At 34.9% G+C, this 57,671-nt stretch carries 59 protein-coding genes (1 of these 59 running past the window's edge); 25 read left to right on the top strand and 34 right to left on the bottom strand.

The genetic code is table 11. The features are described 5' to 3' along the window. Nucleotides 1-763 carry the 3' portion of an SDR family NAD(P)-dependent oxidoreductase gene (locus J8H85_RS10575; protein ID WP_209655170.1) on the top strand. It extends 62 nt beyond the left edge of the window, so 763 of the gene's 825 nt are visible here — the last part of the coding sequence; its start codon lies off the left edge, out of view; its stop codon occupies nt 761-763. Between the two features lie 35 nt (nt 764-798). After that, nucleotides 799-1,689 (top strand): helix-turn-helix domain-containing protein, encoded by an 891-nt coding sequence (locus J8H85_RS10570; RefSeq protein ID WP_209655169.1) that lies wholly within the window; start codon nt 799-801, stop codon nt 1,687-1,689. Between the two features lie 43 nt (nt 1,690-1,732). On the opposite strand, the gene J8H85_RS10565 is transcribed toward J8H85_RS10570, so the two are convergent. Continuing rightward, nucleotides 1,733-2,089, bottom strand: a complete 357-nt coding sequence (locus J8H85_RS10565; protein ID WP_209655168.1) for a winged helix-turn-helix transcriptional regulator — start codon at nt 2,087-2,089, stop codon at nt 1,733-1,735. A gap of 103 nt (nt 2,090-2,192) precedes the next feature. Between J8H85_RS10565 and J8H85_RS10560 the strand changes: the two genes are divergently transcribed. The 11 genes from J8H85_RS10560 to J8H85_RS10510 all read left to right on the top strand — a co-directional run bounded on the left by J8H85_RS10560 (nt 2,193) and on the right by J8H85_RS10510 (nt 12,845). Beyond that, nucleotides 2,193-3,086, top strand: a complete 894-nt coding sequence (locus J8H85_RS10560) for an MBL fold metallo-hydrolase (RefSeq protein WP_209655167.1) — start codon at nt 2,193-2,195, stop codon at nt 3,084-3,086. 161 nt (nt 3,087-3,247) lie between these two features. Continuing rightward, nucleotides 3,248-4,246, top strand: a complete 999-nt coding sequence (locus tag J8H85_RS10555; protein WP_209655166.1) for an L-dopachrome tautomerase-related protein — start codon at nt 3,248-3,250, stop codon at nt 4,244-4,246. An 81-nt stretch (nt 4,247-4,327) separates the two neighbouring features. Beyond that, the gene (locus J8H85_RS10550; RefSeq protein ID WP_209655165.1) at nt 4,328-5,263 is read left to right on the top strand and encodes an NADP-dependent oxidoreductase; all 936 of its coding nucleotides are present in this window, start codon (nt 4,328-4,330) and stop codon (nt 5,261-5,263) included. Nucleotides 5,264-5,279: 16 nt separating this feature from the next. After that, nucleotides 5,280-6,416 carry an L-dopachrome tautomerase-related protein gene (locus J8H85_RS10545; protein ID WP_209655164.1) on the top strand — a complete coding sequence of 379 codons (1,137 nt, stop codon included), beginning with the start codon at nt 5,280-5,282 and terminating at the stop codon, nt 6,414-6,416. Between the two features lie 4 nt (nt 6,417-6,420). Beyond that, complete coding sequence (gene rclC / locus J8H85_RS10540) at nt 6,421-6,984, top strand: reactive chlorine resistance membrane protein RclC (RefSeq protein WP_209655163.1); 564 nt, start codon at nt 6,421-6,423, stop codon at nt 6,982-6,984. A 1,162-nt stretch (nt 6,985-8,146) separates the two neighbouring features. Beyond that, nucleotides 8,147-8,485, top strand: coding sequence for a single-stranded DNA-binding protein (locus J8H85_RS10535; protein WP_209655162.1), 339 nt, complete (start codon nt 8,147-8,149; stop codon nt 8,483-8,485). Nucleotides 8,486-8,579: 94 nt separating this feature from the next. After that, nucleotides 8,580-8,960, top strand: a complete 381-nt coding sequence (locus tag J8H85_RS10530; protein WP_209655161.1) for a DUF6876 family protein — start codon at nt 8,580-8,582, stop codon at nt 8,958-8,960. 18 nt (nt 8,961-8,978) lie between these two features. After that, nucleotides 8,979-9,176, top strand: a complete 198-nt coding sequence (locus tag J8H85_RS10525; RefSeq protein WP_209655160.1) for a hypothetical protein — start codon at nt 8,979-8,981, stop codon at nt 9,174-9,176. A 479-nt stretch (nt 9,177-9,655) separates the two neighbouring features. Further along, nucleotides 9,656-10,213, top strand: coding sequence for a BfmA/BtgA family mobilization protein (locus tag J8H85_RS10520; protein ID WP_209655159.1), 558 nt, complete (start codon nt 9,656-9,658; stop codon nt 10,211-10,213). 2 nt (nt 10,214-10,215) lie between these two features. Next, nucleotides 10,216-11,241: a MobB family relaxase gene (mobB, locus tag J8H85_RS10515; protein WP_209655158.1), complete on the top strand. Its 1,026-nt coding sequence runs from the start codon at nt 10,216-10,218 to the stop codon at nt 11,239-11,241. Between the two features lie 11 nt (nt 11,242-11,252). Further along, the gene (locus tag J8H85_RS10510; protein ID WP_209655157.1) at nt 11,253-12,845 is read left to right on the top strand and encodes a type IV secretory system conjugative DNA transfer family protein; all 1,593 of its coding nucleotides are present in this window, start codon (nt 11,253-11,255) and stop codon (nt 12,843-12,845) included. A gap of 88 nt (nt 12,846-12,933) precedes the next feature. On the opposite strand, the gene J8H85_RS10505 is transcribed toward J8H85_RS10510, so the two are convergent. Continuing rightward, nucleotides 12,934-13,347 (bottom strand): helix-turn-helix domain-containing protein, encoded by a 414-nt coding sequence (locus J8H85_RS10505; RefSeq protein ID WP_209655156.1) that lies wholly within the window; start codon nt 13,345-13,347, stop codon nt 12,934-12,936. Nucleotides 13,348-13,475: 128 nt separating this feature from the next. On the opposite strand from J8H85_RS10505, the gene J8H85_RS10500 reads away from it, so the two are divergent. Together J8H85_RS10500 and J8H85_RS10495 are read left to right on the top strand one after the other, a co-directional pair. Beyond that, on the top strand, nt 13,476-14,363 hold the full coding sequence (locus tag J8H85_RS10500; RefSeq protein WP_209655155.1) for a hypothetical protein: 888 nt from the start codon (nt 13,476-13,478) through the stop codon (nt 14,361-14,363). A gap of 12 nt (nt 14,364-14,375) precedes the next feature. Continuing rightward, entirely contained in the window at nt 14,376-14,726 is a 351-nt protein-coding gene (locus tag J8H85_RS10495) for a hypothetical protein (RefSeq protein ID WP_209655154.1), read from the top strand. A 155-nt stretch (nt 14,727-14,881) separates the two neighbouring features. Here J8H85_RS10495 and J8H85_RS10490 read toward each other — a convergent pair whose 3' ends face one another. The 25 genes from J8H85_RS10490 to J8H85_RS10370 form a co-directional block, all read right to left on the bottom strand. Then, the gene (locus tag J8H85_RS10490; RefSeq protein ID WP_209655153.1) at nt 14,882-15,256 is read right to left on the bottom strand and encodes a VOC family protein; all 375 of its coding nucleotides are present in this window, start codon (nt 15,254-15,256) and stop codon (nt 14,882-14,884) included. 7 nt (nt 15,257-15,263) lie between these two features. Further along, a complete protein-coding gene (locus J8H85_RS10485) occupies nt 15,264-15,797 on the bottom strand; it encodes a dihydrofolate reductase family protein (protein WP_209655152.1) in 534 nt (177 codons plus the stop codon). Between the two features lie 417 nt (nt 15,798-16,214). Then, complete coding sequence (locus tag J8H85_RS10480) at nt 16,215-16,985, bottom strand: MerR family transcriptional regulator (RefSeq protein ID WP_209655151.1); 771 nt, start codon at nt 16,983-16,985, stop codon at nt 16,215-16,217. Nucleotides 16,986-17,195: 210 nt separating this feature from the next. Beyond that, a complete protein-coding gene (locus J8H85_RS10475; protein ID WP_209655150.1) occupies nt 17,196-17,486 on the bottom strand; it encodes a hypothetical protein in 291 nt (96 codons plus the stop codon). Between the two features lie 27 nt (nt 17,487-17,513). Then, entirely contained in the window at nt 17,514-17,888 is a 375-nt protein-coding gene (locus tag J8H85_RS10470) for a VOC family protein (RefSeq protein ID WP_209655149.1), read from the bottom strand. Between the two features lie 74 nt (nt 17,889-17,962). Continuing rightward, nucleotides 17,963-18,772 (bottom strand): AraC family transcriptional regulator, encoded by an 810-nt coding sequence (locus J8H85_RS10465; RefSeq protein WP_209655148.1) that lies wholly within the window; start codon nt 18,770-18,772, stop codon nt 17,963-17,965. A 20-nt stretch (nt 18,773-18,792) separates the two neighbouring features. Beyond that, nucleotides 18,793-19,587, bottom strand: a complete 795-nt coding sequence (locus J8H85_RS10460) for an SDR family oxidoreductase (protein ID WP_209655147.1) — start codon at nt 19,585-19,587, stop codon at nt 18,793-18,795. Nucleotides 19,588-19,659: 72 nt separating this feature from the next. Then, nucleotides 19,660-20,106 carry an SRPBCC family protein gene (locus J8H85_RS10455; protein WP_317194999.1) on the bottom strand — a complete coding sequence of 149 codons (447 nt, stop codon included), beginning with the start codon at nt 20,104-20,106 and terminating at the stop codon, nt 19,660-19,662. A 131-nt stretch (nt 20,107-20,237) separates the two neighbouring features. Further along, nucleotides 20,238-20,687: an NAD(+)--rifampin ADP-ribosyltransferase gene (gene arr / locus J8H85_RS10450; RefSeq protein ID WP_209655146.1), complete on the bottom strand. Its 450-nt coding sequence runs from the start codon at nt 20,685-20,687 to the stop codon at nt 20,238-20,240. Nucleotides 20,688-20,710: 23 nt separating this feature from the next. Further along, entirely contained in the window at nt 20,711-21,148 is a 438-nt protein-coding gene (locus tag J8H85_RS10445) for an SRPBCC family protein (protein WP_209655145.1), read from the bottom strand. A 12-nt stretch (nt 21,149-21,160) separates the two neighbouring features. Further along, nucleotides 21,161-21,715 (bottom strand): dihydrofolate reductase family protein, encoded by a 555-nt coding sequence (locus J8H85_RS10440; protein WP_209655144.1) that lies wholly within the window; start codon nt 21,713-21,715, stop codon nt 21,161-21,163. 19 nt (nt 21,716-21,734) lie between these two features. Beyond that, complete coding sequence (locus J8H85_RS10435; protein WP_209655143.1) at nt 21,735-22,112, bottom strand: nuclear transport factor 2 family protein; 378 nt, start codon at nt 22,110-22,112, stop codon at nt 21,735-21,737. After that, complete coding sequence (locus J8H85_RS10430; protein ID WP_209655142.1) at nt 22,105-22,602, bottom strand: SRPBCC family protein; 498 nt, start codon at nt 22,600-22,602, stop codon at nt 22,105-22,107. Before J8H85_RS10430 ends, J8H85_RS10435 begins: the two co-directional genes overlap by 8 nt. A 19-nt stretch (nt 22,603-22,621) precedes the next feature. Continuing rightward, nucleotides 22,622-23,203, bottom strand: coding sequence for a YdeI/OmpD-associated family protein (locus J8H85_RS10425; protein WP_209655141.1), 582 nt, complete (start codon nt 23,201-23,203; stop codon nt 22,622-22,624). A 13-nt stretch (nt 23,204-23,216) separates the two neighbouring features. After that, entirely contained in the window at nt 23,217-23,597 is a 381-nt protein-coding gene (locus tag J8H85_RS10420) for a DoxX family protein (protein ID WP_209655140.1), read from the bottom strand. A gap of 6 nt (nt 23,598-23,603) precedes the next feature. Then, entirely contained in the window at nt 23,604-24,065 is a 462-nt protein-coding gene (locus tag J8H85_RS10415) for an SRPBCC domain-containing protein (RefSeq protein ID WP_209655139.1), read from the bottom strand. A gap of 42 nt (nt 24,066-24,107) precedes the next feature. After that, nucleotides 24,108-24,599, bottom strand: coding sequence for an SRPBCC domain-containing protein (locus tag J8H85_RS10410; RefSeq protein ID WP_209655138.1), 492 nt, complete (start codon nt 24,597-24,599; stop codon nt 24,108-24,110). 42 nt (nt 24,600-24,641) lie between these two features. After that, nucleotides 24,642-25,094, bottom strand: coding sequence for a VOC family protein (locus tag J8H85_RS10405; protein WP_209655137.1), 453 nt, complete (start codon nt 25,092-25,094; stop codon nt 24,642-24,644). 42 nt (nt 25,095-25,136) lie between these two features. Continuing rightward, nucleotides 25,137-25,523, bottom strand: coding sequence for a DoxX family protein (locus tag J8H85_RS10400; RefSeq protein WP_209655136.1), 387 nt, complete (start codon nt 25,521-25,523; stop codon nt 25,137-25,139). 50 nt (nt 25,524-25,573) lie between these two features. Continuing rightward, nucleotides 25,574-26,467: an alpha/beta fold hydrolase gene (locus tag J8H85_RS10395; RefSeq protein WP_209655135.1), complete on the bottom strand. Its 894-nt coding sequence runs from the start codon at nt 26,465-26,467 to the stop codon at nt 25,574-25,576. 1 nt (nt 26,468) lies between these two features. Next, the gene (locus J8H85_RS10390) at nt 26,469-26,957 is read right to left on the bottom strand and encodes an SRPBCC family protein (RefSeq protein ID WP_209655134.1); all 489 of its coding nucleotides are present in this window, start codon (nt 26,955-26,957) and stop codon (nt 26,469-26,471) included. A gap of 13 nt (nt 26,958-26,970) precedes the next feature. After that, nucleotides 26,971-27,933, bottom strand: a complete 963-nt coding sequence (locus J8H85_RS10385) for an SRPBCC domain-containing protein (RefSeq protein ID WP_209655133.1) — start codon at nt 27,931-27,933, stop codon at nt 26,971-26,973. A gap of 11 nt (nt 27,934-27,944) precedes the next feature. Next, entirely contained in the window at nt 27,945-28,274 is a 330-nt protein-coding gene (locus J8H85_RS10380; protein ID WP_209655132.1) for an ArsR/SmtB family transcription factor, read from the bottom strand. A gap of 159 nt (nt 28,275-28,433) precedes the next feature. Continuing rightward, nucleotides 28,434-28,613 (bottom strand): tyrosine-type recombinase/integrase, encoded by a 180-nt coding sequence (locus J8H85_RS18950; RefSeq protein ID WP_245243784.1) that lies wholly within the window; start codon nt 28,611-28,613, stop codon nt 28,434-28,436. 720 nt (nt 28,614-29,333) lie between these two features. Next, nucleotides 29,334-30,665: a tyrosine-type recombinase/integrase gene (locus tag J8H85_RS10370; RefSeq protein ID WP_209655131.1), complete on the bottom strand. Its 1,332-nt coding sequence runs from the start codon at nt 30,663-30,665 to the stop codon at nt 29,334-29,336. Between the two features lie 831 nt (nt 30,666-31,496). Here J8H85_RS10370 and J8H85_RS10365 point away from each other — a divergent pair. Beyond that, entirely contained in the window at nt 31,497-34,037 is a 2,541-nt protein-coding gene (locus tag J8H85_RS10365) for a pectate lyase family protein (RefSeq protein WP_209655130.1), read from the top strand. Between the two features lie 97 nt (nt 34,038-34,134). Here J8H85_RS10365 and J8H85_RS10360 read toward each other — a convergent pair whose 3' ends face one another. The 7 genes from J8H85_RS10360 to J8H85_RS10330 form a co-directional block, all read right to left on the bottom strand. Beyond that, on the bottom strand, nt 34,135-34,866 hold the full coding sequence (locus tag J8H85_RS10360) for a rhamnogalacturonan acetylesterase (protein WP_209655129.1): 732 nt from the start codon (nt 34,864-34,866) through the stop codon (nt 34,135-34,137). Nucleotides 34,867-34,873: 7 nt separating this feature from the next. Continuing rightward, nucleotides 34,874-36,895 (bottom strand): pectate lyase, encoded by a 2,022-nt coding sequence (gene pelA, locus J8H85_RS10355; RefSeq protein ID WP_209655128.1) that lies wholly within the window; start codon nt 36,893-36,895, stop codon nt 34,874-34,876. Between the two features lie 17 nt (nt 36,896-36,912). Then, entirely contained in the window at nt 36,913-37,410 is a 498-nt protein-coding gene (locus tag J8H85_RS10350; protein ID WP_245243783.1) for a cupin domain-containing protein, read from the bottom strand. A gap of 17 nt (nt 37,411-37,427) precedes the next feature. Further along, nucleotides 37,428-38,228, bottom strand: a complete 801-nt coding sequence (locus J8H85_RS10345) for a T9SS type A sorting domain-containing protein (RefSeq protein WP_209655127.1) — start codon at nt 38,226-38,228, stop codon at nt 37,428-37,430. A gap of 266 nt (nt 38,229-38,494) precedes the next feature. Continuing rightward, on the bottom strand, nt 38,495-40,693 hold the full coding sequence (locus J8H85_RS19090) for a pectinesterase family protein (protein ID WP_209655126.1): 2,199 nt from the start codon (nt 40,691-40,693) through the stop codon (nt 38,495-38,497). 23 nt (nt 40,694-40,716) lie between these two features. Next, entirely contained in the window at nt 40,717-42,102 is a 1,386-nt protein-coding gene (locus tag J8H85_RS10335; RefSeq protein ID WP_209655125.1) for a hypothetical protein, read from the bottom strand. Between the two features lie 186 nt (nt 42,103-42,288). Next, complete coding sequence (locus J8H85_RS10330) at nt 42,289-43,620, bottom strand: pectate lyase family protein (protein WP_209655124.1); 1,332 nt, start codon at nt 43,618-43,620, stop codon at nt 42,289-42,291. Nucleotides 43,621-44,025: 405 nt separating this feature from the next. Between J8H85_RS10330 and J8H85_RS10325 the strand changes: the two genes are divergently transcribed. The 9 genes from J8H85_RS10325 to J8H85_RS10285 all read left to right on the top strand — a co-directional run bounded on the left by J8H85_RS10325 (nt 44,026) and on the right by J8H85_RS10285 (nt 57,537). Beyond that, the gene (locus tag J8H85_RS10325; protein WP_245243782.1) at nt 44,026-47,286 is read left to right on the top strand and encodes a SusC/RagA family TonB-linked outer membrane protein; all 3,261 of its coding nucleotides are present in this window, start codon (nt 44,026-44,028) and stop codon (nt 47,284-47,286) included. Between the two features lie 23 nt (nt 47,287-47,309). Next, entirely contained in the window at nt 47,310-49,088 is a 1,779-nt protein-coding gene (locus J8H85_RS10320) for a RagB/SusD family nutrient uptake outer membrane protein (RefSeq protein ID WP_209655123.1), read from the top strand. A gap of 117 nt (nt 49,089-49,205) precedes the next feature. Then, nucleotides 49,206-50,744, top strand: a complete 1,539-nt coding sequence (locus J8H85_RS10315; protein ID WP_209655122.1) for a DUF5123 domain-containing protein — start codon at nt 49,206-49,208, stop codon at nt 50,742-50,744. 118 nt (nt 50,745-50,862) lie between these two features. Then, nucleotides 50,863-52,293 (top strand): glycoside hydrolase family 28 protein, encoded by a 1,431-nt coding sequence (locus tag J8H85_RS10310; protein WP_209655121.1) that lies wholly within the window; start codon nt 50,863-50,865, stop codon nt 52,291-52,293. Nucleotides 52,294-52,309: 16 nt separating this feature from the next. After that, nucleotides 52,310-53,326: a DUF4861 family protein gene (locus tag J8H85_RS10305; protein ID WP_209655120.1), complete on the top strand. Its 1,017-nt coding sequence runs from the start codon at nt 52,310-52,312 to the stop codon at nt 53,324-53,326. Nucleotides 53,327-53,333: 7 nt separating this feature from the next. Continuing rightward, nucleotides 53,334-54,578, top strand: coding sequence for a glycoside hydrolase family 88/105 protein (locus tag J8H85_RS10300; RefSeq protein ID WP_209655119.1), 1,245 nt, complete (start codon nt 53,334-53,336; stop codon nt 54,576-54,578). 10 nt (nt 54,579-54,588) lie between these two features. Next, a complete protein-coding gene (locus tag J8H85_RS10295) occupies nt 54,589-55,398 on the top strand; it encodes a rhamnogalacturonan acetylesterase (protein ID WP_209655118.1) in 810 nt (269 codons plus the stop codon). 7 nt (nt 55,399-55,405) lie between these two features. Beyond that, nucleotides 55,406-56,353 (top strand): alpha/beta hydrolase, encoded by a 948-nt coding sequence (locus J8H85_RS10290; protein ID WP_209655117.1) that lies wholly within the window; start codon nt 55,406-55,408, stop codon nt 56,351-56,353. 146 nt (nt 56,354-56,499) lie between these two features. After that, on the top strand, nt 56,500-57,537 hold the full coding sequence (locus tag J8H85_RS10285) for a LacI family DNA-binding transcriptional regulator (protein ID WP_209655116.1): 1,038 nt from the start codon (nt 56,500-56,502) through the stop codon (nt 57,535-57,537). Nucleotides 57,538-57,671 lie beyond the last annotated feature (134 nt).

The following is a 57,671-nucleotide window of genomic DNA, read 5'->3' as shown; positions in this document are numbered from 1 at the left end:
ACTTTTGAAAAGAGGAGACAAAGTAGCTGCAACAGCAAGAAACACAATGGATTTACAGAGTTTAAAAGATAAATATGGGGATAATATTTTAACTTTGCAATTGGATGTAAATAACCGTGCTGAAGTTTTTGATGTTGTAGAAAAAATTGAAAATTATTTTGGCAAGATCGATGTGACTATCAATAACGCAGGTTTCGGCTTATTTGGTACTACAGAAGAAACAACAGAGCAACAAGCTAGAGCACAGATGGAAACCAATTTCTTTGGCTCTCTTTGGGTGGCACAGGCGGTTTTGCCAGTTTATAGAAAGCAAAAAAGCGGTCATATTATTCAGGTATCCAGCTTTTTGGGATTGACCACTTTACCACTCTTAGGATTGTACAACGCTTCGAAATTTGCAGTGGAGGGATTAGTTGAAACTATTGGTTCGGAAACGGAACATTTGGGAATCAAAACCACTTTAATTGAACCTAATGGATTTGCAACTGATTGGGCCGGAGCTTCAGCAATTCAAACAACATCGGATATTACAGATTATAATCCAGTACGTGCAGCTTTCGCAGAAAGCGGTGACAATCCTGATACCTGGGGAATACCAAAAGCGACAGTAGAACCGGTTTTAAACCTTATCGACAATCAAAATCCTCCGCAAAGATTATTGTTGGGTAAGATAGCGTATCACGTCATCAATGAAGTTTACACCAAAAGATTAAATGATATTCAAGAATGGAAAGAAGTGAGTATTACTGCTCATGGGCATTAAAAAAATAGTAAATTAGGATTTCAAATTCAAAAGCGATGAAACATTATAGAACCCTTACCGAATTGCATGCCGGTAATCATTGGGATGCCCCACAACATCCGCTTTTCAGTATGATTGGCTGTCAGTCAGAGTGTACTTTAGGAAACCGAGAGTTTACCACTGATTGCTATGTGATTGCTTTCAAGAAAATAAAATCAGGTGTTTTTATGTATGGCCGTACGCAATACGACCACGACAACGGTTGTCTATTTTTTGCAAAGCCACGTCAAATCATTGAATTAAAAGACCTTCAATTTGAAGAAAAAGGCTATATGTTATTGATTCACGAAGATTATCTAAATGGGCATGAGCTTTTCAAAGAAATTGAAAAATATAGCTTCTTTGATTATGAAGTAACGGAAGCACTGCATCTTTCTCCAAAAGAAGAACAGATTATACTGGAACTTCACTCGAAAATTCAGGGAGAATATTTTAATAACCCAGATGAATATAGTCGTGAGATCATTTTAAGTCATATTGCATCAATCTTAAAATATGCGCAGCGTTATTATAATCGCCAATTTATAGATAGAACACAAGTAACAGGAAAAACATCTTCAAAATTTAATGATGCGTTAAGAAAATATCTTGAAGAAGGATTGTTAGAGAAAAACGGACTTCCAAATGTGTCTTTTTTGGCCGAACAGCTTTTTTTATCACCACGTTATTTGAGCGACTTATTAAAGCACGAAACAGGGAAAACGGCGATGGAACTTATTCATGTTTTTATGATTTCTGAAGCTAAAAATCTATTGAGATTAGGTGAAAAAGGAGTCGCTGAAATTGCTTATGAATTAGGCTTTGAAAATGCATCTTATTTCACAAGACTGTTCAAAAAACAAACTGGAATGAAACCTTTGGAGTTTCGAAAATCACAAATGAATTAAAATAAAGATTGCAATTGCAATTTGTTAAAAGTCATAATAAAGGTTAACTTGTTATGACTTTTTTCCGATGTTCCAATCCCCAGTCTTTCATCGCCATAATTACCTTTTCCAGAGATAAGCCGTGTTCAGTAATTTCGTATTCTACCGTTGGTGGAAACGTATCGTGAACGGTTCTGGTAATCAGAAAATTGATTTCCAATTCTTTTAATTCCTTAGACAAAACCCGGTCGGTAATTCCGGAGATTTCTCTCGAAATTTCTTTAAATCTTTTACTTCCAAAAGACAGGGAAACAATAATCGGAAGTTTCCATTTTCCTTTCAGGATTTCCAACGCATCCTGTATCGGAAGCATAATTTCCTGACAGTCTTTTTTCTCAACATTTCCAGAAACTTTAGCCATAATTTTTTATTCTGCATTTTAAATAATAGCGCTATCAAAAAGGATAGTAATATATTTTGGATAGTTACTTCCTCTAATTTTGTGTCAACAAATTTATATAAAAATGAGTACAATAAATAGTATTAAAAATTCAGGATATTTTACGTTTCAAGTTGGAACATTACAGGTTTTTGTTTTTACGGATGGAGCATCTGTGATGGAAAATATCCAGCCGATGTTTGCTCCGAACATTAATCTATCAGATATTAATGATTTTCTGAGCCAACATTTTCTTTCCCCCGGAAAACTGACTTTAGCCGGTAATGTTTTGATAATAAAAACAGAAGATAAAACTATTCTAATTGATGCCGGATGTGGGCAAAAATTGGGTCCAAACAGCGGAAAATTGTTAGGAAATCTGATTTCTACCGGAATCGAACCTGAAAAGATTACAGACATTGTACTTACTCACGCCCATCCCGACCACATTGGAGGAATCGTGAATGCAGATAATTCTTTGGCTTTTCCCAATGCCAAAATTTATCTTTCAAAAAAAGAATATGATTTCTGGACAGCCGAAAAACCTGATTTTTCAAAGGGAACACAAGATGCTGTCGCTGATTTTGAAATACAGTTTGCCAAACATCATCTTTCAATAATTGATTCTGATATGCAGTTTTACGAAGATAATGCCGAATTGTTTGGATTTTTGAAATTGGAAAATGCACCTGGACACACACCCGGACACACGATTATTACCATTGCATCTCAGGGAGAAGAATTAGTACATATAGCTGATACTTTTCAGCATATTATTTTGGTAGAACATCCGGAATGGGGAAATCAAATCGATTCTGATTTTGAATTAGGTATTAAAACCCGTATAGATCTACTTGAAAAATTAGCATCCACGAAACAACTTCTTTTTGGAGACCATTTACCCTTTCCCGGTTTAGGTTTTATTGAAAAAAATGAAAAAGGTTATCGCTATATACCGAAAGCTTTTTATACCGTTTAAAGTGAAATCCTCTCAAGTAGAGGATTTTTTGTTTCTGTAAATCTGTGCTATTTATTCCTCGAAATGTACTATTTATTCAGGTATAGTTGAAGGTAACTTTGTACTATAAAAATTATTGAAATCAAATAAAGATGAAAATTACATTTAGCCTTTTATCGCTGTTGCTTATCTGGGGATTTGCCAATGCGCAATTGCAGCAAGTAGCAACTTCAAATTTAGTTTGGAACGGAGTAACCACAAGTTCAGACGAAAGGATATTTGTTAACATCCCAAAAATCGAAGGTGCAAAAGGGATAAGTGTGGGCGAAGTTTTAAAAGATGGAAAAATCATTCCCTATCCAAATGAAGATTGGAACAATTGGCAATCTGATGCAGATGTAACTGAAAAGTTTGTTAGAACTAATTCCATACGACTTATCAATGGTTTGCTTTGGATCGTAGATACCGGAACACCTGCGATGGGACAAAATCCTTTATCAGGAAATGCGTTGAAATTAGTTGTTATTGACATTAAAACGAATACTGTTCATCAAATTATTCCCCTTTCAGAAATAGCAAAACCTTCCACTTTTATTGGCGATTTAAGAATTTGGGGTAATACCATTTATCTGACTGATGCTGGTGAACCTGCTTTAATTATTCTGGATAAAACCACAGGTAAAGGCAGAAGAGTTTTAGAAAATCATTCTTCAACCACCGATATTTTACCGATAAAAGCAGAAGGGAAAATTATGAAAGATCAAAAAGGTAATGAAGTGATAATCCACGCAGACCAACTGGAGATTTCTCCCGATGGAAAATGGCTGTATTTCCAACCTGCAAGTGGCCCGCTTTGTAGAGTGGAAACACAATATCTGAATGATGAAAATTTATCTAAAAAAGATTTGACTTCCAAAGTAGAATTATTCTATAAAACCCCATCAACAGGAGGAACAGCCATCGATGCAAACGGAAATATCTATGTAAGCGATGTCAATAAAAGTGAAATCATCAAAATATCACCGGAAGGAAAAGAAAGTCTGATCATTAAAGATAAAAGATTGCTTTGGGCAGACGCTTTATGGATTGATGACAACGGCTATCTATGGATACCGACAGGTCAACTCAACCGTTTGGCTGTATTTCAAAACGGAAAAGCAAAGTGGAATTTCCGGTTGTGATTTACAAGTTGAAAATCAATTCAAAACCCCTAAATAACTAAGTAAAAAGATTAAACCTTATATATAACATAAAAAAAGATTATGAAAGCAATCATATTAAAAGAAGCCGGAAACGTAGAAAATTTGGAATACGTAGAATTGGCGAAACCGACATTCAGCGAGGGCGAAGTATTGATAAAAGTAAAAGCTATCAGTATTAATCCTGTTGATACTAAAAGCCGTTCTGGAAAAGGTGTTTACGGAAGAATAAAAACAGAAAACCCATTGATTTTGGGTTGGGATATCTCAGGAATTGTGGAAGAAACTAAAAGTTCAGATTTTAAAGTGGGTGATGAGGTTTTTGGAATGGTGAATTTTCCTGGACACGGAAAGGCGTATGCAGAATATGTTGCCGCTCCGGCCAATCAACTGGCTTTAAAACCGGAGAATATATCTTTTGAAGAGGCAGCCTCTTCCACTTTGGTTGCACTTACGGCGTATCAGGCTTTGGTTCATAACGAAAATATTCAAGCTGGGCAAAATGTTTTGGTTCACGCTGCATCAGGTGGTGTAGGACATATCGCAGTGCAGATTGCCAAGCATTTAGGAGCGAAAGTGACAGGAACTTCTTCTGCAAAAAATAAAGATTTTGTATTGAGTTTAGGGGCAGATTCACATATTGATTATCATGGTTTCGACTGGAAATCAACGGGAAGAAATTTTGATTTTGTGTTGGATACAATCGGCGGAGACAATATCGACCATTCACTAGAAGTGACAAAAGAGGGTAGTTCCATCATCAGTATTCCTACAGGTTTGAACGAGGAAGTCACTTCAAAGGCAAAATCTAAAGGTGTGAGAGGTTATTTCATTCTCGTACAATCAAGTGGTGAAGATTTGAAACAGATTGCTTCCTTATTGGAAAGTGGTGCAGTAAAACCTCACGTTTCAAAAACATTTCCTTTCGGACAAATGAGAGAAGCACATCTGGAACAGGAAACTGGTAGAACTGTGGGTAAAATACTGATAACGCTTTAAATCAAAATTTAAAATTATGAAATTGACATATTTAACGGCTATTACGATGTCGGTCACATTATTTACCGCCTGCAACAATAATTCATCAACGAAAGTCAATTCTCAAGAGAACACAACAAAGCAGGTTGCTGAACAAGAAATAGCTTTACAAGAAGTTTTTGCTGATAGTACTTATCAGTTAACAGGTGTTGCCGTAGCTAAAGACAACCGAGTTTTTGTGAATTATCCTTATTGGCTGGACACACATTCTTATTCAGTGGTTGAGGTGAAAGACGGGAAACCAGTTCCTTATCCCGATGCTGAATGGAATAGCTTTAGAAAAGGTGAAGACGGCCAAAATAAATTTGTATGCGTTCAAGCAGTGGTGACTGACGATAAAGGATTTCTTTGGGTGGTGGATGCAGCAGGAATCGGACTTGGAAAAGTGTACCAACACAGTGCTAAAGTTTTGAAAATCAATTTAACGAATAACAAAGTTGAAAAGATATACCGCTTTCCAGAAAATGTAGTAGGAGAAGATGTTTACATCAACGATATCCGTGTTGACAATGAAAATGGCTTTGCTTATCTCACCAACTCAAACACAGGCGGTATTCTGGTGTTAAATATCAATTCCGGTAATTCAAGATTGGTTTTGGCCAGTTCTGCCTCTGTAAAATCTGATCCCAACTATCATTTTTCACCATTGCGAACGGAGCTTAAGAAAGGCGACGGTTCTTTGCTTAAAGTAAATTCAGATGGTATTGCACTGACACCGGACAAGCAGTATTTATATTTCAAACCCCTTACCGATAATCGTTTATATCGAATTAAAACTGATTTGTTACAAAACTTTAGCACAGGTGAAGATGCATTAAATAAAGGAGTAGAGGATCTAGGCAAATTCGTCACAACAGACGGAATGATTTTCGACAAACAAGGAAATCTATATTTTGGAGATTTAGAGCAGAATTCAATCGTGAAAATCACTCCAGATTTGAAAATGCAGACAATTGTTCAGGACAGTGAAAAATTGATTTGGCCGGACAGTTACAGTATTTCTGAAGATGGATATTTATACATTTCAAATTCACAAATTCAGCTGATGCCCTGGTTTCACAATGGTGCAGCGCAATTTAAAAAGCCTTTTAGAGTATTGAAAATTAAAATTTAAAAAGATGAAAAATTTCATCCAAATTATAGCCGACAGTCAAAGAGTATTTATTAACTTCGTCAGAATTGCCATCTTCATCGTCATGGCTTGGATTGGTGGCTTAAAAGCTTTTCAATACGAAGCAGACGGCATCGTTCCCTTTGTAGCCAACAGTCCCGTAATGAGCTTTTTCTATAGTCATCCTGAAGAATACGAAGCGTATAAAAATAAAGAAGGCGAAGTAGTTCTCAAAAATATGAAATGGCATACAGAAAACGGAACATACATATTCTCGTACGGATTGGGAACTATTATTGTTATTATCGGTTTACTAACTCTGTTAGGAATTTGGATTCCAAAAATTGGTTTGACCGGTGGTTTATTAACATTTGGAATGTCTTTGGTCACCCTTTCTTTTCTCATTACAACGCCTGAAGCGTATATACCTGATTTGGGAGGTACAGAACACGGATTTCCATATTTGTCGGGTGCTGGAAGATTGGTCATCAAAGATATTATCATGCTTGCGGGCGGATTGGTTGTTGCATCGGATTCGGCGAAGCACATTCTAAAAAATCAGGGCTTATGATATCAAAACAGAATGGCTTATTACTCTTTATTATAGCAACCTCCTGCTTATCCTTAGCAGGAAGGATTTGCTGTATGGAATTATTGATGACTGGCGGATTCGTAGAAAAGACGCACAAACAACAGCACAAAACCCAAACGAATTACGGTTTCAAAAACAAAGATTAGACTATGACAGCATTCAAAAAAGTTTCAAAAACTCTAACCTGTATTTTGAAGTCGTTAGGTTGGAAAGGGCGGGCAAAGTGAACCACTTGCGGCGGATTAAAGTGAGCACAGTAATAAATGTTAAAAATCCTTTTATGTCTTAGACTGAAGTGAGTTTTTAAGTGGCTAAAAAAAATTCTGTTTTCAGTGGTTCACTTTAAACGTTTTTTGAAACAAAACTGTAATTTCTTATTTTTTGACTTTACTAGAGTAAATTTTTTTAATTGGTTATTAAGATATTGTTTTTAAAACATTGCAGCACATTCCCCTGCATTCCGCGAAAAGCGCCATTCCGGGAAAAGCGCTTCATTGAAAATCTTGGACACCATCCACATGTTTGACTTTCCATTGCGTTAAACCTTTCCGCTTCGCTGGAAAGGAGCACTTCATTCCCAAGTAAAACATGTGAAAGAAGTCCGCCAGAGCTGAACACGCATCAACCTAGTGGTTCTTTTAAATATACATCGGAAATCCCAGCCCCATGTTTTCTTAACGGCAGTATCGGCAAAGCCTTCTCGGGGCTTTGCTGGATCCTGCCTAAAAACACGGGGCCGCTCTTAACCATTTTAAGGGGTTTTATAATGTATGGCACCTTGTTTGTTTTTCGGGGCATCGAAAAACAGGCGGGACATAAGCACTCCTAATAAAACCTTGTTCGCTTATGTTACTCAACAGCCCGTACGCCCCAACGCAAAAAGGTTTTAAAGGATTGCTAATGCCCCAGTGGAACTTGTCAAGCCTGTACAAGTTTTAAAAAAAAATAAGGTTTCCACTTCCTTGAAAACCCAAGGGTTTTGCTACGTCACGGAGCCTCCTGATTTTGTTTTAAAAGCCTTGACAAAACCCACGCCATCCATAGGTTCGTTTCACGAGAGAAATTGAACAAAACGCCCCTTAAAATGGCACCTGTTTACCATCCCATAGGGGAAATATTAACCATTTAATTTTTTAACATCATGAGTACATTAAGAAACAAAGTACAGTTGATTGGGCATGTAGGGGCAGACCCCGTTATGACCAATTTGGAAAGCGGAAAGAACCTGGTTCGATTTTCATTGGCAACCAATGAGACCTACAAAAATGCCAAGGGCGAAAAACAGACCAATACCGATTGGCACAATATCGTGGCATGGGGCAAGACCGCGGACATTATCGACAAGTACGTAACCAAGGGCAAGGAAATCGCCATTGAGGGCAAACTGACCTCAAGAAGTTACGATGACAAGGACGACGCAAAACGCTATGTGACCGAAGTGGTAGCCAATGAAATCCTTTTATTGGGAGGGAATCAATAGGTAACCACCCATGGAAAATAAAGAGGGCGCTCCCTTTTACCTAGCACCCTCTTTTTAACTCCATCATTATTCACCAATTATAATAAAGGAAACAATGAACAGCAAAATTATAACATTACAGGAAAGCCTGCAACAATTTTGTGGCAGCACACGGTTTTTTCAATTACCGCTCATTCAAACACGCTTTACCGATGGCGTCCACTATTTAGCGGAAAAGGCAGGCTGCTTTTGGTTGGTGACCGATGCCTCGGTCATTGCCAAGAGCCTGATGGACAAGAGCTATTTTGTAACCATCGACTTTAAACGCCTTTCCAAAGCCGAACAGGAGGAGCAGGGCTGTGAAGCCATTATAACCTATGGAGATGGCAACGATACCATTTTGGAAACCCACCGCTATAACGTGACCGATTTCCCTTTGGATGCCCTGCGGTTGTTCTTTGTCAACAACACCTTGATGCTGCCGAGCGAATATTGAATTTAAAAACCATGTATCATGATTTACTTGAATTACAATAACCTCGATGCAGAGACCCAAGAACGTTTACTGTCAAATTCAAGGGCGGACGTGGAACGTAGACATGGAAACGACCTCAAAGCCTATGCGCTGAAACACCATTTGGATTTTGAAATGTTGTTGCATGAAGAAGCCGTTAAGAACCTATACAGTTATACCTATGTGTTTAACATTTGATTAGGATTGACCAAAATGGAAATACAAGAACAAGACCTTTTGAAATTCAAAGGGTCTTTTTTTTGTTTTCATCTGCCCATTTTCGAAAATCTGACGTCCAAACATGAACATTTTAGGGAAACCATATTTTTTACAATCAAACCCTACCATTTGAAGCCAAACCCCGTTTGGGTTTCAGAAGACTATCCAATATCTTTAAAAGAGCAGGGATACGCAAAAAAGCAACTTGGTTTTTAGAACTAAGTTGTTTGGAAATTTTGGTCCCTGCGGGACAAAAAAGGAATAGCAAGAGGGCAATGCGCTAAAGCGGCATTGCGTTATTTGATTCATTTGTAAATAGATGTAAATCAGTTATTTAGATTGATTATATTTCTGTATGTTATATAAAAAAAAGAGCCTGATTATGTTAGTGCACCTGAAACCCCCCGTAACCACTGGGATGGATTAACATAATCAAGTAAAAATAATTAAGAATACCTATGAAGCGACGATTTTTGAGCATCAATTTCCATAAGGATACCGTAGAGCGGTACAAGGGATTTTGTGCCAAATTTGGCGGCTCCTATACGGAAACACTTGAGGGCATGATGGATTTTTTCGATACCTACCAACTCTCGCCCATGGACGATCTGGGCCCCAACATGCGGGGCATGGAGGCCAATATCAAAAAACGCATCAATGCGCTCATATCCATTATCAAGGACATCGAAAAGCACCAGACCCAACCCACCACGGCAATGCTCCAATTGCTGTTCGAGCAGACACCGCCCAAACAAAAACAGCCCCGTTTGGTCGAGGTCAAGCAGGATGCAAAGAACCTTCGGGACCATGGCTTTGCCACCTCATTGGAGGCCATTGAGCTGAGAAAGGAAAGGAACACCCTCCAAAGGGATCTAAGGGAAACAAAACAACAGTTTGAAGAGCTCCTGTTATCAAAGATCATCGTAACGAAAAGCAGATTTGGAAAACCCAAGCTCCAATTGGACATGACCTTGGAGGCACTGGAGACCCTAAGATCAAAAATCAAAAACACCTGATTATGTACATCATCATTACCAAACAGCACATGGACAAGACCTTTTCGCAAAGCTCAGGCGATTTTGTGGACTATCTCGAAAAGGAAAACTTGGACAAAGCCCCGGAACTTCAAGAGCATTTTTTTGACCAGCACCATGACCGGGTATCGCCAAAACATGTCGTGAAAGACATCGATGGCAATACCGCGAAGCTCCGGAAAAATGCCCCCAAGTTCTATTCGTTGACCATCAACCCAAGCCAACGGGAACTGAAACATATAGGCAATGACCCTGAGAAACTAAGGCAATTTGTACGGGAAACCATGAAAGATTATGCCAGTGCATTTTACAGGGACAAGCCCGTACCTGTGGACAGCATAAAGTACTATGCCAAGATCGAGTACGAACGCAGGTACAAAGGCTATGATAGGGAAATCAAGGAAAACCAACCCTATCGGGCACAGATTGTCAAACTGCAACACGACCTGGTAAAGATCGGGCGAGGAGAATTGGAAGGGGACAGCCAGTCCATAAAAAAGACGATTGAACAGCTCAAGGCCGAAGCCCCGCACCACATCCATGGCAAAATGGTCGAGCAGGGGATGAAAAAACCGGGGCTCCAGACCCATGTACATATCATAGTCAGCCGCAGGGACGTGACCAACACCCTGAGCCTGTCCCCGGGGAGTTCCCACAAAGCCTCGGAGATAACCTTAAATGGCAATGCCGTAAAACGGGGGTTCCACCGTGATGTATTTTTCGGGAACGCTGAAAAGACCTTTGATAGGCTTTTCAAATATGAACGGAACTTCGTGGAAAGCTATACGGCCCATAAGATGTACAACAAAGAACCTTATAAGTTCTTTGCCCATTTGATGTCGCTCCCAACCAATGAAAAGAGTGCCGCCCTTAAGATGATGGGCAGGTCCGGACTGCACGTTCCCAACCTGAACATCCCAACCAACCAGGTACAGTTGGCACTGAAAGCCTTCAAACAATTAAAAAGGACCATCGATATGGCCAAGGACGCAGGCTCCATCGGTATTTAAAAAACACGCTTATGACAACACCTGTTATGATACTATGCATCTATGTCGCCCTGACCACTCTGATGGCCATGGGCTTTCGCTATATACGATACGCCTATGGACTGAATTCCTTACTGTTACTGATGATGGGCGCTTTGCTCTATCCCATCCATCCCGATAAGACGATGGCATTATTGGGACAATGGCTATTGCCCTTGCTATTTATCCAAAATGCACTATATGTTTTGATAGTCCCCGTTTGGGAACGACCGAAACAGGAGCGCAAGTACGCTATGAGGCTCAAGGTGAAACAGGGCACCATAAAGCTCCAGAACATCCGCAGGGGCATTTCCGTTATAGGGTCCGCTGGCAGTGGCAAGACCGAATCGGTGGTCTACAACATCCTAGGGCACTTTCAGAAGCACCAATTCTGTGGGCTTATCCATGATTACAAGCATTTTGAGATCACCGAAATGGCATTCCCGCTTTACAGGGAATCCAAACGACCGTTCCATATCATTTCCTTTGATGACATCTATTCGAAAGTGAACCCGATCGCACCGAGGTATATGGAAGATGAGGAAAGCGTCAATGAAGTGTCAAGGGTGCTCTTGGAAAACCTTTTGGAGCAACGGGAGTCCAATGCGGCAGGTTCTTCCAAGTTCTTTAACGATGCCGTGGAAGGCCTTTTGGGAGGGCTTATCTGGAAATTGAAGACCGCCCATCCCCAGTATTGCACGCTTCCCCATTTGATCGCTACCTACCAGTATCTGGATCCCGACAGCCTGATTGCCTTTTTGAGTTCCGATTATACCTCCAAGGCCATGGCGAGTGCCTTTATCTCGGGAAGGGATTCCGAACGCCAAACAGCGGGGGTGATGAGCACCTTGGCGAATGCCCTAAAGAAGATCAGTACCCAGCGCATCTTTATGGCTCTTTCCGCCGATCAAGTGCCCTTGGACATCAATAACCCCAAAAACCCTGCGGTGGTATCCATCGTGAACAATCCCAAATTTGAAACGGCCTATTCCCCGGTGATCGCCACCATCATCCATACCATGACCAAACAGATGAGCATCCGGCATCGGGAATCCGCATTCATTCTTATAGAAGAAGCGCCCACTATCAGGCTGCTGAATATGCACCGTATCCCGGCAACCTTGCGCAGCTATGATATTTCAACGGTTTATGTGATGCAGGACAAGACCCAAAACGACATGATGTACGGGGATAAGGCAAGCCGAGCCATTTTGAGCAATCTGTCCTATCAGTTCTTTGGAAAGGCCAATGACCCCGATACTGCCAAATACTACGAGCGTTTCTTTGAAATCGTCAAGAAACCGACCACCACGATCAGCAAGAGCCAGAACAGCTTGGACTTTGATTCCAGGATCAGTACAGGGGAAAAGGAGGTCAGTAAGATACGTTCCGATGCGTTCTTTCGGTTAAGGGAAGGCGAGTTCATCTCATTTACCGACGGCAAGGACAGAAAAGTTCAATTTAAAATGCCAAGAATTACCAGGGAGCTTCCACGCCCGGTCTATCGCTATAACGATGCCGAGATACAGGCAAACTTTGAACGGATTCACCTAGAGGTTCGACAGCTGTTCCAGTTGAAATCTTAAATCATGATCTACCAAAGTTAAGAGTATAAAAAAAGGGAATCATTTTGAAATGATTCCCTTTATAATAGTATATTTTTATTAAGCAATTTTATTTTTCTTTCAATAGCTTTTCTAAATACTCAATTTTATCCTGTTCTGATTTTAAAAGACGTTCGTAGAGCTTTTTATTTTCTTCATGCGCCTCTAAAAGTTTATCAAGAGGATTAAAGGTGCAATGGTGATTGTTTAAAGGACCATTATTGATACTATTGTCATTGAAGTTATTTATGTTATTAAAAACAGCTTCCTCCGAAAAATTCTCAATACCCTCTTTGGTCACTCCCAAAGCATTTGCAATTTCCTCCAATTTCACATCGTCGATGCTCTCTGATTGTTCGATATTGGATACAGCTTGTTGGCTAATGCCCAGTTCTTCCGCAAGGGTTTCTTGTTTCATGCCCCTTAGCTCTCTGATACGGCTAATCTTTCTGCCGATATGATTTGGTTTTGTTGCTGTTTCCATAACCCAAATATAAGATTTTTTCTAAAATTTACCATACTTGTAAAAAACAAATTGAGGTTGGTACAATACAACTAGGTTTGGTTCAGTACACGAAAAAATAGCTTTTAATTTATGGAAAACAAATTATCATGGAAACAAAAGCCACCACAAAATTCCCGCTACAAAAGAATCTTTTAGCCCTTCTAAAAAGTTTGATACACTTACATTCTGTATATGTTATTAATATGAATGTGTGCAAAAATAAACAGGTAACTAATTTAACACCAAAAAGTAAACAAGCTCACAAGGAAGCAATCTACACTTTATTAATTGTAGCAGATAAGGCACTTCACAAAAACCTTGATGATTTTATGGAAGAAGTTTACAATAAAATGGAACAGCGTTGCAAGTTCTATATAATATATGTCACCTTGTCCAATCTTATCGAGCGGATTGATATTGGCGATAATTTTTTAACACGGACTTTAAAAGAAACACCTTGTATGTATAAACAAGATAATAGGTTGTCAAGATATAGCCAGTACGGGTTAATGTACCATGTATCAATTTATATAGAGATCAAAACCATTTGGAAGCACCGTATGGAACGGGCAAAATATTTGTTCTCGGCAATTGATGTTATCCATGAAGATGAAGAACCATTATCGAAGCTTGCGGTACTCCATAATGCGATGGAACAAATATGTTTGGGGCTCTTGTATGTGTTTTGGGAGTTTAAGCCCCATTATTATGCCCTGTCCTATTTACTGCACCTGTGCAGCACTTTTACATCTCTGCCCAATAACATCTTCCCCAAAACGACCTTTGGCCTGCAACGCCAGTACTATATGCTTTGCAACGCATCTGAAATCATGCGATTTAAAGGCACAAATGGAACAAACGACTTTGGGTTAAAGGATGTGGATAAGGTTTTGAAACGCTGTAAACAGTTCTTAAAGGAAGCCCACCAGTTAGGAGAAACACAACTGAAACATCTAAAGGAAGTCCACTGTGAAGCTCATGCCGAATTTAATTAAAAACCCAAGCTGATGAAAACAAAAAGCAAAAAGCATAAAAAGGACAAGGAAATATTGGAAACAGTCTTTAGGCTATTGAACCCACGGGAGCGTAAATACTATAGGAGGGAGGGCAACCCTGTTATGCAGGAAGTGACCTTTGAAGTAACTGACAATGGTGAACTGCGCTATATTATTTCAAGTCTATTACGGGTATGTATTTTGGCATTGGACAGTGAGAACGACTTTGCTTCACCTAGGCTGAACAATTGCTCAAAGGAATTGACTATAGCCACAATACTTGACTTAGCCGATAGTATTTTACCCGACGCACAATTAACAAGTTATGATGCCATAGAAAAATTATTATTGCAAAAAGAATAGTTTGATTAAGAAATTTTAGCAGCTCAACATGTGCGTAGAATAGGTCTTTCTTCTTTTCCTTCCTGAAATAAGTGGACACAAAATCGACTTATTGCGTAAAACAAACTAAACTTTAAAATGCTATAAAATTTTAAAAATGGGCTAAGTAAATTAATTTATTTTATTTCTCTTTCTTGTAGGTTGAATACAGAACCTGCAGGGTCTTGAATCCAATGCATGTTTTGGGGAAGTTTTTCAATTTCATCACAAGTTTCTACACCGTTCGATTCTAAATAATTTGTAGCTGCTTCTACATCAGGGACTGTAAGTTGTAACCAAGTTTCTGAATGGGTGTAATTGTCTACACAGTCTAACCATATAATATTGTTCCCGAATTTTACCTCGTGAGTTCTAGAAATGGTTGGATTGTCTATTGGTTTTTCTTCGACTTCCAATTTCAAAATTTCCTTGTAAAAAGCTACTGTTTTGTCGTATTTGCTTTTTGGGATTTTTATTGCGATGTTAATTCCTGCTTCAAATTTTGTGTCCATATTTTTATCATTTATTTCGTTTGTAATGTAATTGTGTTAGTCCTGTATCAAATGTTTTTACACTTAAAAACTGGAGTGTTTGTTCAGGTCTTCCATCTATGAACAATCTTGTTCCGTTACCTAATAATATGGGAATGACTGAAATAATAAGTTCATCAATCAAATCATTTTTTAAGAGTTCATTTATTATTTCTGCTCCTCCATCACAATAGATATTTTTTCCTTTTTCTGATTTTAGTTTTTGGACTAATTCAGTTAGGTTTCCTGTGTAGAATTTTATTTTACCAATACTTGTTTTTTTGGTTCTTGTTATGACAAATACATCTCTTTTTCCATTATCATAATGCGATGCTCCTATTTCTTTAACTACATAATCAAATGTTTTTCTACCAATAATAATGGTGTCAATGGTTGATGTAAATTTTGAATAACCATAATCTTCTCCTTCTTTTTCTACTAATTTTAAGAAACTTAAGTCATCATTAGGTTTTGCAATGTACCCATCTATACTTGTGGCAATAAAAAGTGATAATTTTCGCATTTGTTTTTTTTAAAGAAGAAATAAGTTTGATAAACAAAAACTTTTTAAAATTAGCCAAAAAAAAGTACTAGTTTAAAATTTGAACAGGTTTTATCAATATAAAATTCAAATATTTAGGTGAATATATAGTTTCTTTTTTTTGGACACTATCCTCAAATAGAATTCTTTTAGTAATTTATAAAATCAAAATTAATTTTAAACTTTGATTTTATAATCAATATATCCTTATTCACTTTTCTATCTTAAACTTTTGCATTAATCTTACTTATCTTATTTTGTGATTTATTCTTTTCGACCATTTTGATAAATAGTGTTGTTTAAATAAAAATCTTGTGTTATAATTACTGTGTTAATAAGGATTTAGACAAAATATTGGAGGAAGAAAGTCTCACAAGGTATATCTCTCTCCATTATTTTTTAATCTAACTGTGAATTTGCAAAAAAGCGCATAGCATCATAGAGAAATTTAGCAAACTCAGGTTGTGGTTTACCATCTACAAGCGTAAATCTAGGATCTTCAGCATAAAGTTTGCCTAATCCTCGATATTCTTTTTTTTGAGCATCTGACACACCATCTGTTCCCCAAAATTTTCTAATATTGGAGTAGTGGCGTGCAATTTCTAATTGAACTTCTTCATTTTTTGGACTGTTTGAAGACATTCTGAACAAGTTTTTAAATATGTCTTGTTGCTCCTTTTTCAGTTGTTCAAGCTGTTCTTTTGAAAGTTTTTTTAAATACTTCTCACTTGTTTTAATGGTATTGTTACCATATTTTTCAATGGCTTCATTTCGGATTTCATCTCTTTCTTCTTTGGAGAATCCTTCATACAATTCATTGTCTGTAATCATTGTTTTGTTTTTTAAATTAGACATTGTTTTTTCAATTGTATTCAGCATTAAAGAAATTTGCTGTTGTTTGGTTTTAAGGGCCCGTTTATGATTTTTAAGCGCTTGAATCAAGTCAAAATCAGGATCTTCTAAAATGTCGATAATTTCTTGAAGGGTAAACTCGAGTTCTTTATAGAAAAGGATTTGCTGCAATTTCAACAATTCGTTTTCTCCATACAATCTATACTTGGCCTCGGTACGGATTGCTGGTTTTAGTAACCCAATATCATCATAGTGATGTAATGTACGAACACTAACACCAGCTAATTTTGATAAATCTTTCACTGAATACTTTTTCATTTAGTAATTAATTAAAATAACAATGCAAAGAAAAGATATGACGTTGCGTAAGAGTCAAATGTTTTTATGATTATTTTTTATTACTTGAAACAAACTAAAATTAGAGAGTCAATTTTTATGTAACAAGTACATATAAAAGTGGGCTTTCATACTAAAACGTATTTAATTTTAAGAGAGGATAAATTGAAAATAAGGAATTAAGATTTTAGATTAGTTTTTAGCTAAAATTTTAAAATTCATACCTTTCTCAGGATAGTGCTCAGATTTATCAACTATAGAAAGTTCATCTAATAGTGTTTCTATATATAAACCAATATCACTAACCAATTCAATAACACGAGTATTGTTGATTGTGCCTTTTGGGTTTTCTACCCTAAGGATGTTATCGCAATCTTCAAGGTCGAAATTGATTTTATAATCTGGAAATGCTTTTTTTAGCTTTTCAAGAACTTGTTTTGCTTGCTTCTGCTTTGTGATATTGGTTTTAAATACTTCTACCATTTTTCAATTAGGTAATTAAGAGATTTATTATTTTGTTGCTGTTATCCACCAAGTATTTCCAAACGGGTCTTTAACCCCACAAGTTCTTCCATAATCTTGATTGTTTAATGGCATGATGACTTCTGCTCCAGCATCTATTGCCTTTTTAAAAGTTGCATCGGCATCTTCTACATAAATAAAAAGATTGGCAGTTTGGGTTTTCCAATCTTCGGTGGTTTCGCAATACATAATGGTGTTTCCTTTAATTTGAATTTCGGAATGCATGATTGTTTTTCCATCATCACGTAGTTTCCTTAAAGTTTCTTCAGCATTAAATACTGCTTTTGTAAATGCATAAAATTCATTAGCCTTATTTAGCATAAGATAAGGCATTACTGCTTGGTGTCCGTTAGGTAATTTCATGTGTTTATATTTTTAAAGTTTTAACGATACAATATTACTAAACAGGTAGTTATGAAAATTGCACAGTTGCGACATTATTTAGTTTCTCGCCATTCCGTTCCTTCTCCTTTATTTAAAAAGTACTCTTTGGGTGTGTAGCCCGAAAACATTTTGAATTCTCTAATAAAATGTGATTGGTCTGCATACCCCGCATCTAAACCAATTTGAGTTAATGTTTTTTTGTTTCCTAAATCTTGAAGTACATTTTGAAAACGCATGATGCGTGAAAATACTTTTGGACTAAAACCCGAAAACCGTTTAAAATTACGCTCAAATTGCCGTCTTGATAAAAAATTACGTTCAGACAAAGCATCTATATTTGTTGTTCCTTTTGTTTGAATAATATCATTGATAGTTTCAAAAACTCCTGGTGGCGCTAGGTGTGATTTTAAAAGTTGCTGCTCTAAAAATGTGGATAGTATTTCTACGCGTTCATTGGTGTTTTTAGCCAACATGATTTTTTCTTCTAAACCATTTTCATTTTTACCCAACAATGTTTTTAAATCGAGCATGTGGTTTGTGAGTTCTGAAGCAGGTATTGAAAACAATTTGGGAATGGCATACGGAAATAAATAAACGCCGAATATCCCAAAACTTTGGTTAATGGAAAAGCGTTTTACTTTATCGGATTGTGCATCAAGACCAGATGTGAATGATTTAATGGTTTTATCATTTGAAATTAATTCATCAAAAATACCGTTGTAATGAAATACCAATTCTGCTGAACCATCTGCCATGGCCCTGTGGATATATGGGTGTTCTATAGATGCCTCACCTTCAAGCATCCAAAAAAAACGCACATATTTGGATAAAGAAGGTGGCGGTGGTATAGTTAGGTATTTCATTAAACTTAGTGTTTTTTAAATTAAGTATTTAGCACCTTATTTATTTTAAGATATGTTTCCCAATGTATGCTCCCATTTTTATTCTCGGGACATATATTTATTCCTGTAGTGAAAATTTTATAGAAGGGATTCTCCGAGTCGAATTCTTCAATGATCTCGTTTCGTTTACATTCCTTTAAATAGGTTTTTGCCATGTCTTTAATTGACAATATTTCTGGTCCTCCAATGTTAAGAGTAGTATGTTTTAGGCTCTTAATATCATTTATGGTTTCTACAATACATTTCGCAGCTTCATTTGTATCGATGGATTGAAAACGCATATTTTTTGGGAGTTTAAAAATACCCGTTGGGTTTGTATCTAATGTTTTTACAATTCTATGTAAAACAAAGTCATGAAATTGCGTGATTCTGAAAATAGTATAAGGAATACCTGAGTCTTTAATCAAGCGTTCTACTTTATGTTTATTTTGATAATAAGGCCAGTCACTTTTATCTACACCAACAATGGAAATATAAATAAGATGTGGGGGTTTTAGCAAATTAATACTTTGTAAAATGTTTTGAGTCCCTTTTACATCCACTTCATCAGAATTTCTAGGGTTGCTCGCGCAATGTATAATAAGATCTGTATCATTAAATAAGTCTTTTAAGCTATCTTTATTGGTGATATCTGCAACTACAGTATGAACATCATTTATTTTATTCATATTGTTTTTTGAAGTTAACACTGTGGGATTGTACTTTTTGTCAATGAGTAATTTTACCATTTTTTGACCTAAATTCCCTGTGCCACCAGTAAGCACTATTTCTTTCACGGTTTTGATTTATTATAATATTAGATGTTTAAAATCGAGTTAGGTTGCGTGACTAATCGTACTATTTTATAATTATATGTTCTCTTGTTTGTTCTGAAAAGGGGATCCTTTTCCTGTTTCTACAAACAGCTTTAGACTATCTAAAAAAGACACCCAACCTTTTTCGCAAATGTTATAACATTTTACTTTAGGAGTCAATCCTATATGAGTTAATGAAATTTTAGTATTTGTAGCGTTGTTATCTAAATTCCAAACAATTTCAGTGCCTTTCCATTCTGTATTATTTGGTAACTCTGGAATATCAATTAAAGTGTCAATACATGTCCAAACTACTTTTTTATTGGGTGTAAGCTCAGTAACTTTCAACGTTTTAAACGTTGTGCCAAAGCGAATGGTAAATTCTTCATTTACTTTTTTAGAACTCCCTAAGAAATCTTCTGTCCACCATTTGTCAATTTGTTGCGTTATTGCTTTGTAAACATTTTCTGAATTTTTTTTTAACTGAGTAAGTTGTTGTATAATCTGATTGAGAAAAATTTTTCATAATAGTATTTTTAAAGTAGCACTTTATTTTTTGTTTATTTTGGTTGTTATTCCGTTTGATTGTTCATAGTAAAAATGAGTGAGTCACCGCTAAACCTTTTTGGTCTTTAATAGTCATTCAGTGAATTAATACCTTGTTCCTTTAATTTTTCTAGTGCCTCTTTCATGGCTTGTATTTGTTCGGAAGGATGACTTTGCCAAATTGTGACTTCTCCGACAACTTTAAACGGATGTATGGAACGATACGATTTTGTTGGATTTCCTGGGAATTTTTTATCGGTTAAGTCAGGATCATCTTCAATTTCCCCTGTTGGTTCTACTAAATAAATTCGTTCTTTTCCTTCTCCAGAAGCAAGTTCAGCACCCCAAATGGCAGCATCCAACGTTGACGTTAAGAAAATGTATTTAGCATTTTTTCTTTGCCCAAAATTTGAGTTATAACCCACTTCAATTAATTCTCCAATTTTTAAGTGGGCTTTAGTACCATGAAAATAAGTTTGGTTAAAAGGAGTATGAGCGGTTTGATTGGCTGTTTGATTTTTGTTTGATGTTTGCATGTTGTTTTATTGTAGATACATGTTTATTGTTTTGATTCCAAAAAATCCTTTAATGCTGTATTGATAATGTAAGTCCAACCATTTACAAAATTCTCTTTTACAAAATCAGGGTTGTTTACAGGGAAAGTTGCCAGTCCTTCGTGTGTTAATTTTACTTTGGTTTTATTGATGCTTTCTTCAGAAAGTTCAAAAGTAACGGTTGAGTATCCTTCAAAGCCTTCATAAGTCCAACTATGTTTTAACTTTTTTAAAGGCTCAATTTCTAGAATCTTACATTTATGAAGATAGGTTTCCCCTTTTAATCCTTGTCCGTAGAATTGAAATTCAAAATCTATTTTCGGTTTAAAATCGCTTAGCTCGAAGTACCATTGTTTCATTAAATCTTTTTCAGTTATGGCTTTCCAAACGAGTGGGAGAGGTGCATTGAATACACGTTCTACAATTACATTATTGTTTTCCATTATAATATAAATTTAAAGTTTGGTATAGGTAAGTATTCCTGTTCCGCTTTTTAGTTTTTTACATGCTATCAATTTCAAGTGCAATGTGCCTGAAACGCCATCGAAAATACTTGTTCCTTGTCCTATAGCAATGGGGTCTAGCATGATTTCGTATGAATCTATCAAACCCACATTGGTTAATTGGGTTACAAGAGAGCCGCTTCCTAAAATAGTGATGTTGTGCTTTGACGTTTTCTTCAATTCTTTTATCTCATCAATCAGATTTCCTTTTAATAACGATGTGTTTTTCCAATTCACTTTTTCTAATGAACTTGAAACAACTACTTTTTTAGAATTGTTCATGCCTATTGCTACTTCAGGGAAATTATCATAAGCCATTTGCGATGTCCAGAAACTTTCCATCATTTGATACGTATGCCTTCCAAGAAGTAAAATGTTTTCAGACTTTAAGTTTTCTTCTGAATATTTAGCTTCTTCTTTTCCATGTTGGTGCCAACTGATATCGTTGTCGGTATTTTTATAGAACCCATTTAAGGTTATAAACGTAAAAGCTTTTAATGTGGCCATACTTCCTTGTTTTTAAGCTTTAATTTTCTTTGATAACGTAAGAATACATTTTTGTAATGATTTTACTTCCAGCACTTTTAAACTGATAAATATCACAAAACGCATAACTTTTATCTTTCATTTTCATGCTTCCGTTTACGGCTGCTTCTGCTCCATGGGTGATAATGGTAAATATACCCATCTCGTCTGCCACATAGTTTTTCATTTCAAGTACCGCTTTTTCAAAATGTGCTTTTCCTTCAATTTTTTTATCCCCATAAATAGTCCATTGAATATCCTCATCTACATGATTCAATAAAAAATCGGTATCGGCTGTAGCAAAAGCTATATTGAAATTTTTCAAAAATTCCTTTTTTGGAGCATTGTTGCAATCTGCTTGGATATTTATTTTAGTCATGATTGTTTTTTAAATTCATTAAAAGTTCGTCTAATGCATTGTGCGAATCGACCACACCATGTTCCATCCCCGAATTGACATGGCCATCTCTACTGGCTACAGATTTATAGATAGCTTGAATTGTTAATTTGCTTCTGTTGTTAGGTAATGCTTCAAAAGTGGCAAATTCTAAAGAAACTTCACCTTTCATGGGCAGTCCTTCAAATTCAAACGTTCTAATGATTCTCTCCGGTGGGCATACTTCGTGAATGGTACCGTTAAAGGCATATTCATTTCCCTCTTCATCTGCATGGATAAACCGCCATGCACCATGGGACTTGTTTTCATATGTATCAATAGACATTTTTAAGGTACAAGGTCCCAACCATTGGGTTAGCAATTCACGTTCAGTGAAAGCTTTGTACAATAATTCTCTAGGTGCATCAAACTCTCTAATTATAAAAAGTTCTTGTTTATTGGGTTCGGCAGAAATTATAGTTTTGTTTGGCATGATTTTAATTTTTAAGTTATTATTTATCATTTAATCCTTTACCTGCAATAATCTGTGGAATGCATTTTTCAATTCTAGAAATGCGGGTTTTAGATTGTTTGGGTTGGGAAAAGTGAAGTAAATAGCCTCTTTGTCTACCAGGGGTTAAAGCTTCAAAAGTTTTTTTTACTTCGGAATTGTTTTCAAGTACGGTTTGAAATTCTTCAGGCACATCAAATTCTTTGTTTTTTTTGAAAGGAACTTCTAAACCCAATTTTTCAATTTCGATGGCTTCAAAAATATAGGATTTAATGGTTGACTCTAAATCTATGATTTGTTGTGAATTAGTAAATCGAATTTGACGTGCTGCTTGTACATTTTCTGTTTGTTGAATTAGGATGTTATCAGTGTCCTTTAAAAGTGCTCCTTTGTGGAAAAGTAATGCACAATACTCTTTAAACCCATGTATCAGCACAACGTTCTTTCCTTGATAAGTATAACAAGGGTGCATCCATTTATAATCTTCGGTTAAAGTGGAACCCAGAACAATTTTTCTCAATAGTTTCATTTCTGCTTGCCATTTCTTAGCTTTATCTAAAAAGGTATCTACTTTTGAATTCATGCTCAATTACTCTTTATTTTTTTACAATTAATATTCTGCTTTCAGGTCTAAAATACCAGGAAATAATTGTTAAAACGATTAACAAAAGAGGACCAAAAAGTGCCACTAAATCGTCGCTAAGCACTATATGCGAGTATATAGCTCCTGACATTGCAAAGAAGAAACCAGCATAAGCCCATTCTTTTAACAAAGGCATCTTAGGAATTAAAATAGCTATGACACCTAAAATTTTCCAAACCCCTAAAAGGCTTAAAAAATAAATAGGGTATCCTAAATGTTCCATCATGTTTACTTCTTCTTCCATCTTAATTAATTGCACGATTCCTGTGGATGTCATTCCTAAGGCTAACCATATAGTTGCAATCCAATAAATGATTTTATTTCTTTTTGTCATCGTTTCTTATTTTAAGTGATTTATAACTTCTTGTAATTTATCATGTGCTCTATTGAGACCAAATTCAAAAGGTAATCTGAGCATATTATCTCTATCCGCTACCGATTTATATACCATTTGCATTGTTAGTTTACTTTTTGTTTTACTTAGTTTTTCAAATTCAAAAAATTCCAGTTGAGTAGGAAAAGAAGTGTTTTCCATTTCAAAAGTTCTAATAATTCTTTTATTAGGAAGAATTTCATGAAAAGTGCCATGAAAATTATGTTTGTTGCCTTGAGGATCGGTTGTTTCATAATGATAACCACCGTTTTTTTTGTTTTCTAGTTTCAATACATTAGTACCCATCCATTGTGCTACCAGTTCTGGTTCTACATGAGCTTTAAAAAGGAATTCTACAGGACTGTCAAATTCTCTTTCAATAAAAACTTCTTGTCTGTTGGGTGCTGCTTTTATGGTTGTTTTTGACATGATTTATTTGTTTTATAAATTAATCAAATGTGACTTATCTGCTTAAATTTTATTTTCTTTAATTAATATATCCAATTGCTCAAAAATAGCAACCACACCGCTTTCAAATCCACTTTGTACCATTTCATCTCTATCTTCAATCGAACGAAATACATTTTGTACAATAAGTTTTGTTTTGCTGTTGCCTAATTCCTCAAAAGTGAAAATTTCTAAACACACTTGTCCGCCTTTTGGCTGGTTTTCCATTTCAACAGTTTGAATCATTCTTTGAGGTGGCAAAATTTCGTGAATTACTCCTTTGAACATGCAATAAATTTTATCTGCTCCATCAGAATGTGTCCAACTGTACGAACCACCGCTTTGGAAATTGGCATAATTGAATTTCATTTTTATTCCAAAAGGGGCATAAAATTGCAACAGTATTTCAGGTGTAGTAAATGCTTTGAATACTAATTCCCTTGGCGCATCAAATTCTCTGGTTATAAAGAGTTCTTGTTTGTTGGGTTCTGCTGTTATCTTAGTTTTTGTTGACATGGCTAAGTCACTTTTAGTTTTATAATTAAATGAAAATGAATGCTATCTTTTACCAATTTCTTCTGCTAACCCTATAAGAAGTCCTTCTGTTCCTCGAATGTAGCAAAGTCTATAGAAGTTCTCGTATTGAACGATTTCGCCCACGAGTTCAGCGCCTTGTTTAATAAGTCTAGATGCCATGTCATCTATGTCTTCCACAGTGAACATAGCACGTAGGTAACCAAGAGCGTTCACGGGTGCCTTTCTGTGATCTGATATAATGTGAGGTGTTATAAATTTTGAAAGTTCAATTCGACTATGGCCATCAGGAGTAACCATCATTGCTATTTCTACCTTTTGAGAACTTAGTCCAGTAACACGACCAGCCCATTCACCTTCTATAGTTCCTCTTCCTTCGAGTTTTAATCCTATCTCCGAGAAGAATGAAATAGCATTGTCTAGCGATTCTACCACGATACCAATATTGTCCATTCTTAATAATTTATTCTCCGTCATTATTTTGTTTTTTATTAAGTTTTACTGAGTTGATTCCTTGCTTTAATTGGACAGCAATGCTTTTAGTTTGTTATTTCGCAACCAAATACTTCCCCATACAACAATTCCAAAAATCACTGGAAAAAAAAGATTGAATATGGGATCTTTGTGAATAACGTGTGTTGCCACTGCACCACCAAGCCAGCCTGTTATGAGGATAGCACCAATGGTTACTGTTCTAGGAATAGCATATAAAATGATAGCAATAAGTTGAACAATGCCTAAATAGAGCATAGTTTCTCTAGGATATCCCATAGCGATTGCTCCTTTAATAGCTTCTTCATTTTGTGAAAGGTTCATAAAGGCTCCCATTAAGAACATTAACACTATAATTCCTTGTAGAATGTATGATATCCATACAATTGCTTTAGATTTTTTTTTAGTTTCCATAATTATTTTTAGTTTGTTAATTATTTGAATGCTTTTAAAGGTTTTAAAAACTATTCATTTTTATCATTTCCTTTGGCTAAGAAATTATTTATCAATGGAATGATAACAAAGTCAGTTTCTTGATAATTTGGTTTTAATGTGGTTATTTCTCCCATATATGTGCCGTGACCACCTGGAACAATTGCTAATTCAGAATTTGGAATAAATTTTTGCATTTCAATGGCGTGTTCAGGAGTAACAACATCCGTGTCTCCAATAACGATTAAAGTAGGTACTTTGATGGATTTTATTTGCTCCTCTGAAATGTTCGTAAAAGTTTGCATTCTTTGTACATCTCTTTTATACATTTGATGAAGTGCTATGGTATCTGGGTTTATTTTTAGAAATTCATCTTTGTAAATTTGTGGCATACTTTCAAATGAGGGTTTACTCATCATATCCCAAAACCAATCAGGAGCGCCTGATTTTTTATAAAATGTAGATGCTACAATAATTTTATGGGTCATTTCTGGATGTCGAATGGCAAATTGAAGCGTTGTACTTGCTCCATTACTGAAACCAAAAATGGATGCTTTTTTAATATTGAGTTGCTGAAGCAATGAGGCAATATCATCAGCATCTTGCTCAAATGCGAGTGGCGTATCTCGGTCAGCCGTATGCCCGTGAGCTTGCATCTCGACAGCAATTACTTTATTCGTTTTTGCCAGTGTAGCTAAAATTCTTCCAAAAGTCGTTTGAATTGTAGAACCACCACCGTGAATTAAAACCAATGGATTGCCTTGTCCGTGAACTTCATAGTACATTTTTAGCCCATTTACTTCCATAAAACTAGAGGGATTATTTTCAGTTGCTTTCATTTGATTTCTTTCAATTTTATTTTTTGTGGCATTGCACGAGAATAGAATAAGTACTAATAATACTAAGTAAAAGCTTGTCTTTTTCATTCTAATTTTTTTGATGGAGAAACAATTGCATCTTAGTTAACATTTGTAACCAGCTAGGATAGGCGCCCGTCTTTTTAGCTAATTCTTGAGAAACCGTTTGATGCAATTCCATTCTTGTTTTAGTATTTTCTTTTTGGAAAGTGATGGTAACAAGTGTTTCCCCTGGCCAATCGGGATCCATTCCAATTTCGGTAGGATCTATGGGATTGCCTTTTTCATCTGCGTTAATCATTGTAAATACAATTTTCGAATTCGGTACAATTTCTTTGTATTCACCAATACACCAACAATCGCCATATTCAGGATTCGAAATGCACGAATGGAACTTTCCACCTGTTTCAATTTCAATATTTTTAAAATGAATTTTACAGCCATTTGGTGCATACCATTTCATCAATAATTCAGCATCTGTCCAAGCTTTCCAAACCAATTCTACAGGAGCATCGAATAGCTTGATTATGTTCACTTCTTGATTTTTTGATAGTTCCATAGTTCAAAATTCTTTAGATTGTATTTTTAAAATTAAACATCCAATTAATCTCATATTTGTCAGAACATTCTCCGAAAAAAGAACCAAAGAACATGTCTTCTAAAGGCATAGTAATGTTTCCTCCTTCTGAAAGTGCATTAAATAACCGCTGTGTTTCTTCTCTAGAATCAGGTTCAAGGCAAATGTGCATATTGTTTCCTTGGTTTAAAGTAAAGCCCATTTCTTTTGGGGCATCGGTTGCCATAAGTACATGTCCTCCAAGAATTGGCAACTCTACATGTAAAACCATTTCTTTAATGGATTCTGAAACTGGAGGGTGTCCAGATTCAGCAGGAATATCACCAAACCGTTGAATGCCTTTACCACTAAACTCTGTTTTAAAAACCGACTTGTAAAAATTGAAGGCTTCCTCGGTATTTCCTGGAAAATTAAGATAGGTAGTTACTCTTGGGTTATTATTGGTTTTTAACTCGTTTCTTAATTTGAATTTTTGCTGAATGTAATTATCTAGATTTTCAAGAGCAGCGGTAAATCCTTCCTTGAAGCCCATTTCTATAATTTTTTGAATATCTTCAACGTTGTCAAATGAAATTTCAATTTTCACTTCAGTGGAATCTTCGTTAGTTTCAAACCGATTGTTCCAAGTCATTTTAGGGAATTCTTCATTAGGAATACCTTTTTCATCACAAAAAGCATCTTTTGCAGAAAAACGGGAGTTTTCTTCAATCTTCAAATAATCAACACGACACCAATGTTTTTCTCCTTCTGGACTTAACATATAGTAATGCCAAAAACCACCTTCGCTAAAATCCATGGATTTAGTGATGGCTTTATAGGGTTTTGGCGCCCACCATTGGTCTAAAATTTCTGGTTCTGTCCAAGCGCTCCAAACGGATTTTAAAGGGGCGTTGAATTTTCGGGTTATGTGAAGTTTTTTGTTGCTTAAATCTTTCTTAAAAAGGGTTGCGTTTTTCATGTGATAAATAATTACTGTTCGTTTTTTGATTTTGATTGCATTTTTATTAGGAGTTGGTCTAATTGGTCAAAGCGTTGTTCCCACATTTTCCTAAAAGGTGCCAACCATTCTTCAACTTCATTTAAAGAATCTAATTTAACTTCACAATAGCGTTCCCTTCCTTGTTTTTCAACACTTATTAAACCACATTCTATGAGTATTTTCATGTGTTTTGAAATGGCGGGTTGACTGATATTGAAGTTTTCTGTAACGCTTGTTAGGTTCATGGGGTTGTTTGCTAGAAGTCCTATGATTTCTCTTCTCGTGGGGTCTGCTATGGCTTGAAATACATCTCTTCTCATTATCTTAATATATAACTATTCGGTTATAAAATTATATATAACCGTTTAGTTATGCAAATAAAATTTTAATTATTTCAAAATAAAATTGAGTAAGTCAATAAGGATAGTAAGAATACGGTATTTTAAGTTGGCCTAATTTTGATTCTTAAAAGCTAATTTTTATTTAAGAGTTCTCATATAGTAGCTCACTTTTCTGTTTAAAACCCTAGTATAATAATGTGTAGTTCTTAAATTTTTGTGTCCATGAATATTGCTAACACTTTCAATTGGAACTCCATTAGTAAGCGTTACAGTCGTTGAAACAGTGTGTCGAGTTATGTTGGGGTCAGTTTTTTTCAATTTCTCAAGCTCTGGCTATTTCTTTTAGATATGTACCCATCTTTTGGTTGGATAGAATTTGTAGGAGTTTATTTTCGTTGATGCAATTTGGACGATTTTTATATTTATCAATTGTCATTTTCGTTACTGGAAGAATTGGAATTTTTGAAGCTGATTCGGTTTTTTTCCTATAAATAGAAATCTTTCTTTAAATATTGAAGTTGGATATTATTTATGTCCTCATGAGTAAATTGGAATGGGCTATTTAATTGTGATGATAAATACTTACTCATTGAAGATAATACTATATAATATCAATTCTATGAATGTGAAAGTTTAGGATTAGGAGAATACTAGCAGTCTCCTGCATTGTGTCCGCAAAGAGGTGTGAAGTATTCGGTTTCTAGATTCAAAATAATTGATTTAAATTTTAATTTAAATTTTTCATATGATATTTTAATTGAGGAAGAAATTCCAAAAACTACAGAAGTATTTTTATTTTAAGGTGCGCAAATTAGACTTTAAGAAAATAATCATTGTTAACACCTTTAATTAGATTGAAAACAAGCAATCTGTTATAAACCAGTATTTTGTATTGTTTTTTTAAGAAAGAGATTCCAATAGTCTATAAATTTTATTAGTGATATCAAGGTGTTTCAAATTTTAAATTACCCTAGCGGAACCGCTTTTTTAAGTATCAGGTGTTCTGAAGTAATTTCAATATAAATTAACACAAATTATTTAAAAATTAACAACACTATCTAAAGCATCATCGGTATCCTTATGAATAAAATTAGCCTGATAATTTAATGTTGTTTTTAAATCGCTGTGGCGGTACAATTTCTGGAGCATTAATGGATTAATCTTGTCCCCGGCTATGTTTCCAAAGCTATGTCTTGCAATATGGTTAAATAGATTTTTATCAATATCGCAAAGTAGAGCAATACGTTTTAAAAACTTATTGAACAATTTGGTGGCATTTCTCGTTTTTATAAAAATATCTTCAGCATTGCTGCAATCAGCATTCCGTAAAAACGGGAATACATAACCATTATTTTGATTACTTTCATTTTTATAGAACTTTAATATAGCAGCTGCTTTGTCAGGGATTTTTAAGCTTAAAGGTTTTTCATTCTTGTTCATTACATAGAACAAACGATTATCTTTAAAGTCAGACCATTTTAATTGTACAATATCTGAAATACGAATCCCAGCAAAATAGAAGGCTACAAGCCATACATTATGTGTATGCCAAATTGAAGACCATTTTTCTAATTCCAAATTTTCAATACGTTCTATCTCTTCTATAGTCAGTCCTATTTTATGGCTAGAGCCTATCTTAATTTTTTCTTTTTCATTGGCAAAGGGATAAAATTTAATATCAATGACATTTTCTTTGATAGCGATATTGAAAAGGGTACGGATAAAAATAAGTTGATTAGTTATTGTTCGGGTTTTATGACCCAGGTAGGTAATGCAAAATGTTTTATATTTTTTAATAAAAACTTCATCTATATCTTGAAAATTGAGTTTTTGGTTTTTCTTAAAATAGGCAACTGCATCTATAAAAGAATATTCAGCTTTTCGACCATTACTTATACGTTCCTTCCTGCGATTTTTTATACCGTTAATTATTTCTGATTTATTTAACGAACGTTTTAAAGTAATAAACTCTTCTAAATTATAAAGGATGGACAATTCTGACTTTGCAACAGAGAATGTGCCTCGATTATATTTAGTTTCTATCCGTTCACCAGCGACTGAAAAAAAGGATTTTTGACCCCCTGGCCCGATTACCTTTTTTTTCATTTCTTTACTAGAAATTCTGTCATTTACTTCAAAAGAAATATCATTAGCTTCAGTCAATTTTTTCAATAAAAAATTATTGATTTTTTGAGAATTAGGGTGTGTTCGTTTCACTTTTCCTTTAACTTCATCCCAATCCTTTTCATAGATATATATACCTATAAAGCTATAGTTTGTTTTATAATCTTTGCTAATTCTTAATGCCAATGGTACAGTACCATCTTTACGCAGTTTGTTTTTACGAATTACAATTTTTATGGATGACATAAGCCTTGTTTTTATAATTAGTATTTGGTGTCATTTAAATAATTCAAAAAATGGGTACAGAATATGTGTTTGTAAGCGTAAAATAATAGTGCTAATATTCTGTTGTACATTTTAGGTCAATGCCTATTTCAACTATACTTTACAATGTCTTTTAGGTTAGTATAAAGATAAAAAAAATAATTCAAAAATGGGTACAGAATAGGTACAGAATTATTTGATTTTATATGGTTTAATTGGTGTTGAACAAAATTACCAATAGCATAACTAATTGATTTTGAGGTAATTTGATTAAAATTGATTCTGTAATCTTTAGGCTCATAACCCGAAGGTCATTGGTTCGAACCCAGTTCCCGCTACTAGAAAAATCAAGCCTTTACAGAAATGTAGAGGCTTTTTTTATTGTACATAGTACAGAATAAGTACAGAATAAGGACTGTTTTAATCTTTAACATATTCATTGCTTTTATTTCTTCTTTTTCAAGATTGTCTTGGATTAAAACTCTGATGTAATTGTGCAACTTAATAATTTAAAGGCGAAATATTTATATCTAAAATTAATTCTATTATAACTTTAGTCTAATATTTTGAGTTTTGTAATCTATATATTATGATATTATGTAATAATATTTTTTAAGAAAGCCGACAAAACTTTTAAAGTTGCACACTAAATATTACACGATAAGTTAATAATCTAATATCTAACAACACTTTATCGATTTTATTAAAATTTTGTGGTTTAATTTAAAAAAAAAGCTATGTTTGTGTAATCGATTACAAGATGTTTTAATTAGCTAATATAGCTTATAAGTGTAAACTAAATTCTAATATAACATGAAAAAATTACTACTTTGTTTAACCATCATGTTGAGCTCGTTATATACTTGGTCACAATCAGTGAATATTACTGAAACAGGGGGTTGGTTTGAAACGGCTTATGTAAAATGGGATTCTGTTTCGGGAGCAGATAGTTACAATGTTTACTTTAGTGGAGAAGGGCTGAGCAACCAGAAAATTGATAACCCATTAATTAGAAGTTATGGAAGTTATTTCCGGGCAGATATACTGGGTTTAAAAGCGGGTTCATATACAGTAACCGTTAAGGCGGTCGTTGCAGCTGTTGAAGAAACCACAGGTACAACAACCGGTACCATTACAGTATTGCCACACGATCGTAATGGGTTTGCTTTTGCTAAAGGAAGAGTTCCGGGAGCCTATAAAATGGATGGAACACCAAAAACCGGAGCGGTAATTCTTTATATTACTGAAGAGACAAAAAACACTGTGTCTATGGTTGTTACAGGAGCCAATGCTAATCCCTGTGTGGGTTTACAAACTATTCTAGATGGTTTTAAAAAAGGAAACGATACACGCCCTTTAATTGTGCGTTTGATTGGACAAATTACAGATCCTAGTTATTTATTGGGAGGTGATGTTGTTATAGAAAACAAAAATAACGCATCAAGCTACATTACATTAGAAGGTGTGGGTGAAGATGCCGTTGCCGATGGTTGGGGCATTCGTGTTAAGAATGCAACCAATATTGAAATACGAAATCTGGGTACTATGAACTGCAATAGCAGTGAAGGTGATAATATAGGTTTACAACAAAACAATGATTATATCTGGGTACATCATATTGATTTCTTTTACGGAGATGCAGGTGGTGATGCTGATCAAGCCAAAGGCGATGGTGCCTTGGATTGTAAAAAATCCAAGTACGTCACATTTTCATATAACCATTTCTGGGATTCAGGAAAAAGTAACCTTTTAGGGTTAAGTGAGAGTGGTGACACCGATTTGTATATAACTTACCATCATAATTGGTATGACCATTCAGATTCTCGTCATCCACGTGTACGTTATTATTCTGCCCATATTTACAATAATTATTTTGATGGGAATTCTAAATACGGTTCAGGCTCTACCGAAGGCTCATCGTTATTTGTAGAAGGAAACTATTTTAGAAACAGTAAAAACCCTATGATGATTTCTATGCAAGGTACCGATGTTTGGAGCGAATCTAAACAATTGAATGACCCAAACAATCAAGGAACTTTTTCAGGAGAAGATGGAGGCATCATAAAAGCATTTAATAATACATTTGATGCCGATAATGGCACCAACTCCATGCGTTTTGTGGCTTATGGTGATTCATCTTTTGATAAACCAGGTAATAACGGTTCTATGGTAGATTTTGATGCCTATGTAGTTAGCAACCGAGGAGATATAGTTCCAAATACTGTAAAGTCGTTTAAAGGAATCAACACTTATAATAACTTTGATACAGATGCTTCATTGTATATTAAAAACTTGGTTATTGATACACCAGCAGAAGCTAAAGCGAAGGTGATGCAATATGCAGGACGTATGAATGGTGGCGATTTTAATTGGACTTTTGTACCCGCAGATGATACATCTTCTACAGTAAATCCACCTTTAAAAGCAGCCCTAGTTAATTACGAAACAAGTTTAGTATATATTCAAGGAGAAGCAGTACCAAGCACCCATACGCTTGTGGTAACAACAAGCAACGCCAGTCAAGATGTAGTTGAAGGAGAAGCTATGGAAACCATTATGATAACTTGGGGAGGGGATGCCACTGATGCTTCGGTAAGTGGGTTGCCAGCTTCGGGATTAAGTTTTGTAAAAGATGCTTCAGCTAAAACAATTACCATTACAGGTACTCCCACAGCAAATGTTTCATATTCTGTAACAACTATTGGTACTGTTGGCACTCCAATATCAGAATCGGGAACCATCACTTTAGTACCGCCAGGAAGTACCACTGGAGAAGAGATTCATAATTTTACGGTTTCTGAAAAAGTGAGTACGTTCTATAACATTTCAGGAAATATGAATTCTACTAATGGTTCTGTATCTTATGATGGATTGACCTTAACAAGACGATTGAAAATTGAGTCTGCTACATTTATTAATTACACAACTACAGCAGTGTCAACCTTAACCTTGGTTTTTGATTCTAGTTTTACTGGAAAAATTAAATTAGATGGTGTGGATTACACAGCATCAGCAGGTATTGTAAATATTTCAGATATTCCTGTGGGTTCACATTCAATAACAAAAAATAACACAGCAAACCTATTCTATATAAAAACTGTATATAATACATTGGGTGTAAAAGATAACAAATTGGTAAAATTAAAGCTGTATCCTAACCCTGTTACAAGTAGCTTTGAAATAGCATCAATAGCAAATATTGAACAAATTCAAGTTTATAATATGGTGGGTGCTTTGGTAAAGCATATTAGAAATTCAAAAACTGTTGATATTAGTAATTTAAGCAGTGGAAGTTATTTGGTGAGCGTACAAACCAATCAAGGAATACATAAACAAATTATAGTAAAAAAATAAAAAAGACTTTTTAATAGCAAATTAGTAAAATGATAGGGGTTCGATTTAACAATAAATCGAACCCTTTTTAATTACAAAGTTTTAAAATAAATCTACATTATTTAATATAATTGATTAAACTAGGTACTTGTTTTTTTAATTGGAGCGTAGCAAGTTTAGCTATTTCTGTAGCACCTAGTTTTGAAAGATGCGTATCATCATGCTTTCCTTCTTTATAATATGAATTTTCACCAGGTTCAAAATGTAAGTGAAGCTTTTTTGACCCTTCAACACCGTAAGATTCTTCTAGTTTTTCAGTTAAATATTGAAGGTCTATAAATGCCACTTGGTATTCTTGAGCTACCAGCCTTACTTCTAAAGGATACGCACCATGCGTATCAACCAAAGTGCCCGCATCATTGAAATTTCTTCGAGCAATAGATGAAAACAAAACAGGTATAGCGCCTTTTTCTCTAGTTTCTAAAACAAACTTTATTAAATTATAACGGTAGGAGGTATGCGGATTTGTATAGCGGTTGGGGTCATTTATTTTTTGATCGTTATGTCCAAATTGAATAAAAACATAATCGCCCTTTTTCAATGTTTTAAGCACAGCATCCCACTTATTTTCGGCTGTAAAACTTTTGGAGCTTCTACCATTTACGGCTCTGTTGTCAATTATTACCTCTTCATTAAAAAACTGAGGTAAAACTTGCCCCCAACCATATTCCGGATTTGTTTCAGGGTTCTCTTTATTGGCCATGGTGGAGTCGCCAATTAGATAAATAGTAGTTTGTTGTGCCATACAACTAGACATAAACAGGCATAAAATAATTAATTTAATTTTCATAATACATTCAGTTTAAATACCATTTTGCATTTTCACTATCGGATTTAAGGATATTTTCAATAGTATATTTTTTTGCTTCCGATTTTTTTAATTGGTGCGACCATTTTACTCTGCTTTCGGGTTGATAGCCAGCACCTATACATTGGTATTCAACATAAAATGAGTGAGTTTCGGCTTCTTTATTGTTCCAATTGTTCCAACCTTCAGGCTTTATATGTTTGCCCATTTCGCAACCTATAAAAACGGTTTTAGCATAGGTTCGCCAGGGGCGTCCTAAAAAAACTTCGGTTACGTTCTTGTCAGCAATTAGTTTACAGTTTTTAAATACAAACCCGAAATCTTGATTTTTAGGTGTTGATGCTGCCGTAATATATGAATTGGTTTTACTGTTAATCACACAACCTTCAAAAAACACGGTAGCTTCACCAAAAATAAAATCGGTACTTCCTTCAATCAAGCAGTTTTTAAAGTAGTTTTTAAATCCTTCGCCAGTAGTGTAAAGCGTATCTTGAAATCCTAAAAGTGCGCAATTTTCAAAATAACATCTAGTGGCATTTACAGATAGTGCTATGGCTTGCCCTACGGGACCGGATGTGTTTTGAATTGTGATGTTTTTTGCAATAAAATCATTGCCTTCAACCAAAAGCGTTGATGTGTGAAAAGTGCTGTTTCTTCCTAAATCAATTTTACCAAAAAAATCATTAAAAGTAATAATGGTGCTTTCTTTACTCTCTCCAATTAAAGACACTTTTGTGTTCCAGGAGTATATATGTGCCTTTTCATTATAAATACCATTTCTAACGTGTATAAAAACGCGTTGGTATGGAAATGCTTTTGATGCATTTATGGCATCTTGGATGGTTTCGAAATCGCCTGTACCATCTTTGGCAACCACCATGTTATAGTCATCTTTTGGTGATTTTACTTTTTTTTCGGAAGACAAACTATCATATTTCTCTTTCCATTTAGGGTATTTTTTTAGTACTTCCTTAGGCTCGTTGGTGTACCATCCATAGCCGTTTCGTCGTTCTTCACCAATTTCGGCCAATGTTTCTTTTTTAATACCATCTCTATCGCAGAAAAAGGGTTTGTTATCCTCTAAATTCATAAAACGTGCCCAAAGCGGTGGAGCATCAGCATCTGGCACCATTTTTTTGTCAATTATTTTCCCTTTATCGTTGTAAATACGTTCTTCTCTTAATCCCGTTATTTTTACTTTCTCAAACCAAACATAAGCACTATTTACTGCTGTTATAATAGCGTTGGAAGGGTTTTCAATATCCATTAAAAGCAATACGATTTTAGCCGATTCTTTACCGCTTAAAGAAGCCAATTCATAAGCTCTGGCATTGGTAGGTAATAAGGTGTTTTCGTCGTGTTGTGCACACCAACTTGTTAAAACACCATTTTGTTTATATTGGGTTTTTATGATGCAATCAATCCCTTTATTGAATGCTGTTTTTACACGTTCGATGGTTTCTTCAGAGGGTTTAATTGAAAAGTAATCGGTTTTGTTTTTAATTTCCTTTAGCACATTAAGAATATGTACCATAGAATCGTCGTTGTAAGTAATATGGGTGTAATACCCTTTTTTTAGAGGATAAAATTGAGGCCAACCGCCATTTTCATATTGTGCTTCCAAAATATAGTTTAAGCCTGCTAAAAATGCTTTTTTGTAACGTTCGTCAGGTACTTGTCTATAAATTTTAGACAGGAATAGCATTTCGTTATAGGTAGCGCCATTATCAGTGGTGCATCCCTTAGGCGTATCTTTTAAAGCTAATAAATTCTTTTTTTCTGTATCAGAAAGTGGTTTATGCATTTGAATATTTTTCTCCCAACCACCTATGTTTCTTTGGTAAAGCAATACATTTTCCGCTATGTCCTTTGCTTCTTGTGATGCAAACCAAGAACCTTCTTCCATTTGGGTTATTTTTTCCCAAGATTTATCCAGAATTTGTGCTTGGAGAATTGTTGATGCCAAACAAGTTACAAATAGCGTTAATATATTTCTTTTTAAAAAATTCATGTGTACTTACTTTTTATTTAATTCTGTTCGTATTTTTTTATGACCAAATATTTTAATTCGGTATCTCCAACATTACTGATGCCATGCATGGAATTGGACGGACAGTAAAAACTGGTGTACGCACCTGCAGTTTGGGTTTTTCCATCAAGGTAAAATTCTGCAGTGCCTTCTAAAACAAAAAAGAACTCGTCTTCAATGTGTTGGTGTGGAGCATGTGTTGATTTATGGGGAGCCACCACACTCAATTTAAGCGTTCTGCCATCAATAAAATCTTTATCGGCAAACCAATACTGATAACCTACATTGGTGCTTACAGCTTTTTCCATTTTAAATTGGTTTACACAATTTTCGATAGTATACGTTTTTATAGAATCATTTAAAACCTCATTTTTTTGTTGAGCATAGGTTAATGACACTAAAATTAGTGAAAATAGTAAACAACCTTTTAATTTTTTCATTTTAAAGCCTATTTGTTTATATTGAAAAGGATACCCAATGGATATCCTTTTTTTCATTTAGAGTTCGTCTTTTTTTAATGCGTTAATAGTTTAACGGATTTTTGTCCTTCAGAGGTTTTTATAGTGGCAATATATAACCCAGATTTGAAAGAGAAATCCATATCGCTATTGGTTTTAAATTCTTTAACCAAGGCACCAGTAATGCTGTATATTTTAATTTCAGAACTAGATTTAACGTTTGAAACAAATATTCTGTTACCTAAAGCTTGCAAATTTGTTGAAATAGGAAAGGCTTTGTCGTTCAATCCAAGAGTAGGCGTGGTAACATTAGCACCTGTTACTTCAATTTGATAAATATTGCAAGCAGCATCACCATATATGTAATATTTACCTGAAGCACTAGGAGAACATGTGATAATTGCAGAGTCTCCATTAGAACCTCCTGTACCACTATCATTAGTGGTTTCTGAACCTATAAGAGTAGTGCCGGCAGTTACAAAAAGGGTACGCGTTGTTCCGTTGCTTCCAGTTTTAAACCAAACTTTCACTGTACATGCTCCATCAACATTAAAATACAAATAACGTTGTACAGGTTGATAATCAGGAGGAGTGGCACCACCACCTCCATTCATTTGAAAACGAATAGAACGTACCAAACTGTCTGTAAATGTAATGTTACTTTGATTAACTGCCCCAAAATTAGTATTGGTAGCAATAGGGAACATACCAAGTTGATCTACTACCTGTTCAGATGAACCTATGCCAGAGCTTGTTGGCCAAGAACCATCACTAAAGTTCCACAACTTAGTCTGTGCTTGTAAAGTCACCGTAAAAAGTATTACGGGTAAAAGAAATAAAAGTAATTTTTTTTTCATGTTTGAATAGTTTTAAAGTTAGTATTAGTGTTATCGATTACATTACGTATAGATAAATATAATGTAATCGATTATCTAAAATAGATAAATATTTGTAAAAAGCGAAAATATTAACAGTTAATTATTGATATTTTTAGATTAATTCGATGAATAGCTTTTTTAGCCGATTTAATGTGGGTTCTTGGATTTTTTCTTCTTATTGTATAATAAAAAAGGAGGAAAACATCAAATTAACCTCCTTTTTTATTTTGTTATCAATCTAATAATTAGTGTGTTATTAATTTCATTGCCTTATGTCCATCGGCGTCTTTAATGGTTACTATCCATAAACCATTTTTAAAATCAAAATTGGTATCTGTTTTTGTTTCAATAGTTTTAACCAAAGCTCCTGTAATATTGTAGATATGTATTTGGGTTTTCGATTTTACATTGTACACATGTACTTTACCACCATAACCAGCAACATTTACATTTGATGCTGTTTTAACAAAATCACCTATACTTAGGCTATTTAATTCTGCAATGGGATCCCAATTATCATTTCCTTTTGTGAAGTTAAACGTATTGATGGCTGTTCCATCATGTGTTAAAGTAGGAGAGGTTAAGACGGTTGACCAAGAAGCACGATTTGCAGAATTATCAATACCGGAAGCTAATTCTATAGTTCCGAATTCATACATTTTGTTTGATTCACCGCCTAATGAACTTGTCCAACCCACGGGTGAAATTAAAGACAAGCCTTCAGAACCAGGAAAGGTAGATGCATCTATTGTTGTATTGTAAAACACGACTTCGCTTGTGTTTGGCGCCCAAGGACGCCCATAATATCCAGGTTTTGAACCGTAAGTTGAAGCAGATTCAATTCCTGGTATTGGCGATTTTACATGGCACTCATACATAAGATAACCTCTTCCGCTAGATTGTTGAGCAGCTGTTATATAAGCAGCATCACTACTGTGGTCACTTGTGTTTAAAACAAAATCTGTTTGGTAAAAAACAGCTGTCATTGGTCCGAAAATATAATCAACGGCTCCCATCATGACACCTTTATAAACAACAACCCTCGCATTTGTTCCACCAAAAAATGAATCTTGTCTACCAATTACACGGCAATTGTTCAGTATCACTTTATCGGTATTGTTTGCAATACCAATAGCTGCCGCCTGGGTAACATAACCAGCAGCTCTGTTTTGAACACTGGTGTTGCCATAATTTGTGGGTCGAACCGGATCTGAGGCTTTAGGCTGCACTACATCTTGCGATTCTTTAAGGGAAATATACTGATTAAATGAGTTCTCTAAAATGATATTTTCAGCAGTAAATCCATTTGCTGCCACTACAACGGTAGCGTTCCAATACGATGAACCATTACCGGTTCCTTCTTGATTTACATAATTTGTATAACCATTGGCTTTATTTACAGCCAGAACATCGGCATGCCATTTATTGTCTGTACCTTGACTGAAGAAATTGTATTTTTGTCCGTAATACGACGTAATTCTTACGGCATTGGCATTAATATCTACACCTGCATTTAAAATGGCAATACTTGGGCTGGAAGCTGAATTTTTTAAAGTAACATTCGGACTGTTTATAACAAGCATTTCTTCGTAGTTACCAGGATCTATTAATACATTGACACGTTCATTTCCAGAACGATCCATTAATGCAATGGCATTTAGAGCTTCATTGATGGTTTGATACTCTTTATTAGTACCAACTGTTATTGTTGGACTATATGTTACAACGTCTAAAATTTTTATAGAAACAAAATAAGAAGTGCCAGCTGTTGTTAGTGTTACAGTACCATCAGAAACCCCTGAGTACACATATTCTGTGGTAATTTTGGTTCCTGTTGAATTAGAAGTATTGGTGATTGGTGCCCCACCTTCAATGGAATAGTTCGACTGATAATAATCGGTTATTAGGACTTTTTCTCCAACCTTTACAGGAATACTGATGGTAGCACCAGATGAAGCTAATAAATCGCCATTTGTTCCTCTTACATTCACACTACCTGTAAACATAAGGCCTTTATATGCCGTAGCCGAAGTTATATTACGATCGTTAAATACCCATTCTTTTAACGGAATGAACGTTAAATCTTTTGATGTATTCGCACCCGAAATACTTAGGTTTGACGTTAATGCCAAATCAACAGGGTAGGCGTCTAAACCTGCATAAGTAATCGTGTATGTACCATTGCGTAAGGCTACTGTTGATACATCTGAAAAAGTGTATGAGTAACCAGGTTCATTTTTATTGGTAAACGTTAAGCTTAATGAACTCTTTTGAGATGCCTCTAAACCAGGTGTATTTATAGTAACATTATATAAAGGTTTAAGTGTAAAATCAATATCCGCAGTTTGATTAGCAGCACCTATGGTAATGGTATTCGCTAAAATTTCGTAATCATTTACACTATCGGCAGTAATGGTATATTCTACACCAGCTTCTAGATTCACACTATATGTAGATGCCGTTTTATTTATTGAAACAATAGGAATATAACTTTATTGGCAACTGGGTCTGGGGTATAGTGCAATACCAGATCGGTAAGGTTTGATAAGCCTGTTATAGTACCATTAACAGTATACAAATCCACTTGTAAAACCGTTATGTTATGAGTGGTAGTTGACTCGGTAACATTTAAACTTAATCCGTTTGAAATAACATACCCATTAGCGCCACCCAAACTAAGATTATAGGTGTATTCTGCAGGTAAGTTTATACTGTAAGTACCACTAGAGGCGACGGTTGAAAAAGTTTTACCGGCTTCATTTGTAAAATTGATGGTATATCCATTAGGTATTCCGGCAGCCATTGTTTCATCAATAGAACCAGTTACAGTTATATACCTAGCGGCTTTTCTGTAAACCCTAAAATAACTTGGTTTTCCTGAAGTATCGAATATTTGATAAGCTCCAGCTGATTTTGCAACAAATTTCAACAAGGTTTCAGCCGCAGGAACAGCAACAATATCTGTTTGAGCTGTTGGGTTTGCAACATACTTAAAATTGATGTTTCCTCCAGCATCAGTTCTAGCAGCTATAGTAACTTCATCATCTTCATTCAAATTTAAAGTTAAATATCTACCTGTGGCTCCACCAGAATTAATATATACTCTTCCTGTATAGGTAGTAGAGCTGGCTATATTGGTATCCCATCGGGTAAGGTTTGTGTTTGTTGTGCGTAATCGGTCGTTGCTTCCAGCAACAAAGCCTAAATCTCCTTCTGTGAATGAAGGTAAAACAACTCCAGAGGTGCCTGGGGCAGTGGCTCCATACCAAGCGTTAATTTTGGCTTCTGTTAACATATTATTATAGAGCACGTTGTCTAACTGTTGTGCGCCAAAATCCCAAACATCTGTTTTTGCTATTGTAATTTCAATATTTGTTACATCAATGGCAGGGGTATAGGCATTAGAACCACTAAATGTGAAGTATAGTGTAGAGGCACTTCCAGTATATGTAAATCCATAATAACCTGTCTGATCTGCCATTCCAGGATGCGAATCTATGTCAACATCTACAACCCCTAGTTCGGCACCACCAACGGTTGTTCCGCCACTCATATTGCCTGAACTATACACAGAGCCATAAAAGCGTATTGTGTTTTGCCCTTCGGGGACATCAATTTCCAAAGAATTCCCCGTTTTAAATACAACGCCATAACCAGCGCTATGCCATAAGCTTGTAGCAGATTGAGTTCTTATTTTTCCATCGGGACTGGTGGTAGAGGTTACCGGATCCCATTGAACTCCTGTGTTGGTAAAAGTTGATTGGTCTTTTAAATTGTAAGAGATCGTGGTTTGCCCGAGTGCTGAAATAGTAAATAGCAGCAAAGGAATCAAAATTAAGAATAGTTTCTTCATTGTCTTATAGTTTAGTTATTTTCATTTTAAAAAAGTAGGCAGACTAAGATTTGAGTTGTTTAAATTCATAAAAATCAATATTTATAAAAGTAATCGATTACATTAAGTTATAAAAAAAACGAATCGGTGTTATTAATTAAATAGATATGTCTTTTTGGCTTTCATTTTTTATTAAAATTTAAAAGTTTACTTCTTTATAATTTTCCAATTAACAGCCACATTGTCCATTTGTAGATGGCATATATAGAATCCTTTATCCAAACTAGATAAACTCAGTTCTAATTTTTTATTAGATGGTATTTCAGTTGAATAATTATATACTATTTGTCCGCTTATAGAATAAATTTTTATTATAGACTTACCAGCTAATTTATTAGTGAAATCAACATATAATTTATCATCAACAACAGTAGGGTAGTATTTTATTCCTAAGTCTTGAGCATTTTCAGCTAAACCTAAAGATCCTCCACAGCTCGAAATTTCTCCAGTAGAAGTTACTTGTAATGTTGCCCCAGCGCCACAAGTGGAGTCTGGTATATAAGTTGCAACATCATTAACAGGAAGTACAGTATAAGCATAGCTAGGTTTAGTTACAGTACCAACGTTTGAAACTCCGTTTATGCATCCATCAAATTGCAAACTAACAGTGCCACCATCAGAACTGTTGTAATTCTTATACACGGTTCCTACATAAGCAAAATTGGTATTTTCTACATAGCAGGTTAAATTATTGCTTCCACCACCCAAGCCCAATGCATTTGAATTTGAGACACCAACCGTATTGTAGTAACAGTTTAAAATATGCAATTGTCCGTTTCTAGATCTAGGCATTCTATCTTTACACCCGGCAGCCCAATAACAATTTTGAAAAGTTACGCTATAATGGCCATCACTAGGTGCATCTGTACTACTTGAGCCTATTAAATTTGAAAAACGGTGATCATTAGAGCCACCAGGACCACCTGCAACAGCTGGTTTAAGATAAGTGAATTTACACCAAGATACCGTTATATTATCGGAAGAGTTTTTAATATCAAAATTGCCATCTGTTCCATCTTGAAATTCACAATGATCTACCCACAAATTTACACAACCTTCTGAAGTAAGATTGTCACGACCATCTACATCATAAGCTCCCGGTCCTTCAAAAATTATATTTCTAATGATTACATTGCTAGAACCACTTTTCAAATTCAGAATACCAGAACCAGAAGCTGTTTGTTTGTTATTTACTAGTCTAGCTCCCGGTAAACCTAGTATGGTTTTATTGGTAACTACCTCGCTAATTTGTAATTCGGATGCTGAAAATGTAATAGTACCAGATACCAATATAACTTGTGGTGTGGTTAATTTGATTTTGGCTTTTAAATCGGTATAAGTAGTTACTGTTACGGGTGTTGCATTTCCACCTCCAGTAGTTGCAGCACCATAGCCTTCTGGTTGTGACATGTAATAATTCTGGCCTATAACATTGTAAACGCTCATAATAATAAGGCTTGTAAGTATTAATTTTTTCATATAAATATAGATATAGAGTTAAGTTAGATTTTTAGATGCGATAACTGTATCATTTTCAGTACAAATACACTAATGTAATCCATTACAAAAGTAATTTTAATTTTCAAATTTTAAAGATTTAAAAAGTATATTTAAGTAAATTGTTGATTTTTAAGTATAAAAATTAACTTATTCACAATAATTTACATGAAATAATTTGGTTCAAATATAATTTTTTATATATTTGGGCAATCGATTACATCATATTGTTGCAGTATTTCAATATTAAGGATTAATAATAGCATGGTTTTATTAAGTATTGATTTAAAATATCGTAATTTAAGAAATGATAATTATAAGTGGCATTATTAAAGTTTCTTAAACAAAATAACTAAACATAATTATTAACAACTAAACAAATTATTTATGACGAACCATTTTCTATTTGATCATTTTTTCTCTTTTATAAAACTGAGAGCAAAAATAAATCAGCAAAGAACAAAGAGCTTTTTGCCTTTAATGATTGGTTTGCTTTTTTTATGCAACACTAATATATATGCGCAAAATAAAACAATAAGTGGTATTGTAACAGATGATGACTTGGGTGGTCCTTTGCCTGGAGCTACGGTGCTTGTAAAAGGTACTACAAACGGTACTTCTACAGATTTCGATGGCAATTTTACTTTAAGTTCCGTTGGTGCTAATGCAACTTTGGTAGTTTCATACATTGGTTATGTGACCCAAGAAATTAATTTAGCAGGGAAAACCAATGTAAATATTCTGCTTAAACCGGACTTGGCATCGTTAGACGAGGTTATTGTTATAGGTTATGGAACTGCTAAAAAATCTGATTTAACAGGGTCTGTAGCTACTATTGGAGGTGGAGATTTGCAAAAACAATCTATTGCAAGTGTATCCGAAGCTTTAACAGGTCGTTTAGCAGGTGTACAGGTAACATCTTCTGAAGGTTCACCTGATGCAGAAATTAATATTAGAATTCGTGGTGGAGGGTCGTTAACCCAAGATAGTTCGCCATTGGTAATTGTAGACGGGTTTCCTGTAAACAGTTTAAGCGATGTAACTCCTTCTAATATTGAAACTATCACAGTATTAAAAGATGCTTCTTCAACCGCTATCTATGGTTCAAGAGGTGCTTACGGTGTAATTATAGTAACTACCAAAAGTGGAAAAGACGGTAAAATGGCTGTAAATTTTAATATGTTCTATGGTGTATCTAAAATTGCAGAAACCATTGATGTACTTGAACCCAGTGATTTTGCGAAATGGCAATATGAGTATGCTTTACTTAGAAATAGGGTAGATACTTACGAAAGTATATTTGGACTTTGGCAAGATGTGGACCAATACAACGGACTGACCGGTAATAATTGGCAAAAACAAATTTATGGCAAAATGGGCGAGACCCAAAGCCGTGAGCTAGGAATAAGAGGTGGTTCTGAAAAAATAAATTATAATTTTAACTACGCTCATTATAATTCTAAAGGGATTATGATTGGATCTGATTATAAAAGAGATAATATATCATTATCCTTAAAAAGCAAAGCGAGTGAAAAAATAGATTTATCCTTCACATTACGATATTCTGATACAGAAATTAACGGTGGTGGTGCCAACGAACAAAACGAGATTTCTTCTGCCGATGCCCGTTTAAGACATAGTGTTGGTTATTCGCCAATACCGCTTCCTGGTTTAACTACAGACAATACCGATGAGGCATTATCTTCTTATTTGATAAATCCTTTCGTGGCTGTAGATGATAACCAGCGTCAACAACTTAGAAAAAACTTCAACATGCTTGGTAGTTTTTCATGGAAAATTATTGATAACCTTCACTATAAAATGGATTTAGGTTTGGATAACCGAAATGATTTGGATTACCGTTTTTATGGTCGTTCTACATATTATGCAAGCAACAGACCTTCAGCTGAAAACCAAGGCTTACCATCGATACTTATCAGTGATGAAAAAAGAGAGAGTTTTAGAAATGCAAATACCCTGAATTATGATTTTAAAAAATTCTTGGGTGATAACCATGGTTTAAAACTCCTTGTTGGTGAAGAGATGATATTTACAAAACGAAATGAATTAACAACTGAAATTCAAGGGCTTCCTAAGTTTTTTGATTTTAATACTTCTACAAAACTTACTTCACAAGGAACGCCTATTTCAGTCGATAACTTCTATAGTCCAGATGATAGATTATTGTCATTTTTTGGTCGTGTAAACTATGATTATAAAAATCGTTATCTGCTTACCGCTACCTATCGTGCCGATGGATCGAGTAAGTTCTTAGGCGATAATGTATGGGGTTACTTTCCATCTGCTGCAGCAGCTTGGAAAATTTCTGAAGAAAGCTTCTTAAAAGATGTTTCATGGTTAGACTTGTTAAAACTTAGGGTAAGTTATGGTGAAGCAGGAAACAATAATATTCCTTCAGGTCAAACGGTACAGAGTTTTCAATCGAGTACAACTACCTATATTAATGGTGTAGCAAATTATTGGGCAGCTGCAAATGTTTTAGCCAACCCAGATTTAAAATGGGAAACTATGATCACTCAAAATATAGGTCTTGATTTTGATTTGTTTAAAGGGCGTATTAGTGGTTCCGTTGAAGCTTATAAAAATCTTACCAGCGATCTTTTAATCAATTTCCCAGTACCAGGTACAGGTTATGCTACACAGTATAGAAACATGGGTGAAAATCAAAATACAGGTATTGAAGCTTCATTAAGTATTGCAGCTATTCAAAAAGCCGATTACGGATTGAATTTCGCTTTCAACATTGGGGTTAATAAGAACAAAGTAAATTCACTTGGATTGTTGGAGGATTTTGGGGCTAACACAAACTGGGCGTCCTCTCAAATAGGAAATGATTATATAGTAAATGTTGGGCAATCATTAGGTGTTATGTACGGTTATAAAAGTGATGGGAGGTATGAGGTTTCAGACTTTGATTATAACTCAACTACAGGAGCTTATACTTTAAAAGCAGGTGTTGTTAACAATAGCGGTATTGTTGGAGTTCCAAGACCTGGTAATATGAAATTAAAAGATATTACAGGAGATGGGATTGTAGATGTAAACGACAACACTATCATTGGGAACGCACTACCTAAACATACAGGTGGTATGACTATTAATGCCAATGCTTATGGTTTTGACCTATCAGCAGCTTTTAACTGGAGTGTAGGAAATGATGTGTATAACGCGAATAAAATCGAGTTTACAACTTCCAATAACAACGGGCAATATAGAAACTTAAGTACTATAATGGCTGATGGTAACAGATGGACAAATTTAGATGTGGCTACAGGTACTTTGGTAACAGACCCTACCCAATTAGCGGCACTTAATGCGAATACAACGATGTGGTCTCCTTATTCTACCAATTTTGTTTTTAGCGATTGGGCAGTTGAAGATGCTTCCTTTTTAAGGTTGAATACACTAACCTTAGGTTATTCAGCTCCAGAGTTGATAACTTCCAAAATGGGACTTTCTAAACTAAGATTGTATGTTACAGCTAATAATGTGTTCGTTATAACAAATTATTCAGGATTGGACCCTGAGGTTTCTACAAGAAGAAAAACACCTCTAACACCTGGGGTAGATTATTCGCCATTTCCAAGAAGTAGATCTTTGGTTTTGGGCTTAAACCTTAACTTTTAATTAATCATTTATTAGAAAATAAAATGAAAAAAATACTCATAATAATTTTTGGAATAATAGCTGGACTGTTTACCTCTTGTCAGGAAGATTACTTAGAAGCTCCAGCAAAATCAACATTAGATGAATCTGTAATTTTCTCTAATGCTGGATTAGCAAAAGGTGCCGTAGATGGTATTAAAGAACCTTTTGGTCAAACCAACTCATACAGAGGACGTTTTATACCGTTTTATGGTTTTAATACGGATACGGAATGGAATCTGAACTCTGATAAAGAGAATGATGCACAGGCAGATCTTATGATTTATGATGCAAAACCAAACAATTCTCAGATGAATACCGAGAATAATGCTTGGTCTCAAATGTACACAGGTATAGAGCGTGCCAATATATGTATTAGAGGTTTACGTACTTTTGGTAACCCAGAACCAGGAACAGAACTAGGGCAGTTGTTAGGGGAGGCTTTAACTTTAAGAGCTATTTATTATGCCGATTTGATGAAGGCTTGGGGCGATGTTCCTGCGCGTTTTGAACCTATAAATTCAGAAACTTTATACATTGCAAAATCAAGTCGCGATATTATTTATAAGCAACTTATTGCCGACTTGGGAGAAGCCTCCACGTTAGTTGCATGGCCAAACGAAACTTCTTCTACAACAACGGTAGAACGTATCAATAAGGCATTTGTAAAAGGATTTAGAGCACGTTTAGCTATGGTTGCAAGTGGCTTTCAACAATATCCAGACGCTGTAAGAAGAAGTACAGATCCAGAACTTTCAGTTGCAGCAATGTACCAATTGGCACTTAATGAATGTAGAGATGTTATCAATAGCGGAAAAGCTTCGTTAGAACCATCTTTTCAAAACTTCTGGAAAAAGTATAATGAAGAAAATATTACCGCAGGAGGTGAATCGCTTTGGGAAATACCTTTTGCTGACGGACGTGGTCGTGTGTTGTTCTCATTTGCCGTGCGTCACCGTAGTGTCGATCAGTATACAGGACAAGCAAGAGGAGGTATTGCAGGACCGCTACCTACTGTTTTTTACGATTATGATGAATCTGATTTACGTAGAGATGTAACCTGTGTACCTTATCAATGGGGTACGGCTACAAATGGCGTTTCAAAACAAGAATTAATAAGCTCTGATACATGGAATTTTGGTAAATACCGTTACGAATGGATGAAACGATTTGTAACTTCAACCAATGACGATGGTGTGAATAAAATTTACATGCGTTATGCTGAAGTACTTTTAATAGCTGCTGAAGCTGCTAATGAATTAGAAGGTCCTGCGGCCGCCGCTCCATATTTAAAAGAAATAAGAAAAAGAGCTTTTGCCGCTGCAGATCATCCCATTAAAGTGGAAGCTTACGTAAATGCATTAAATAATAAACAAGCCATGTTTAATGCTATTGTAAACGAACATAAGTTTGAGTTTACGGGAGAAATGGAGCGTAAACAAGCACTTATTCGTTGGAATTTGCTAAAAACGAATTTAGAAGAAGCAAAAATTAAAATGGCGAATTTTAAAAATCGTACAGGTGAATATACCAATGTGCCAACTACGTTATATTTCAAATATAAGGCAGATAATGAAACCTTAGAGATTTACGGATTAAATAGAGGGGAAACCACAAATCCGGGTCCAGAATACTCAGCTAAAACTTGGAATTCATTAACGGATACTAAAGTGAATTCCCTTTTTAAAACAGGCGTAAATCCTGATAATAGACAATTTTGGCCTATTTGGCAAGTATTTATAGACGGAAGCAATGGTAAATTGGTTAACGATTATAACTATTAAGGATTCACAAAATTGGTTATTATGATTATGAAATGAGTATGTTCCAAAAATGGCGGCAAACACTAACAAAGACATACAAATTGCATAAAACCATTCAAAAACAATAAATATTTACATATGAAAACAAAATATATATTAAAAGTATTATTCATACTATGTCTTACATATGCCATGACTAGTTGTGGTTATGATGAAGAGGTGATTAATGATCTAGATGTGAACAGGGCTTTTGCTCCTGTGGCTTTAACTGCCAATATTAGAAATCAAACTACTGTAGAACTAAATTGGACCGTTCGCCCAAATGTATCTAAGTATGTAGTTGAATTTAGTGCAGACGATCCAAATTTCACGACTATATTTAAATCAGTAGATGTGGCTCCAACTCAATTACCAATTCAGGTTGCTTTAGAGGGAGAAACGGTTTATTCTATTAGAGTTAAAGCTGTAAGCTCAATTGGCTTAGAAGATTCTACCTGGGCTATTGGTACCGCCACGACCTTAACGGAACAAATCATGTTGCCATTTGAACCTGGCGATGTAGGGGCAACACAAGTTACTTTTAGATGGGTGGCAAACAGTAGTGTAACTCAACTCGTTATTCAACCAGGCGATATAACACATGTTATTACTTCTCAAGAAAAAATAAATGGGGTTGCCACGGTAACAGGATTAACGGGGGAAACCGGATATACTGCCAAGTTATTCAATAATGCGAAAATTAGAGGTACAGCGGCATTTACCACCGGAATTGATGTAGGCAATAATACATTGGTATTACCTACGGATGATTTATTTCAAATGATTGCCAATGCACAATCGGGTGACATCTTGTTATTGGAACAAGGTGATTACACTTCTCAAACTGGAACAATAACCTTAGATAAATCAATTACTATCCAAGGCTTAAGAAGAGATTTTAAACCAATGTTAAAAGTTAGTTTTTCAATTGTTGCAGGAGCAGCCAATGTTAGTCTTATCGACTTAAATTTAACTGGAGATACGCCTTCAACACTTATTGATGTTGTTCGCTTCAGTGCTGCAGGTAACTATAGTTCATTGTTGGTTAGCGGTTGTAACATTCACGACTACGATCGTTCTTTTATAGCTGGTAATGTTGCCGATGCTATTGTACAATCTGTTACTGTTGAAGACTGTGTTGTAACCAATGTTTTAACAAACGGTGGTGATTTTATAGATTTTAGAAATTCAGATGCTTTAAACATTACAGTTAAAACCAGTACATTTAACAATTGCGCACCAGCTAGAGACTTTTTTAGAATTGATGCTGCAGGTACTTCAAATGGGAATGCCACAGTAAATGTGCTGTTAGAAAATTGTACTTTGTATGGTGTTTGCAACACAGCAGATAGAATTTTATACATCCGTTTCAATGCTAATGCAATTACAGTACGTAATAATTTATTTGCACAAACCGATGCTATTTATTCAAATCAAAGTTCAACTTCAGATCCAACGTTTTTAAATAATAATTATTTCAATACACTTGGGCTTCATACCACGAATACTAAGTTTGATGCCACAACAACATATACAACGTTAGATCCTGGCTTTACAAATGCTGCTGGTGGAAATTTCACCATTTCAAACCAAACTTTAAAAGACAAAAACATAGGAGATCCACGTTGGAGACTATAATTGTTACACATACATAGTTTATAATAATTAAAAGAGGTATGTGGTTTTTGCATACCTCTTTTGATATAATCTTAAAAATAAATTTTCAATAAATTGTCATCAAAATAATATTAAACACATGAAAATACACAAGGCCTATTCGGTATATTCTTTAATTTGCTTTTCATTGGTCGCTATTCTTTTAAGTGCTTGTAAAACAAAGGATAATTCAGTAAAAGAAACAGATGTTTTTGATGAGGCTGAAAAAATTATAAGTTCAATAGAGTATATTAAATTCCCCAATAACACGTTTAATATTGTTGATTTTGGTGCCATTTCAGATGGGGTAACTAATAATAGTGAAGCTATAAAGAAAACCATTGCTGCATGCCATGATGCCGGAGGAGGTAAAGTTCTCATCCCTTCGGGTCGTTTTTTAACCGGCCCCATACACTTAAAAAGCAATATTAATCTTCATTTGGAAGAAGGGGCTGAAGTTCTTTTTTCAACCGAAACAAAAGATTATTTACCAGTGGTACATACATCGTATGAAGGTCAGGAATTAATGAATTATTCCCCATTAATATATGCTTATAAGCAAAAAAACATAGCTGTAACGGGCAAAGGAATTTTTAACGGTCAAGCTAGTAATACCAATTGGTGGCCTTGGTGCAGTAAAGAAGAATATGGATATGTAAAAGGTACGTCTCAGCAAAAAGATGACCATAACTTGCCACGTTTATGGACCATGTCTGAAAACAATACACCCATTTCAGAACGTATTTTTGGTGAAGGTTATCAATTACGCCCTTCGTTTATGCAACCCTTTGATTGTGAAAATGTATTGATACAAGGTGTTACGTTTACCAATGCACCATTTTGGGTTATACATCCCATAAAATGTAACTATGTTAGGGTAGAAGGTGTTACAGTAAAAAGCCATGGTCCCAATAACGATGGTTGTGACCCTGAATATTCGAAAAATGTACATATAAACAAATGTGTTTTCGATACAGGTGATGATTGTATTGCTATCAAGTCTGGTAGAAACAACGATGGTCGCGTTGTAAATATCCCAAGTGAGAATATTGTTGTTGAAAATTGCGATATGAAAGACGGCCATGGAGGTGTAGTTATGGGCAGCGAAATTTCTGCAGGTGTTAGAAATGTATATGTTAGAAATTGTAAAATGAATAGCCCTGAGTTAGAACGTGCTATCCGAATAAAAACGAACACATTAAGAGGTGGTTTTGTAGAAAACGTTTATGTAAAAAACATTGAAGTAGGGCAAGTTAAAGAAGCTGTGTTAAAAATTAATTTATTTTATGCTATTTATGGCCCACAAGAAGGCGATTTTATGCCCGTAGTTAAAAACATCCACTTACAAGATATTACTGTAGAAAATGGTGGTAAATATGGTGTGCTTATAAAAGGAAGACCGCAAAGTTTCGTTAAAAATGTTACTCTAACCAACGTTCATATTAAAAATGCAGAATCAGACTTATCTGTAGAAAATTCAGAACCTATTGTGTTTAAAAACACCACAATAAACGGTAAAGAATATAATTAAAAAGTAAAAGTATATTATGAAAAATATAGCCATAATATCCCTATTTGTTTTTACTCTTTTTTCTTGTAAAGGAAAAAAAACTGATAGTGTTAATATCACATTAAATGATAATGCTGGGGCAAGAATAGCTCCAAAAACCTATGCTGAAATTTCTATTGCAGAAGGAGGAGAATGGGTTGATGGTTCAAGAGGGCATAAAGAATATAATTCTGGTACATCTTTTAAAAATGTAGATTCACTTCAAGTGCCTGCTGAACATACCGATCATTCTTGGTTTTTACGTTACGAAGGACCTGGTTGGGAAAATAGCAAAATCGGTTACCGTTTATATTTAGATTGGAGAAACGCCATAGATATTTTTGGAAAAAAAGTAGATTCTTTGGTGCTTCCTTATGTTGGGCAGGATGGATTTGATTCGTATCACGAACCTGCTGATTGGGGGCAAGATATTCTAAAAGCAGGAAAATCTATGGGAATTGGGAGTTATGGACGTATAGTAGCAGATACTGTGGTTCACTTTCAAAGTGTAAAAAATACCTTTGCTATAATTGATAATACAGATAATGATTCATCTGTGAACATTCATTATCAAGGTTGGAAATCTGGAAACGAAATCATCGATTTAAACACAAAACTAACTATTTATCCTCAAGATAGATATACCAAAGCATCACTAATGCCATCAAAAGAAATTACGGGTATTTGCACAGGTGTAGTTAAGTTTAAGGAAATCCCATTGATAAAAAAAGAAGGTTCACAATGGGCATACATTGCGACTTATGGAAAGCAAACATTAGTAACGCCTCCGGATAATTTAGGAATGGCGCTGTTTTACAATCTTGATGAAGTAGCTGAACAAAAAACAGGAACTGATGACCACTTAGTAATTTTTAAACCAACAATCAAAACTATAACATACTATTTTTTGGGTGCTTGGGAACAAGAACCAAATGGTATTAAAACCCAAGAAGCTTTTATTCAAGATTTAAATACTAAGTTAGAAGTATTAGATAAAACCAACATTTTAAAATAATATTTTAATGAAAAATTCTATAAAACAAACATTACCATTTGTTATAGCTTTACTTTTTTTGACTACAGCTTGTAAAAATGCTAAAGAAAATGAAAAAGTAGTTGATACTAATACTATAGAAAAAATTATTCCAGAAAACCTAAAATGGTCTGAACGTATGATGCTTTCGGAAATTGAACGTTTTCCTGAGGCAACAAAACTTGATTTTTCAGATAAACCTCGTTGGACCTATACACCAGGTTTAGTATTAAGTGCATGTGTAAGGGTTTACGAACAAACAAACAATCAAAAATATTACGATTATATTTATGATTATGCTAACACTTTGATAGATAGTACTGGTAACATTGGAACATATAAGTTATCAAATCAAAACCTAGACATGATTAAGTCTGGAGATGTGTTATTGTTTTTATATCCAAAAACTAAAGAAGCACGTTTTTTAAAGGCCATGGAAACTTTAAATGCTCAGTTGGAATCTCAACCAAAAACATCGGATGGCGGTTATTGGCATAAAAAAATCTATCCTAACCAAATGTGGCTAGATGGTTTGTATATGGCTGAACCTTTCCATGCCCGTTATGCTAGAGATTATATCAAAGACGCTACCAAAGCCGAAAAAGTTTATAACGATGTTGTATTGCAATTAGATTTAATACAGAAACACAGCAAAGATGAGAAAACAGGTTTGCTTTTCCATGGTTGGGATGAAAGTAAAGAGCAAAAATGGGCTAATAAAGAAACAGGGAACTCTCAACATTTTTGGTCAAGAGGTATGGGATGGTACGGAATGGCTATGGTAGATGTGTTGGATTTTTTACCTGAGAATCACCCAGGTCGTGAAAAAATCATCAAATATTTAAATCAATATGCTGAAGCAATTACTAAAGTTCAAGATAAAACAGGCTTATGGTGGCAAGTATTAGATCAAGGAAATAGAGAAGGTAATTATTTAGAAGCTACAGGTACATCTATGTTTACTTACACTTTAGCTAAAGGTGTTCATAAAGGCTATCTGCCTGAAAAATATTTAGACGTTGCAAATAAAGCATATACTGGTCTTCTAGATAATTTAGTATCTGTTGAAGAAAACGGTGTTGTAAACCTTAATAAATGTTGTGCAGTTGCAGGTTTGGGTGGAAATCCATATAGAGATGGTTCTTATGAATATTATATAAATGAACCTATCCGATCTAACGATCCTAAAGGAACGGGACCTTTTATATTAGCAAGTTTAGAATTGAACAAATAAGTAAATTTTAATGAAATTCTGTTCTTTTATAAGCATTTGTTTGTTGGTCACACTTTTAGGGGCTCAAACCAAAAAGCAGTTAGTCACTACAATATATTTGATAGGTGATTCCACGATGGCCGATTATTCAAACAATTATGAAGAAGGTAAAGATTACATGAAAACAAGGTTTCCAATGACTGGCTGGGGACAAGTTTTTCAGCAATTTATGGTTTCAGATAGTTTAAGCAAATTAAAAAACCTCGTTAAAACCGATAGTGTTTTTGTGGATGACAGAGCTAGAGGAGGGCGCAGTACTCGTACCTTTTTTCAAGAGGGAAGATGGAGAAATGTTTTTGAGAATCTTAAAAAGGATGATATCGTCATCATGCAATTTGGGCATAATGATGCATCAAAAACAAAAGCAGAACGCTATGTTGATGTTGAAGGCTATAAAGAGTTTTTAAGATTATTTGTGAGCCAGACAAGAGAACAGGGAGCAATTCCAATCATTTTAACGCCTGTAACCAGAAATTATCCTTGGAAAGATGGAAAATTACTAAATGGACATGCGGAATATCACGAAGCCTCAAAAGATTTAACAAATGAACTAAATGTTATGCTTATAGATTTAAATCAGAAATCTATGGATTTCTTTACTAAAATGGGTGAAGACTTCGTGTCAAATAATTATTTTATGAATCTTCCTGAAGGTATTTATGAAGCATATCCAAAAGGATTAAAAGATAATACACACTTTCAGCCAAAAGGCGCTGCTGAGGTGGCGAGATTAGTATTTGAAGGGATGCAAGAATTAAGTGCGGAATTAGAAATTAATTAATGGATAAATGAGGTTTCTGCTAAATTTAATCAGTTTACTTGTTATTACTGGATACATGGTTTCAGCACAAGATGCGCATACATTTCCACCGTACACCATAGAAGCAACCTATCAAAAATTAAAGAATAATTATCCTTTTGTTACGCCAATAAAACCTTTGGTTTCAAAAAACATTAACTATCATGAAGATGTTGTTTATAAAGAAATAGGGGACAGAAAACTAAATTTAGATATTTATGTACCAAAAAAGAAAAAATCAAAAAGCTTTCCTGCCGTTTTACTAATTCATGGAGGCGGATGGCTTACCGGTAGTAAAGAAAACCAACGGATAATGGCGCAATATTTAGCTTTAAATGGGTATGTTGGTATTTCCGCTTCTTATAGGTTAGGTTTGGAAGCTCCATATCCAGCAGGGGTTATCGATTTAAAAGATGCTATTGTTTGGATGCGAAAAAATGCAAAAAAATATCATATTAATCCAGATAAAATAGCTGTTTTGGGCGCATCAGCTGGAGCGCATTTAGCAACTCTAATTGGGGTTACCCCTAATTCACCACTTTATGAGTCTGATGCTAAAATTTCAGATGAAGTTCAGGCTATAATAAACATTGATGGCATTACCTCTTTTATTCATCCAGAAGCCTCATCAGAAGGAAAGATGGCAAGTATTTGGCTTAATGGTTCAAAAGAAGAAAATTATAAATATTGGAAAGAAGCTTCGCCTTTAGAGTATGTAAATGAAAATACACCACCTACTTTATTTATAAATAGTGCCCAACCAAGATTTCATGCTGGGAGAGATGATATGGTAGCCATCTTGGATAGTTTTCAAATTTATAATGAAGTGCACACTATTTCCAAGAGTCCTCATTCCTTTTGGTTGGTGTACCCCTGGTTTGAAACTACACTTGATTATACTGTAAATTTTTTAAATAAAGTATTAAAATTAAATTAGAGAATTGTTGAATAAAAATGATACTTGTTTAATTGAAAATGATTATTGTAAACTATTGCCAAATGTTTAGCGTTAAGTTTAAAAATTAAGATTTGTATTTATATATTTGATTTAATGTAAATTTACAGAATAGAACCAATTGATTTATGAGCAAGAAAACAACCATTTACGACATAGCAGAAAAGCTTAATATAACAGCTGCCACGGTGTCTAGAGCATTAAATGGAAACCCAAAAATAAGTGAAGCTACGCGTCAATTAGTCAATGATACGGCTAAAGAAATGAACTATGAGCAAAACAAACTGGCTTTAGCATTAAAAAGCGGCAAAAGTTTTAACGTTGGCGTTATAGTACCTCGTATAGATAGTAACTTTTTTGCGTCGGTAATTCGTGGCGTTGAAGATGAATTGTACCCACAAGGATATCATGTTATTATTTGCCAAACCCATGACCAAAAGAGTGTGGAAATTGAAAATATCAATTCGCTTCTAAATGCTCAGGTAGATGGAATTTTAATGTCTATTTCTAATTCTGGACCAGAAGAAACTCGAAATTTTGACCAGTTACTTAAAAAAAATGTGCCTTTAATCTTTTTTGATAGAAAGGAGAAAATTCCTGGAGTTAGTTCTGTAACGATAGATGATTTTAAAGGCGGTTATCAAGCAACACAGCATTTAATTAACCAAGGATGTAAACGAATAGCGCACTTATCAAATAACAGAAAAATTGAAATTTTTGAAAAAAGGTATTTAGGGTATAAGCAAGCCATAATTGATAATGGTTTGGAGTTTGATGAAAGTTTAGTTATAGAAACCATGAGTAAAGTTGATGAAGGCAGAAAATCAACAAAAATTCTATTAGACATGCCAGAACCACCAGATGCTATATTTTCATCAAGTGACTTTGTGGCATTAGGAGCTATACAAGAAATTAAATCGCGTGGAATAAATATCCCTGAAGAGTTTTGTGTTGTTGGTTTTGCAAATGAACCTTTTACCCGTTTTATGGAACTTTCAATAACTTCAGTGGATCAATCACCGGTAGAAATGGGTAGAATTGCGGCGCAAGTATTTTTAGAAGAAGTAGGTAACAGTAAAAAAATAAAATCTGAAAGGCAGGTTGTTTTAACCCCCGAATTAATGATTAGAAAATCATCATTAAAATCGAGTGTATTGGCTAAATAACCTTGTTTTGATGTCCCGTCCTGCAATAGCGATACACTCAAACCTTAGTGTAATGAAAACACCAGAAAACAGTGGGTATGTAAAGCGTACTCAAAAAGATTATTCGATTTCTTTTAAGCTTCAGGTTGTTCAAG

Origin of the sequence: Mariniflexile gromovii (assembly GCF_017814435.1) — a bacterium.
Classification (GTDB): domain Bacteria; phylum Bacteroidota; class Bacteroidia; order Flavobacteriales; family Flavobacteriaceae; genus Mariniflexile; species Mariniflexile gromovii.
The sequence above is the reverse complement of the archived record's forward strand: the minus strand, read 5'-3'. Positions and strand labels throughout refer to the sequence as shown.

Coding starts and splice junctions, on each gene's coding strand:
- J8H85_RS10345 (WP_209655127.1), bottom strand. CDS start 38,228: ATGAAAAAAAAATTACTTTTATTTCTTTTACCCGTAATACTTTTTACG.
- J8H85_RS10520 (WP_209655159.1), top strand. CDS start 9,656: ATGAAGCGACGATTTTTGAGCATCAATTTCCATAAGGATACCGTAGAG.
- J8H85_RS10495 (WP_209655154.1), top strand. CDS start 14,376: ATGAAAACAAAAAGCAAAAAGCATAAAAAGGACAAGGAAATATTGGAA.
- J8H85_RS10560 (WP_209655167.1), top strand. CDS start 2,193: ATGAGTACAATAAATAGTATTAAAAATTCAGGATATTTTACGTTTCAA.
- J8H85_RS10550 (WP_209655165.1), top strand. CDS start 4,328: ATGAAAGCAATCATATTAAAAGAAGCCGGAAACGTAGAAAATTTGGAA.
- J8H85_RS10535 (WP_209655162.1), top strand. CDS start 8,147: ATGAGTACATTAAGAAACAAAGTACAGTTGATTGGGCATGTAGGGGCA.
- J8H85_RS10530 (WP_209655161.1), top strand. CDS start 8,580: ATGAACAGCAAAATTATAACATTACAGGAAAGCCTGCAACAATTTTGT.
- J8H85_RS10485 (WP_209655152.1), bottom strand. CDS start 15,797: ATGCGAAAATTATCACTTTTTATTGCCACAAGTATAGATGGGTACATT.
- J8H85_RS10565 (WP_209655168.1), bottom strand. CDS start 2,089: ATGGCTAAAGTTTCTGGAAATGTTGAGAAAAAAGACTGTCAGGAAATT.
- J8H85_RS10335 (WP_209655125.1), bottom strand. CDS start 42,102: ATGAAGAAACTATTCTTAATTTTGATTCCTTTGCTGCTATTTACTATT.
- J8H85_RS10475 (WP_209655150.1), bottom strand. CDS start 17,486: ATGGTAGAAGTATTTAAAACCAATATCACAAAGCAGAAGCAAGCAAAA.
- J8H85_RS10390 (WP_209655134.1), bottom strand. CDS start 26,957: ATGGAACTATCAAAAAATCAAGAAGTGAACATAATCAAGCTATTCGAT.
- J8H85_RS10415 (WP_209655139.1), bottom strand. CDS start 24,065: ATGTCAAAAACAACCATAAAAGCAGCACCCAACAGACAAGAAGTTTTT.
- J8H85_RS10315 (WP_209655122.1), top strand. CDS start 49,206: ATGAAAACAAAATATATATTAAAAGTATTATTCATACTATGTCTTACA.
- J8H85_RS10440 (WP_209655144.1), bottom strand. CDS start 21,715: ATGGCCACATTAAAAGCTTTTACGTTTATAACCTTAAATGGGTTCTAT.
- J8H85_RS10400 (WP_209655136.1), bottom strand. CDS start 25,523: ATGGAAACTAAAAAAAAATCTAAAGCAATTGTATGGATATCATACATT.
- J8H85_RS10465 (WP_209655148.1), bottom strand. CDS start 18,772: ATGAAATACCTAACTATACCACCGCCACCTTCTTTATCCAAATATGTG.
- J8H85_RS10370 (WP_209655131.1), bottom strand. CDS start 30,665: ATGTCATCCATAAAAATTGTAATTCGTAAAAACAAACTGCGTAAAGAT.
- rclC (WP_209655163.1), top strand. CDS start 6,421: ATGAAAAATTTCATCCAAATTATAGCCGACAGTCAAAGAGTATTTATT.
- J8H85_RS10300 (WP_209655119.1), top strand. CDS start 53,334: ATGAAAAATTCTATAAAACAAACATTACCATTTGTTATAGCTTTACTT.
- J8H85_RS10295 (WP_209655118.1), top strand. CDS start 54,589: ATGAAATTCTGTTCTTTTATAAGCATTTGTTTGTTGGTCACACTTTTA.
- J8H85_RS10350 (WP_245243783.1), bottom strand. CDS start 37,410: ATGAAAAAAAGGATATCCATTGGGTATCCTTTTCAATATAAACAAATA.
- J8H85_RS10470 (WP_209655149.1), bottom strand. CDS start 17,888: ATGAAATTACCTAACGGACACCAAGCAGTAATGCCTTATCTTATGCTA.
- J8H85_RS10380 (WP_209655132.1), bottom strand. CDS start 28,274: ATGAGAAGAGATGTATTTCAAGCCATAGCAGACCCCACGAGAAGAGAA.
- J8H85_RS10405 (WP_209655137.1), bottom strand. CDS start 25,094: ATGACGGAGAATAAATTATTAAGAATGGACAATATTGGTATCGTGGTA.
- J8H85_RS10330 (WP_209655124.1), bottom strand. CDS start 43,620: ATGAAAAAATTAATACTTACAAGCCTTATTATTATGAGCGTTTACAAT.
- J8H85_RS10285 (WP_209655116.1), top strand. CDS start 56,500: ATGAGCAAGAAAACAACCATTTACGACATAGCAGAAAAGCTTAATATA.
- J8H85_RS10545 (WP_209655164.1), top strand. CDS start 5,280: ATGAAATTGACATATTTAACGGCTATTACGATGTCGGTCACATTATTT.
- J8H85_RS10290 (WP_209655117.1), top strand. CDS start 55,406: ATGAGGTTTCTGCTAAATTTAATCAGTTTACTTGTTATTACTGGATAC.
- J8H85_RS10525 (WP_209655160.1), top strand. CDS start 8,979: ATGATTTACTTGAATTACAATAACCTCGATGCAGAGACCCAAGAACGT.
- J8H85_RS10510 (WP_209655157.1), top strand. CDS start 11,253: ATGACAACACCTGTTATGATACTATGCATCTATGTCGCCCTGACCACT.
- arr (WP_209655146.1), bottom strand. CDS start 20,687: ATGCAAACATCAAACAAAAATCAAACAGCCAATCAAACCGCTCATACT.
- J8H85_RS10385 (WP_209655133.1), bottom strand. CDS start 27,933: ATGAAAAACGCAACCCTTTTTAAGAAAGATTTAAGCAACAAAAAACTT.
- J8H85_RS10365 (WP_209655130.1), top strand. CDS start 31,497: ATGAAAAAATTACTACTTTGTTTAACCATCATGTTGAGCTCGTTATAT.
- pelA (WP_209655128.1), bottom strand. CDS start 36,895: ATGAATTTTTTAAAAAGAAATATATTAACGCTATTTGTAACTTGTTTG.
- mobB (WP_209655158.1), top strand. CDS start 10,216: ATGTACATCATCATTACCAAACAGCACATGGACAAGACCTTTTCGCAA.
- J8H85_RS10435 (WP_209655143.1), bottom strand. CDS start 22,112: ATGACTAAAATAAATATCCAAGCAGATTGCAACAATGCTCCAAAAAAG.
- J8H85_RS10425 (WP_209655141.1), bottom strand. CDS start 23,203: ATGAATTCAAAAGTAGATACCTTTTTAGATAAAGCTAAGAAATGGCAA.
- J8H85_RS10480 (WP_209655151.1), bottom strand. CDS start 16,985: ATGAAAAAGTATTCAGTGAAAGATTTATCAAAATTAGCTGGTGTTAGT.
- J8H85_RS10490 (WP_209655153.1), bottom strand. CDS start 15,256: ATGGACACAAAATTTGAAGCAGGAATTAACATCGCAATAAAAATCCCA.
- J8H85_RS10505 (WP_209655156.1), bottom strand. CDS start 13,347: ATGGAAACAGCAACAAAACCAAATCATATCGGCAGAAAGATTAGCCGT.
- J8H85_RS10395 (WP_209655135.1), bottom strand. CDS start 26,467: ATGAAAAAGACAAGCTTTTACTTAGTATTATTAGTACTTATTCTATTC.
- J8H85_RS10310 (WP_209655121.1), top strand. CDS start 50,863: ATGAAAATACACAAGGCCTATTCGGTATATTCTTTAATTTGCTTTTCA.
- J8H85_RS10305 (WP_209655120.1), top strand. CDS start 52,310: ATGAAAAATATAGCCATAATATCCCTATTTGTTTTTACTCTTTTTTCT.
- J8H85_RS10500 (WP_209655155.1), top strand. CDS start 13,476: ATGGAAACAAAAGCCACCACAAAATTCCCGCTACAAAAGAATCTTTTA.
- J8H85_RS10420 (WP_209655140.1), bottom strand. CDS start 23,597: ATGACAAAAAGAAATAAAATCATTTATTGGATTGCAACTATATGGTTA.
- J8H85_RS10570 (WP_209655169.1), top strand. CDS start 799: ATGAAACATTATAGAACCCTTACCGAATTGCATGCCGGTAATCATTGG.
- J8H85_RS10325 (WP_245243782.1), top strand. CDS start 44,026: ATGACGAACCATTTTCTATTTGATCATTTTTTCTCTTTTATAAAACTG.
- J8H85_RS10410 (WP_209655138.1), bottom strand. CDS start 24,599: ATGTCAACAAAAACTAAGATAACAGCAGAACCCAACAAACAAGAACTC.
- J8H85_RS10320 (WP_209655123.1), top strand. CDS start 47,310: ATGAAAAAAATACTCATAATAATTTTTGGAATAATAGCTGGACTGTTT.
- J8H85_RS10445 (WP_209655145.1), bottom strand. CDS start 21,148: ATGGAAAACAATAATGTAATTGTAGAACGTGTATTCAATGCACCTCTC.
- J8H85_RS10430 (WP_209655142.1), bottom strand. CDS start 22,602: ATGCCAAACAAAACTATAATTTCTGCCGAACCCAATAAACAAGAACTT.
- J8H85_RS10360 (WP_209655129.1), bottom strand. CDS start 34,866: ATGAAAATTAAATTAATTATTTTATGCCTGTTTATGTCTAGTTGTATG.